This is a genomic window from Rhodobacter sp. NSM (assembly GCF_052244495.1).
Lineage (GTDB): Bacteria > Pseudomonadota > Alphaproteobacteria > Rhodobacterales > Rhodobacteraceae > Cereibacter_A.
On sequence record NZ_JBQPXH010000005.1, the window covers coordinates 55,760 to 111,261 of the forward strand.

51 protein-coding genes and 1 riboswitch (2 of these 52 running past the window's edge) are annotated in these 55,502 nt (G+C 69.0%); of the genes, 30 read left to right on the forward strand and 21 right to left on the reverse strand.

Annotation, left to right across the window (positions count from 1 at the left end):
• Positions 1–513 carry the 3' portion of a cobalt-precorrin-6A reductase gene (locus ACTVZP_RS11895; RefSeq protein ID WP_443212359.1) on the forward strand. Its footprint begins 231 nt before the window's first position, so only the last 513 of its 744 coding nucleotides appear in the window; its start codon lies beyond the left edge, outside the window; it ends in the stop codon at positions 511–513.
• Here ACTVZP_RS11895 and cobJ read toward each other — a convergent pair.
• From cobJ to ACTVZP_RS11925, 6 genes are all read right to left on the reverse strand, one after another.
• Positions 489–1,223 (reverse strand): precorrin-3B C(17)-methyltransferase, encoded by a 735-nt coding sequence (gene cobJ, locus ACTVZP_RS11900; protein ID WP_443212360.1) that lies wholly within the window; start codon positions 1,221–1,223, stop codon positions 489–491. The genes ACTVZP_RS11895 and cobJ overlap by 25 nt on opposite strands.
• A gap of 126 nt (positions 1,224–1,349) precedes the next feature.
• Entirely contained in the window at positions 1,350–2,081 is a 732-nt protein-coding gene (locus ACTVZP_RS11905; RefSeq protein ID WP_443212361.1) for a precorrin-2 C(20)-methyltransferase, read from the reverse strand.
• Positions 2,081–2,710 (reverse strand): precorrin-8X methylmutase, encoded by a 630-nt coding sequence (locus ACTVZP_RS11910; RefSeq protein ID WP_443212362.1) that lies wholly within the window; start codon positions 2,708–2,710, stop codon positions 2,081–2,083. Before ACTVZP_RS11910 ends, ACTVZP_RS11905 begins: the two co-directional genes overlap by 1 nt.
• On the reverse strand, positions 2,710–5,931 hold the full coding sequence (gene cobN / locus ACTVZP_RS11915) for a cobaltochelatase subunit CobN (RefSeq protein WP_443212363.1): 3,222 nt from the start codon (positions 5,929–5,931) through the stop codon (positions 2,710–2,712). Before cobN ends, ACTVZP_RS11910 begins: the two co-directional genes overlap by 1 nt.
• Before the next feature lie 3 nt (positions 5,932–5,934).
• Entirely contained in the window at positions 5,935–6,972 is a 1,038-nt protein-coding gene (gene cobW, locus ACTVZP_RS11920) for a cobalamin biosynthesis protein CobW (RefSeq protein ID WP_443212364.1), read from the reverse strand.
• A complete protein-coding gene (locus ACTVZP_RS11925; protein ID WP_443212365.1) occupies positions 6,969–7,325 on the reverse strand; it encodes a DUF1636 family protein in 357 nt (118 codons plus the stop codon). Before ACTVZP_RS11925 ends, cobW begins: the two co-directional genes overlap by 4 nt.
• 99 nt (positions 7,326–7,424) lie before the next feature.
• A riboswitch (cobalamin riboswitch) is annotated at positions 7,425–7,619 on the reverse strand.
• Positions 7,620–7,735: 116 nt separating this feature from the next.
• Between ACTVZP_RS11925 and ACTVZP_RS11930 the strand changes: the two genes are divergently transcribed.
• The 4 genes from ACTVZP_RS11930 to metH all read left to right on the forward strand — a co-directional run bounded on the left by ACTVZP_RS11930 (position 7,736) and on the right by metH (position 13,597).
• Positions 7,736–8,950 carry an NnrS family protein gene (locus ACTVZP_RS11930; RefSeq protein ID WP_443212366.1) on the forward strand — a complete coding sequence of 405 codons (1,215 nt, stop codon included), beginning with the start codon at positions 7,736–7,738 and terminating at the stop codon, positions 8,948–8,950.
• Positions 8,947–9,543 carry a cob(I)yrinic acid a,c-diamide adenosyltransferase gene (gene cobO / locus ACTVZP_RS11935; protein ID WP_443212367.1) on the forward strand — a complete coding sequence of 199 codons (597 nt, stop codon included), beginning with the start codon at positions 8,947–8,949 and terminating at the stop codon, positions 9,541–9,543. Before ACTVZP_RS11930 ends, cobO begins: the two co-directional genes overlap by 4 nt.
• A 305-nt stretch (positions 9,544–9,848) precedes the next feature.
• Positions 9,849–10,895 carry a homocysteine S-methyltransferase family protein gene (locus ACTVZP_RS11940; protein WP_443212368.1) on the forward strand — a complete coding sequence of 349 codons (1,047 nt, stop codon included), beginning with the start codon at positions 9,849–9,851 and terminating at the stop codon, positions 10,893–10,895.
• Positions 10,892–13,597 (forward strand): methionine synthase, encoded by a 2,706-nt coding sequence (metH, locus tag ACTVZP_RS11945; protein ID WP_443212369.1) that lies wholly within the window; start codon positions 10,892–10,894, stop codon positions 13,595–13,597. Before ACTVZP_RS11940 ends, metH begins: the two co-directional genes overlap by 4 nt.
• A 316-nt stretch (positions 13,598–13,913) precedes the next feature.
• On the opposite strand, the gene ACTVZP_RS11950 is transcribed toward metH, so the two are convergent.
• On the reverse strand, positions 13,914–14,450 hold the full coding sequence (locus ACTVZP_RS11950) for a cytochrome b (protein WP_443212370.1): 537 nt from the start codon (positions 14,448–14,450) through the stop codon (positions 13,914–13,916).
• Between the two features lie 153 nt (positions 14,451–14,603).
• Between ACTVZP_RS11950 and ACTVZP_RS11955 the strand changes: the two genes are divergently transcribed.
• The 7 genes from ACTVZP_RS11955 to ACTVZP_RS11985 all read left to right on the forward strand — a co-directional run bounded on the left by ACTVZP_RS11955 (position 14,604) and on the right by ACTVZP_RS11985 (position 23,853).
• Positions 14,604–15,347, forward strand: a complete 744-nt coding sequence (locus ACTVZP_RS11955) for a CDP-alcohol phosphatidyltransferase family protein (protein ID WP_443212371.1) — start codon at positions 14,604–14,606, stop codon at positions 15,345–15,347.
• Positions 15,329–16,861, forward strand: a complete 1,533-nt coding sequence (locus ACTVZP_RS11960) for a sulfatase (RefSeq protein WP_443212372.1) — start codon at positions 15,329–15,331, stop codon at positions 16,859–16,861. Before ACTVZP_RS11955 ends, ACTVZP_RS11960 begins: the two co-directional genes overlap by 19 nt.
• Positions 16,862–16,982: 121 nt before the next feature.
• Positions 16,983–17,993 carry an ABC transporter substrate-binding protein gene (locus ACTVZP_RS11965; RefSeq protein WP_443212373.1) on the forward strand — a complete coding sequence of 337 codons (1,011 nt, stop codon included), beginning with the start codon at positions 16,983–16,985 and terminating at the stop codon, positions 17,991–17,993.
• On the forward strand, positions 17,986–18,786 hold the full coding sequence (locus ACTVZP_RS11970) for an ABC transporter ATP-binding protein (RefSeq protein ID WP_443212374.1): 801 nt from the start codon (positions 17,986–17,988) through the stop codon (positions 18,784–18,786). Before ACTVZP_RS11965 ends, ACTVZP_RS11970 begins: the two co-directional genes overlap by 8 nt.
• Entirely contained in the window at positions 18,783–20,306 is a 1,524-nt protein-coding gene (locus ACTVZP_RS11975) for an ABC transporter permease (RefSeq protein ID WP_443212375.1), read from the forward strand. Before ACTVZP_RS11970 ends, ACTVZP_RS11975 begins: the two co-directional genes overlap by 4 nt.
• Positions 20,303–21,343, forward strand: a complete 1,041-nt coding sequence (locus tag ACTVZP_RS11980) for a glycosyltransferase family 4 protein (protein ID WP_443212376.1) — start codon at positions 20,303–20,305, stop codon at positions 21,341–21,343. The genes ACTVZP_RS11975 and ACTVZP_RS11980 overlap by 4 nt, the downstream gene beginning before the upstream one ends.
• 275 nt (positions 21,344–21,618) lie before the next feature.
• On the forward strand, positions 21,619–23,853 hold the full coding sequence (locus tag ACTVZP_RS11985) for a M10 family metallopeptidase (protein WP_443212377.1): 2,235 nt from the start codon (positions 21,619–21,621) through the stop codon (positions 23,851–23,853).
• 104 nt (positions 23,854–23,957) lie between these two features.
• On the opposite strand, the gene ACTVZP_RS11990 is transcribed toward ACTVZP_RS11985, so the two are convergent.
• The 3 genes from ACTVZP_RS11990 to ACTVZP_RS12000 all read right to left on the reverse strand — a co-directional run bounded on the left by ACTVZP_RS11990 (position 23,958) and on the right by ACTVZP_RS12000 (position 27,300).
• Positions 23,958–24,842, reverse strand: coding sequence for a serine hydrolase domain-containing protein (locus ACTVZP_RS11990; RefSeq protein WP_443212378.1), 885 nt, complete (start codon positions 24,840–24,842; stop codon positions 23,958–23,960).
• 18 nt (positions 24,843–24,860) lie between these two features.
• On the reverse strand, positions 24,861–26,057 hold the full coding sequence (locus ACTVZP_RS11995; protein ID WP_443212379.1) for a hypothetical protein: 1,197 nt from the start codon (positions 26,055–26,057) through the stop codon (positions 24,861–24,863).
• Between the two features lie 91 nt (positions 26,058–26,148).
• Positions 26,149–27,300, reverse strand: a complete 1,152-nt coding sequence (locus ACTVZP_RS12000) for a patatin-like phospholipase family protein (RefSeq protein WP_443212380.1) — start codon at positions 27,298–27,300, stop codon at positions 26,149–26,151.
• Between the two features lie 459 nt (positions 27,301–27,759).
• Here ACTVZP_RS12000 and ACTVZP_RS12005 point away from each other — a divergent pair, with 459 nt between their 5' ends.
• Complete coding sequence (locus tag ACTVZP_RS12005; protein WP_443212381.1) at positions 27,760–30,060, forward strand: Hint domain-containing protein; 2,301 nt, start codon at positions 27,760–27,762, stop codon at positions 30,058–30,060.
• A 61-nt stretch (positions 30,061–30,121) separates the two neighbouring features.
• Here ACTVZP_RS12005 and ACTVZP_RS12010 read toward each other — a convergent pair whose 3' ends face one another.
• From ACTVZP_RS12010 to bhcR, 3 genes are all read right to left on the reverse strand, one after another.
• Positions 30,122–30,433 (reverse strand): hypothetical protein, encoded by a 312-nt coding sequence (locus ACTVZP_RS12010; RefSeq protein WP_443212382.1) that lies wholly within the window; start codon positions 30,431–30,433, stop codon positions 30,122–30,124.
• A 239-nt stretch (positions 30,434–30,672) separates the two neighbouring features.
• Complete coding sequence (locus ACTVZP_RS12015; protein ID WP_443212383.1) at positions 30,673–31,431, reverse strand: potassium channel family protein; 759 nt, start codon at positions 31,429–31,431, stop codon at positions 30,673–30,675.
• 122 nt (positions 31,432–31,553) lie between these two features.
• Positions 31,554–32,366: an HTH-type transcriptional regulator BhcR gene (bhcR, locus tag ACTVZP_RS12020; protein WP_443212384.1), complete on the reverse strand. Its 813-nt coding sequence runs from the start codon at positions 32,364–32,366 to the stop codon at positions 31,554–31,556.
• Positions 32,367–32,551: 185 nt separating this feature from the next.
• Here bhcR and bhcA point away from each other — a divergent pair, with 185 nt between their 5' ends.
• The 3 genes from bhcA (at position 32,552) to ACTVZP_RS12035 (ending at position 35,298) form a co-directional block, all read left to right on the forward strand.
• Positions 32,552–33,742, forward strand: coding sequence for an L-aspartate--glyoxylate aminotransferase BhcA (gene bhcA, locus ACTVZP_RS12025; protein WP_443212385.1), 1,191 nt, complete (start codon positions 32,552–32,554; stop codon positions 33,740–33,742).
• Between the two features lie 454 nt (positions 33,743–34,196).
• Positions 34,197–34,460, forward strand: coding sequence for an acyl carrier protein (locus ACTVZP_RS12030; protein ID WP_443212386.1), 264 nt, complete (start codon positions 34,197–34,199; stop codon positions 34,458–34,460).
• Positions 34,461–35,004: 544 nt separating this feature from the next.
• Entirely contained in the window at positions 35,005–35,298 is a 294-nt protein-coding gene (locus ACTVZP_RS12035) for an SH3 domain-containing protein (RefSeq protein ID WP_443212387.1), read from the forward strand.
• A 190-nt stretch (positions 35,299–35,488) separates the two neighbouring features.
• Here ACTVZP_RS12035 and ACTVZP_RS12040 read toward each other — a convergent pair whose 3' ends face one another.
• The gene (locus ACTVZP_RS12040; RefSeq protein WP_443212388.1) at positions 35,489–36,355 is read right to left on the reverse strand and encodes a ferritin-like domain-containing protein; all 867 of its coding nucleotides are present in this window, start codon (positions 36,353–36,355) and stop codon (positions 35,489–35,491) included.
• 335 nt (positions 36,356–36,690) lie between these two features.
• On the opposite strand from ACTVZP_RS12040, the gene ACTVZP_RS12045 reads away from it, so the two are divergent.
• Together ACTVZP_RS12045 and ACTVZP_RS12050 are read left to right on the forward strand one after the other, a co-directional pair.
• Complete coding sequence (locus ACTVZP_RS12045; protein ID WP_443212389.1) at positions 36,691–37,197, forward strand: ferritin-like domain-containing protein; 507 nt, start codon at positions 36,691–36,693, stop codon at positions 37,195–37,197.
• Positions 37,198–37,353: 156 nt separating this feature from the next.
• On the forward strand, positions 37,354–37,506 hold the full coding sequence (locus ACTVZP_RS12050; RefSeq protein ID WP_443212390.1) for a manganese catalase family protein: 153 nt from the start codon (positions 37,354–37,356) through the stop codon (positions 37,504–37,506).
• A gap of 142 nt (positions 37,507–37,648) precedes the next feature.
• On the opposite strand, the gene ACTVZP_RS12055 is transcribed toward ACTVZP_RS12050, so the two are convergent.
• Positions 37,649–38,308, reverse strand: a complete 660-nt coding sequence (locus ACTVZP_RS12055) for a LysM peptidoglycan-binding domain-containing protein (protein ID WP_443212391.1) — start codon at positions 38,306–38,308, stop codon at positions 37,649–37,651.
• 337 nt (positions 38,309–38,645) lie between these two features.
• Here ACTVZP_RS12055 and ACTVZP_RS12060 point away from each other — a divergent pair, with 337 nt between their 5' ends.
• From ACTVZP_RS12060 to ACTVZP_RS12075, 4 genes are all read left to right on the forward strand, one after another.
• The gene (locus ACTVZP_RS12060; RefSeq protein ID WP_443212392.1) at positions 38,646–39,002 is read left to right on the forward strand and encodes a glucose dehydrogenase; all 357 of its coding nucleotides are present in this window, start codon (positions 38,646–38,648) and stop codon (positions 39,000–39,002) included.
• Between the two features lie 11 nt (positions 39,003–39,013).
• Positions 39,014–41,215: an outer membrane protein assembly factor BamB family protein gene (locus ACTVZP_RS12065; RefSeq protein ID WP_443212393.1), complete on the forward strand. Its 2,202-nt coding sequence runs from the start codon at positions 39,014–39,016 to the stop codon at positions 41,213–41,215.
• A 295-nt stretch (positions 41,216–41,510) separates the two neighbouring features.
• Positions 41,511–43,151: a phosphoethanolamine transferase gene (locus ACTVZP_RS12070; RefSeq protein ID WP_443212394.1), complete on the forward strand. Its 1,641-nt coding sequence runs from the start codon at positions 41,511–41,513 to the stop codon at positions 43,149–43,151.
• Positions 43,152–43,162: 11 nt separating this feature from the next.
• Positions 43,163–43,546 carry a diacylglycerol kinase gene (locus tag ACTVZP_RS12075; protein ID WP_443212395.1) on the forward strand — a complete coding sequence of 128 codons (384 nt, stop codon included), beginning with the start codon at positions 43,163–43,165 and terminating at the stop codon, positions 43,544–43,546.
• Here the strand turns inward: ACTVZP_RS12075 and ACTVZP_RS12080 are convergent.
• Entirely contained in the window at positions 43,528–44,838 is a 1,311-nt protein-coding gene (locus ACTVZP_RS12080; RefSeq protein WP_443212396.1) for a histidine kinase dimerization/phospho-acceptor domain-containing protein, read from the reverse strand. The two genes, ACTVZP_RS12075 and ACTVZP_RS12080, sit on opposite strands and share 19 nt — an antisense overlap.
• Positions 44,835–45,494 carry a response regulator gene (locus tag ACTVZP_RS12085; protein ID WP_443212397.1) on the reverse strand — a complete coding sequence of 220 codons (660 nt, stop codon included), beginning with the start codon at positions 45,492–45,494 and terminating at the stop codon, positions 44,835–44,837. Before ACTVZP_RS12085 ends, ACTVZP_RS12080 begins: the two co-directional genes overlap by 4 nt.
• A 181-nt stretch (positions 45,495–45,675) precedes the next feature.
• Between ACTVZP_RS12085 and ACTVZP_RS12090 the strand changes: the two genes are divergently transcribed.
• Positions 45,676–46,098: a DUF4405 domain-containing protein gene (locus ACTVZP_RS12090; protein ID WP_443212398.1), complete on the forward strand. Its 423-nt coding sequence runs from the start codon at positions 45,676–45,678 to the stop codon at positions 46,096–46,098.
• 74 nt (positions 46,099–46,172) lie between these two features.
• Here ACTVZP_RS12090 and ACTVZP_RS12095 read toward each other — a convergent pair whose 3' ends face one another.
• Together ACTVZP_RS12095 and ACTVZP_RS12100 are read right to left on the reverse strand one after the other, a co-directional pair.
• Positions 46,173–46,721, reverse strand: coding sequence for a cytochrome b/b6 domain-containing protein (locus ACTVZP_RS12095; RefSeq protein WP_443212399.1), 549 nt, complete (start codon positions 46,719–46,721; stop codon positions 46,173–46,175).
• Positions 46,722–46,725: 4 nt separating this feature from the next.
• Positions 46,726–46,980, reverse strand: coding sequence for a PepSY domain-containing protein (locus ACTVZP_RS12100; RefSeq protein ID WP_443212400.1), 255 nt, complete (start codon positions 46,978–46,980; stop codon positions 46,726–46,728).
• Positions 46,981–47,937: 957 nt separating this feature from the next.
• On the opposite strand from ACTVZP_RS12100, the gene ACTVZP_RS12105 reads away from it, so the two are divergent.
• Genes ACTVZP_RS12105 through ACTVZP_RS12115 form a run of 3 tightly spaced genes read left to right on the forward strand, consistent with a single transcriptional unit; the run spans position 47,938 to position 49,920 of the window.
• Complete coding sequence (locus ACTVZP_RS12105) at positions 47,938–49,029, forward strand: cytochrome b/b6 domain-containing protein (protein ID WP_443212401.1); 1,092 nt, start codon at positions 47,938–47,940, stop codon at positions 49,027–49,029.
• A gap of 4 nt (positions 49,030–49,033) precedes the next feature.
• A complete protein-coding gene (locus ACTVZP_RS12110) occupies positions 49,034–49,423 on the forward strand; it encodes a DUF1924 domain-containing protein (protein WP_443212402.1) in 390 nt (129 codons plus the stop codon).
• A gap of 14 nt (positions 49,424–49,437) precedes the next feature.
• Positions 49,438–49,920 (forward strand): diheme cytochrome c, encoded by a 483-nt coding sequence (locus ACTVZP_RS12115; protein ID WP_443212403.1) that lies wholly within the window; start codon positions 49,438–49,440, stop codon positions 49,918–49,920.
• Positions 49,921–50,038: 118 nt separating this feature from the next.
• On the opposite strand, the gene ACTVZP_RS12120 is transcribed toward ACTVZP_RS12115, so the two are convergent.
• Positions 50,039–51,361, reverse strand: coding sequence for an ATP-binding protein (locus ACTVZP_RS12120; protein WP_443212404.1), 1,323 nt, complete (start codon positions 51,359–51,361; stop codon positions 50,039–50,041).
• On the reverse strand, positions 51,358–52,017 hold the full coding sequence (locus ACTVZP_RS12125) for a response regulator transcription factor (RefSeq protein WP_443212405.1): 660 nt from the start codon (positions 52,015–52,017) through the stop codon (positions 51,358–51,360). The genes ACTVZP_RS12120 and ACTVZP_RS12125 overlap by 4 nt, the downstream gene beginning before the upstream one ends.
• Positions 52,018–52,164: 147 nt before the next feature.
• On the opposite strand from ACTVZP_RS12125, the gene ACTVZP_RS12130 reads away from it, so the two are divergent.
• The 4 genes from ACTVZP_RS12130 to ACTVZP_RS12145 all read left to right on the forward strand — a co-directional run.
• The gene (locus ACTVZP_RS12130) at positions 52,165–52,461 is read left to right on the forward strand and encodes a PepSY domain-containing protein (RefSeq protein ID WP_443212604.1); all 297 of its coding nucleotides are present in this window, start codon (positions 52,165–52,167) and stop codon (positions 52,459–52,461) included.
• A gap of 6 nt (positions 52,462–52,467) precedes the next feature.
• Positions 52,468–53,064: a cytochrome b/b6 domain-containing protein gene (locus tag ACTVZP_RS12135; protein WP_443212406.1), complete on the forward strand. Its 597-nt coding sequence runs from the start codon at positions 52,468–52,470 to the stop codon at positions 53,062–53,064.
• A gap of 90 nt (positions 53,065–53,154) precedes the next feature.
• Positions 53,155–53,898 carry a ZIP family metal transporter gene (locus ACTVZP_RS12140; RefSeq protein WP_443212407.1) on the forward strand — a complete coding sequence of 248 codons (744 nt, stop codon included), beginning with the start codon at positions 53,155–53,157 and terminating at the stop codon, positions 53,896–53,898.
• Positions 53,899–54,158: 260 nt separating this feature from the next.
• On the forward strand, positions 54,159–55,502 hold the 5' portion of the coding sequence (locus ACTVZP_RS12145) for a TRAP transporter large permease (RefSeq protein WP_443212408.1). 534 nt of this gene lie beyond the right edge of the window; only the first 1,344 of its 1,878 coding nucleotides appear in the window; the start codon lies at positions 54,159–54,161; its stop codon lies beyond the right edge, outside the window.

The following is a 55,502-nucleotide window of genomic DNA, read 5'->3' on the forward strand; positions in this document are numbered from 1 at the left end:
ATGAGCCGCAATGCGGTCGAGGCCTGCGCCCTGACCGGCATCCCGCTGGTGGCGCTGGAGCGTGCGCCGTGGGTGCCGGGCAAGGGCGACCGCTGGACCCGCGTCGGCACCATCGCCGCTGCCGCCGAGGCCCTGCCGGAGGCCGAAGCCCGTGTGTTCCTCGCCATCGGCCGGATGCATCTCGAGGCCTTCGCCGGCCGCCCGCAGCACCACTACCTGCTGCGGCTCGTCGATCCGCCCGAGGCTCTGCCGCTGCCGCGTGCCGAGGTGGTGATCGCGCGCGGCCCCTTCGATCTCGACGGCGATCTTTCCCTGATGCGCGAGCAAGAGACCGAGATCGTCGTCGCCAAGAATGCAGGCGGCGAGGGCGCGCGCGCCAAGCTCGATGCGGCCCGCATGCTCGGGCTGCCGGTCATCCTGATCGACCGCCCGGCCATCCCGGACCGGCCGCGGGCGGAGACGCCCGAGGCGGTGATGGGCTGGCTCGGTCATGGTGCCGACCTTGGCGTGTAGACCCAGCGGCCGACGCGCCGCGTGGCCGAGTTTCCGACAAGGACCACCGTCCGCATGTCGGCCATGTCGGCCGTCGCGTCGCCCAGTGTCACGGTTTCAATGCGCTCTTCGGGTGTCGACACCGCGCGGGCGAAGGTGATCAGCCGGTCAGGCCCGCACGTCTCCCTGAGAAGGTCCAGCACCTTCGCGAAGCCCTCGGGCCGCGACCGCGAGCGCGGGTTGTAGAAGGCCATCGCCAGGTCGGCCTCGGTCGCCAGCCGCAGCCGCTTCTCGATCAGCGGCCAGGGCTTGAGATTGTCCGACAGGTTGATGGCACAGAAATCATGTCCCAAGGGCGCGCCCGCTGCCGCTGCCGCCGCCAGCATCGCGGTGATGCCGGGCAGCACGCGGATGTCCGTCGCGGCAAGATCGGGCCGCACCTCCAGCGCCTCGAAGAGCGCCGAGGCCATGGCGAAGACACCCGGATCGCCGGAGGAGACCACGGCCACCCGTCGCCCTTCGGCCGCCATCTCGAGCGCATGGGTCGCGCGCTCCACTTCGACCCGGTTGTCTGACGGATGCAGCGTCAGCCCCGGCCGTGGCGCCACCCGCGCGACATAGGGGATGTAACCCACGATGTCGGTCGCCTCTGCCAGCGCGGCTGCAACCTCGGGCGTCACCAGAGCCTCCGCACCCGGGCCGAGACCCGCGACGACAAGCCATCCGTTCATGCCCGGAACTCCACCTGATACGTGCAGGGCGTGGCCTGCCGCGATGCGACCGATGGCCAGCCCGTCATGCCCGAAGCTCCGCGCTCTGTCCGCCCGGCACTTTGGCTTTGGCTGCCCCCCGTCGCGTCATTCCTGAAGCTCCGGGCGCCGGCCATTGCCTGCGACGAGAACGATGGCGAAATAGGGGCAGTCGGACCCTTCCACCTCGGTGAGCCGCGTGACGCGCTGGCCCGGCATGGTGCCCCTCTCGACCAGCCACGCCTCCTCGAGCCGGCCTGCCGCCGCGAGGGCCCGGCGCACCTTCGGCAGGTTCCGCCCCGTCTTCATGACGACAACGGCATCCGCCGCCGCCGCGTGCCGCGCAAGATCCGCCTCCGGCAGAGTGCCCGCAAGCACCGTCAGCACGTCGTCACCCCAGGTGATCGGCAGGCCCGCTGCGTTCCAGCACCCCGCCATGCCGGGGATGCCCGGCACGATCTCGACCTCGGCCCGCCCCTGCAGCCGGCTGTGGAGGTGCATGAACGAGCCATAGAACAGCGGGTCGCCCTCGCAGAGCACCACGACGTCGCCAGTCGCGGCCAGTTCCGCCAGGCGATCGGCCCAGAATTCGTAGAATTCGGCCAGCATCCGGTTGTAGTCGGGATGGTCGAAGGGGATCTCGGTCGTCACCGGATAATCCATCGGGTGCTCGACGGCATCGGGCCGGAGCATGCCCTCCACGATCCGCCGCGCCTGACCGGACCGCCCCGCCTTGCGGAAATAGGCGACGTGATGGGCGTTGCGGATCAGCCGGTCGGACTTCACGCTCAGCAGTTCCGGGTCGCCGGGGCCGAGGCCTGCGCAGATCACCTTGCCCATCATTCGATCCTGCTCGCCAGCGCATTGACGGCGGCGACCGTGATGGCCGAACCGCCAAGCCGCCCCTCGACGATGAGCGAGGGGCAGGGCGGTGCCGCCATCAGCGCCTCTTTCGACTCCGCCGCGCCGACGAAGCCGACCGGGCAGCCGATGATCGCCGCCGGCCTCGGGCAGGACGGATCCTCCAGCATGTTCAGCAGGTGGAAGAGCGCCGTCGGCGCATTGCCGATGGCCACGACCGCGCCAGCGAGATGGGGGCGCCAGAGTTCCAGCGCCGCGGCGGAGCGGGTGGTGCCCATGCTCCGCGCGAGATCCGGCACCGCGAAATCCTGCAAGGTGCAGATCACCGCATTATTGGCCGGAAGGCGTGGGCGGGTGATGCCCTCGCTGACCATCCGCGCGTCGCAGAGGATCGGCGCCCCAGCCTCGAGCGCTGCGCGCGCCGCCACCGCCATGTCCGGCGTGAAGCGGACGTGGTCTTCAAGACCCACCATCCCGGCGGCATGGATCATGCGCACGACGACGATCTCCTCCTCGGGCGTGAAGCGGGCCAATGCCGCCTCCGAGCGGATCGTCGCGAAGGACTGGCGGTAGATCGCCGCGCCGTCGGTTTCATAGTGGTGCGGCATCAGGGGCTCTCGCAGGTCAGGGTTGCGGCGATGGAGTTGCGGCGGGTGATCCACAGGCCTGCCTCGGCCAGCGCGCGGAACCTCTCGCGCAGCGCCTGAAGGGCGGCCGGGTTCTCGCGCGCCATGAAGGCCACGAGGTCGTCGCGCCCGAGGGTCGCGTCGAAGCAGAGATCGAACAGGTGGCCTGGAACGGTCCGCGTCAGCTGTGCGAAGCGGGCCAGGTGATCGACGCTGGCCGTGATCTCGGCCGCTCCGCGGAATCCGTGCCGCATCAGGCCGTCGGCCCATCCGGGATCGGCGATCCGTGCGCGCACGATACGGGCGAGCTCCTCGGTCAGGGGGCGGGCGCGGGGCGATCCGGGCCGCGTGGCATCGAGGTGGTAGAGCGCGGCGTCGCGGTCGAGCCGCGCCATGGCTGCGGCGAATCCGCCGAGATGGGCCGGGTAGTCCTCGGCCATCAGCAGATCGGTCTCCGGCAGGTCCTGCACATGGGCGAAGGCGTCCGCCGCCTCCAGCCGGGCCTCGAGGGCCTCGCGCGCCAGCCGTGCATTGCCATCCGCCCCGATCGCCCAGGAGGAACCGTCGAGCCAGGCCTCGCCCGCCGCCGCGCGGGCCTCGTCGCCGAGGCCGCCCGGGGTGAGGCCGGCGCCGTAGAGGCCGGGCTTCGGCGCGAAGACGCGGGGGCCGCGGCGGAGGTAAGGGTTGTCCTCGGGGGCTTCCTCCCGGGCGGCCAGCGCCTCCGCCCCCGTCTCGAAGATCTGCGGCAGCGAGGGAAAGATGTCGCGGAAGAGGCCGGAGACACGCAGCGTCACGTCGATCCGTGGCCGGCCCAGCAGCGCGAGCGGCAGGACCTCGACGCCCGAGACGCGCTCGCTGCCTTCATCCCAGAGCGGTGCGAGGCCGGCAAGATGCAGCGCCATCGCGAATTCCTCGCCTGCCGTGCGCATCGAGGCCGAGCCCCACAGGTCGACGACCAGCCCCTTCGGCCAGTCACCGTGGTCCTGAAGGTGGCGGCGCAGCAGTTCCTCGGCAAGCTTCACGCCCTGCGCCTGGGCCGCGCGCGAGGGCACAGCGCGGGGATCGACCGAATAGAGGTTGCGCCCCGTGGGCAGCACGTCCGTCCGCCCTCGGTGCGGCGAGCCTGACGGCCCTGCCGCGACCCGTCGGCCCGAGAGCGCCGTGAGCAGGCCTTCCCCTTCACCCTCGCCCTGACCGTAGACGTGAAGCCCGTCGCCGTAGCGGCTTTCCTTCAGGTCGCAGACGAAGCGGTCGATGCGGGTGATCGCCTCGGCGGGGGCGGCGTTCGGGGGCAAGCCCAGGTCGTCCTCCACACCTGCCGCCCGCGCCTCGTCCCGGATCGACTCGATCAGGCGGCCGCGGCGGGCCGGGTCGAGCCCGTCGGCAGTGGAATATTCGTCGAGCAGCCGCTCCAGCCGGGTCAGCCGGTCCGGAAGCGCGCTGTCGCGCAGGGGAGGCGGCAGGTGGCCCAGCGTCACGGCACCCGTGCGGCGGCGCGCCTGCGCGGCCTCGCCGGGGTCGTTGACGATGAAGGGATAGATCACCGGAAGCGCGCCGATCAGCGCCTCGGGCCAGCAGAGATCCGACAGGGCCACCGCCTTGCCCGGCAGCCATTCCAGCGTGCCATGCGCGCCCATGTGCACCAGGGCGTGCAGGCCCTGCGTCCGGAGCCAGAGGTAGAAGGCGACATAGCCGTGACGCGGCACGCGCGAGAGGTCGTGGTAGTCGCCATCGCGGCTGGCCGTGGCACCCCGCTCGGGTTGCAGGGCGACGAGGACGCCGCCGCGGCGGGTTGCTGCAAAGCGGAACGCGCCGCCGATGCAGGCGGGATCGTCCTCGGGTGCGCCCCAGTGTTCACGAAGCGCGAGTTGCAGCGGTGCGGGCAGGGTGGCGAGGGCGGCCTGGTAGGCGGCCAGCGGCCAGTCGAGGCGCTCGTTCCACAGGCTGTCGGTGACGGGGGCGCCGGGGCCGGTGGCGTAGCCCTCGGCCGCAAGCGTGGACAGCAGCGCCTCCGCCGAGGCGGGTGCGTCGAGACCTACGGCATGGGCGATCTGGTCGGGCCGGCCGGGATAGGTCGAAAGCACGAGCGCCAGGCTGCGGTCCGCCGCAGGTGCTGCCGCGAGGCGCTGCCAGGCCGCCACGCGGTCGGCCACGGCGGCGATCCTGTCCGGATCCGGGCGGTGGGCGAAGCGGGAGTACTGAAGGTCCGGATCGCGCCGGCCCGGCGACTTGAAGCTGATCACGCCCGCGAAGATCCGCCCGTCCACCTCCGGCAGCACCACATGCATCGCGAGATCGGCAGGCGACAGGCCGCGTTCCGCTTCGGCCCAGTCGCGCCGGCGCGCAGTCGAGAGTGCGACCTGAAAGACCGGGCAGTCCGGCGTGTCCAGGGGCGAGCCCCCGGCCCGACGCGCGGAGAAAGCCGTGGCATTGACGACGGCCACGGGCGCGAAGCGGCCAAGTTCCGCGGCAACGTATTCGGCCGCGCCGGCAGCCTTCAGCGAGGGCGCGAAAAGCCCGTAGGCGCGAAACCCGCGGTCGCGGAGGGCCGCGATCAACGCGTCGACGGGCGCCGTGTCGGCGGCGGTCAGGTAGCTGCGGTAGAAGGTCACCGCGACGCCGCTTCCGGCCTCGGGCGGCGGGATCACCCCGCGATCGGGGTCGTACCAGCCGCAATCCGGTACCCGCTTTTCGCCCGTCACCGGCCCGGCGTAGAGGCCTGCGGCCAGCGCAAGCTGCGCCAGCGCGGCCTGTGCCGCCACCGCACCACCGGCGTCGCAGAGGGTCGCGAGCCTGCGGAGCGTCGAGACCGGCAAGGTCGATGCGGCATCCAGCGCCGCGTCCTCGCGGCCATCCGCGGGCAGCACCGCCAGTGCGATGCCGCGGCGACGGCAGAGGTCCTGCACCTCCGCCAGCCCGTAGCTCCAGTAGCTCTCTCCGCCGATCAGCCGGATCAGGATCGCCCTGGCATGCGCCAGGACGCGCTCGGCATAGGTGTCGATCGACAGCGGATGCCGCAGAGCCACGATGTTGAGCAGGCGCAGCGGGGGCAGCCCGCCGCTCGCGCGATGCCAGCCTGCCGCGAAGGCCCCGAGGTCACTGTCCGAGAACGACAGCACCACCATATCCGCGGGCGTCTGACCCGGATCGAAGGGGGTGGCGGTCTCTTCCAGACCGTGGCTTTCGCGGAAGACGACATGCATGGCTCAGGCCAGCGCCTCCAGCAGGTCGGCGCGGATCCCCGCTTCGTCCACATTGGCGACCTCGGCGATCACCACCAGCCTCGAGGCGCGCTCGCCCGTCCAGGGACGGTCGTACTGATGGCGGACGCGCTCGCCCACCGCCTGCACAAGAAGCCGCATCGGCTTGCCTGCCACGGCGGCGTGCCCCTTCACCCGCAGCACGTTGCGCGTGCGCGCCAGCGCCCTGATCGCCTCGGCCAGGCGATCGGGGTCCGAGATTTCGGGCAGGTCCACCACGGTCGAGGCGAAGTCGTCGTGCTCGTGGTCGTCCGCGCCATCGTGGTGCGATGGTCGAGCGGCGAGATCGTCCTCCGCCGCCGCTTCGATGCCGAGGATGATCTGAGCATCGACCGCACCTTCGGTCACGGCGAGGATCGGGATGGGCCGGGGCGACTCCGCCTCCACCACGGCGCGTGCGGCCGCAAGCCCGGCTTCGCCCGCGAGATCGGCCTTGGTCAGCAGCACGAGGTCGGCGCAGGCGAGCTGGTCCTCGAACACCTCCGACAGCGGCGTCTCGTGGTCGGCCCCTTCGGCCACCGCCTGCGCGGCCACCGCCTCGGCATCCGGTGCGAACCGGCCCGCGGCCACAGCCTCGGCATCGGCCAGCGCGATCACGCCGTCGACCGTGATGCGCGAGCGGATGGCCGGCCAGTCGAAGGCCTTCAGCAGCGGCTTCGGCAGCGCGAGACCCGAGGTCTCGATCAGGATGTGGTCGGGGCGGCGGGGCAGGGCCATCAGCGCCTCGATGGTCGGGATGAACTCGTCGGCGACCGTGCAGCAGAGGCAGCCGTTCGCCAGCTCGACGATGGCCTCATCGGGGCAGTTCTCGTCGGAGCAGGCCCGGATCAGGTCGCCGTCCACGCCAACCGTGCCGAATTCGTTCACCAGCACGGCCAGCCGTCGCCCGCCCGGGTTCTGCATCAGGTGCCGGATCAGCGTGGTCTTGCCGGCGCCGAGAAAGCCGGTGATCACCGTGACGGGGATCTTCGCGAGGTCGGTCATGGGGTCTCTCCGGTCGGGGGGATGCGGGCAAGCGACTGCTTGCGGAAGATCTCGGGCCGCTCGCGCCAGGGAACGATCCCGTCCTTCGTGGCCGCGTAGGCGAGGACGCCGCTCACGATCTCGGCGGCATCCTCGTGACCGAGGCGTCCGTAGACGTAGGTCCAGCGGCCCGGCGCGGTAAGCGCGATGGCGCAACCCTGGGTGCAGGCGGAAAGGCATTCGACGGGCACGACGGTGAAGCCGTCGCAGCAGGCTGCAGCCAAGGCCGCGTGGAGCCGCGCGCCGGGCACGGGGCCGTCGCCGACGGGCTCCCCTGCGCGGCAGGTCGTGCAGACATGAAGTGTCACCGTCATCGGCCCGATCCGTTGGCTCGACGGATGGGGAGCCGATCGGGGGAATGAGGACGCAAGCCGCGGCGCCTCCGTCCACCGGCCGCGGAACACCCCGTCCGCCCGTAAAGTTCAGCGCGGGCAGGTCTCCCGGCTTGCGGATCCAGGGCCTGTCGGCCCAGCGGGCGCCCACCTTCCCAGCCCTGCGGGCCAGTGGTCTCGGGCGACCTTTCCGGTCACGGTCGCGGGGGCGGCTGCCGTCACGGCATTCCCTCTTCGCCTGTCGCAGTGACAGGAACCAGCGCGGGCTCTAGGTGCGGCAAAGCCACCTTCTTGTCAAGCGAGCAGGGTGTCAGGCGCGGCCGCTTGCCGCGTGCGCCCTTCACAAGCCGCGAGGGACAGGGCAGAAGAGGGGCTTTCCGAGGGCGAACCCGATGGCTGCCTTTTCCTATCTCTGGCTTGCACCCCACCGCCCGCTGTTCCTCCTGGCCGCGCTCTGGGCGCTGATCGCCGTCCTGTGGTGGCAGTTCGGCGGCAGTGTCGCCTTGCCTGTCCCGGAACTGGCAACGGCCGGCCTCTGGCATGGCCACGAAATGCTGTTCGGCCTCGGCTCCGCGGCGGTCGGCGGCTATTTCCTGACGGCCGCTCAGGGCTGGCGCGGCGGCGCGCCGCTCCAGGGCAGACGGCTGGCGAGCCTCGTGGGTCTCTGGCTCGTGGCACGGCTGGCGCTGGTTGTGCAGGGGCTGTGGCCGCATGTGCCGCTGTGGCTGCTGCATCCGGCCGCCGTGGCCTACTTCCTCATGCTCGCGGCGCTGCTCGCCCACGAGGCCGTGGTCTCCCGCCGCACCGCGAAGCTGGGCTTCGCGGGGGGCGTGCTGCTCTTCGCGCTGGCCGAGATGCTCTACCTGAGGGCGGCGCTCGGCGCCGAAGTGCCCGACACCGCCGCAATGGTCAGGGCCGGCTGGATGTTCTTCGCGATCAAGATCTCGATCATCGCGGGGCGCATGATCCCGGCCTTCACCACGAACTGGATCCGCCAGACCAGGGTGCAGGTGCCCGAACCCCTGCCGACGCCGGTGCTGGGCTGGAGCGCGCTGGCGCTGCTTTGGCTGGCCCTAGGCCTCGGCTTTGCGGGGGAGGAGAGGGTCTCGGCGCTGGCGCTGGTCGGAGCCGGTCTGGCGCAGGCGGCGAGGCTGACCTTCTGGCGCGGCTGGCGCTGCCGGGGCAACCTTCTGCTCCTGCTGCTGCATGCGACCTTCGGGTGGCTCGCCTTCGGGCTGGTCCTCGTGGGGCTGGCGCGGTCGGGGCTGGTGCCGATTTCCGAGATGGATGCGCTTCATGCAGTCACGATGGGTGCGATGTCGGGCATGATCCTGTCGCTGGCGTCGCGGGCCGCCGCCCCGCGGGACGGCGGCCCGCTCAGGGCGCGCCCGACGATGCTGGCAGCCTTCGCCCTGGTATGGCTCGCGGCGGTGGCGAGGATTCTTGCGCCGGTCGTGGCCTTCGACGCCGTCGCCGCTGCAGCGCTTCTCTGGAGCGCGGCATGGGCCGTCTTCCTCGTGGGCTATGTCCCCACGATCCGCGGGCCGCTGCAACGGCCCGTATTCTCGGGGCCACGCGCGCCCATACAGATCAGGATGCCGGAATGACCGATACGCACGCGCAGAAGAAGGCCCGCATCAAGGCCGCCCGTGACCGCATGATGGCGGAGAAGACCGCGGAGAAGGGCCTCGTGATCGTGCATACCGGCACCGGCAAGGGCAAGTCCTCCGCAGCCTTCGGCATGATCCTGCGCTGCATCGCCCACGGCATGCCCTGCGCGGTCGTACAGTTCATCAAGGGCGCCTGGGACACCGGCGAGCGGCGCCTGCTCACGGGCCAGTTCGGCGACCTCTGCCAGTTCCACGCGATGGGCGAGGGCTTTACCTGGGAAACGCAGGATCGCGACCGCGACATTGCGGCGGCCCGAGCCGGCTGGGAGAAGGCGAAGACGCTGATCGCCGACCCGCAGATCCGCATGGTGCTGCTCGACGAGGTCAACATCGCGCTGCGCTACGACTACCTCGACCTGGCCGAGGTGCTGGAGGTGCTGGCAGCGAAGCCGCCGATGACGCATGTCGTGCTGACCGGGCGGAACGCGAAGCCGGAATTGATCGAAGCCGCCGATCTCGTGACGGAGATGACGATGATCCGGCACCCGTTCCGGGCCGGCATCAAGGGGCAGGCCGGCGTCGAATTCTGACGCCGGCCCTCACGATCCGGCGCCAGCCGGTCGAGGGGCATCTTGGTCGTCGACATGGCAGGTAATGCCAGCGCAAGGCTGGCGTGGACGCTTCCCGGGTCGTCCTGCATGAGCTTAAGACAGGCGCTTCCGCTTGCCCTCTCCTCTGGTGCCGCCGCGAAAAGCGCGTCCCAAGGGAAGTGTGACGGGAAGGCGCCCGGGCGCTGGCACCGTGAATATGAGTGAGGTTCATGAAGTAGTCGCGGATTATGAATTGGCCTCGGTCGGCGCGCGCAACTAGTCTGTCTGGCCTGAAGACGCACAGGATGCAGACCGTGACCCGCAGCTTTCTCCTCCCCGCTTCGCCGACAATTGCCGAACTCGATGCGCTCGCGCGCACGCGGATCCTGATCCTCGACGGGGCAATGGGGACGCAGATCCAGCAACTTGCCCTGAGCGAGGAGGACTACGCCGGCCAGGGCGGCTGCGCCTGCCGGCACCATTCGGACCATCCGCAGAAAGGCAACAACGACCTTCTGATCCTGACCCAGCCTGCAGCCATCGAGGAGATCCACTTCCGCTACGCGATGGCGGGCGCTGACATCGTCGAGACCAATACCTTTTCCGCCACCTCCATCGCGCAGGCCGACTACGGCATGGAGGCGGTGGTGCGCGATCTCAACGTCGAGGGAGCTCGGATCGTGCGGCGGGCGCTCGACCGGGCGACGGCGATCGACGGGCGCCCGCGCTACGTCGCCGGGGCGGTGGGGCCGACCAACCGAACCGCCTCGATCAGCCCGGACGTGAACGACCCCGGCTTCCGCGCAGTGACCTTCGACGAGCTGCGGACGGCCTACGGCCTGCAGATCCGCGGCCTGATCGAAGGCGGAGCGGATCTCATCCTGATCGAGACCATCTTCGACACGCTGAACGCCAAGGCCGCCGTCTTCGCCTGTTTCGAGGCCTTCGCCGAAGCCGGGCGGAGGCTGCCGCTGATGGTCTCGGGCACCATCACCGACGCTTCCGGGCGGACGCTTTCGGGGCAGACCCCCACCGCCTTCTGGCACTCCCTGCGCCACGCGCGTCCCTTCACCATCGGGCTGAACTGCGCCCTTGGCGCCTCGGCGATGCGGCCGCATCTGGCCGAGCTTGCCGGCGTGGCCGAGACCTTTACCTGCGCCTATCCGAACGCGGGCCTGCCCAACGCCTTCGGCCAGTACGACGAGGGGCCGGAGGAGACCGCCGCGCAAGTTGCTGATTTTGCGCGTGAAGGGCTCGTCAACGTCGTCGGCGGCTGCTGCGGCACCACGCCGGACCACATCCGCGCCATTGCGGAGGCGGTTGCGGGCGTTGCTCCGAGGGCGGTGGCATGAGCCGGTATCTGCGCCTCTCTGGGCTCGAGCCCTTCGTCCTCACACCCGACATACCCTTCGTCAACATCGGCGAGCGGACGAACGTCACCGGCTCGGCCCGCTTTCGCAAGCTGATCACCGGTCGCGATTATGCGGCCGCCCTCGAGGTCGCGCGCGATCAGGTGGAGAACGGCGCGCAGATCATCGACGTCAACATGGACGAGGGCCTGATCGACTCGAAGGCCGCCATGGTCGAGTTTCTCAACCTGATCGCGGCTGAACCCGACATCGCCCGCGTCCCGGTGATGATCGACAGCTCGAAATGGGAGGTGATCGAGGCGGGGCTGAAATGTGTTCAGGGCAAGCCCGTGGTGAACTCCATCAGCCTGAAGGAGGGCGAGGAGGTCTTCCGCCACCATGCAGGACTCTGCCTCGCCTACGGCGCGGCGGTCGTGGTCATGGCCTTCGACGAAGAGGGTCAGGCCGACAGCTTCGCCCGCAAGACCCGGATCTGCGCGCGGGCCTACCGCATCCTCGTCGACGAGATCGGCTTCCCGCCCGAGGACATCATCTTCGACCCGAACGTCTTTGCCGTGGCGACGGGCATCGAGGAGCACGACAATTACGGCGTGGACTTCATCGAGGCCACGCGCTGGATCCGCACCAATCTGCCGCATGCGCATGTCTCGGGCGGCGTTTCCAACCTGTCGTTCAGTTTCCGCGGCAACGAGCGCGTGCGCGAGGCGATGCACGCGGTCTTTCTCTACCACGCCATCCGCGCGGGGATGGACATGGGGATCGTCAACGCGGGTCAGCTGGCGGTCTATGACCAGATCGAGCCGGATCTGCGCGAAGCCTGCGAGGATGTGGTGCTGAACCGCCGCGCCGACGCGACCGAGCGGATGCTGGCACTTGCGGAACGGTTCCGCGGCGGGATGCGCGAGGAGAAGGTGCGCGACCTCGCATGGCGGGACTGGCCGGTGGAGAAGCGGTTGGAGCATGCGCTGGTCAACGGCATCACCGAATTCATCGAGGCCGACACCGAGGCCGCGCGTCTCGCAGCGGCGCGCCCGCTCGACGTGATCGAAGGCCCGCTGATGGCCGGGATGAACGTGGTGGGCGACCTCTTCGGCGCGGGCAAGATGTTCCTGCCACAGGTCGTCAAGTCCGCGCGCGTGATGAAGCAGGCGGTGGCGGTCCTCTTGCCGCACATGGAGGCCGAGAAGGGCGGCGGCCGTGAGGCGGCGGGGCGGGTGCTGATGGCGACCGTCAAGGGCGACGTTCATGACATCGGCAAGAACATCGTGGGCGTGGTTCTGGCGTGCAACAACTACGAGATCATCGACCTCGGCGTGATGGTGTCGGCGGCAAGGATCCTCGAGGTGGCGCGGACCGAGAAGGTGGACGTGATCGGACTGTCCGGACTCATCACGCCTTCGCTGGATGAAATGGTGAACGTCGCTTCGGAAATGGAGCGCGAGGGCTTCGACATTCCGCTTCTGATCGGCGGGGCCACAACGTCGAAAGTCCATACCGCCGTGAAGATCGCGCCGGCCTACGGCCGCAATCAGGCGGTTCATGTCACCGATGCCAGCCGTGCGGTGGGCGTCGTCGGCGCTCTTCTCAGTCAGAAGCAGAAGCAGGGCTACGTGGACGGCATTCGTGCGGACTATGCCGAGGTGGCCGAACGCCATGCCCGCGCGGAGCGCGCCAGGCAGCGCGTGACGCTGGCCGAGGCACGGGCCAATGCTCTGAAGCTCGATTGGCCAGGCTACGTTGCGACAAAGCCATCCTTCATCGGGGCACGGACGGTCGATGACTGGGATCTGGCAGAGATCGCGCGTTTCATCGACTGGACGATGTTCTTCCATGCCTGGGAGATGAAGGGCGTCTATCCGCGCATTCTGCATGATGCGGCGCAGGGCGAGGCGGCGCGGGCGCTCTTCGCCGACGCGCAGGAAATGCTCGCGAGGCTGATTTCCGAACGGTGGTTCACACCGCGCGCGGTGATCGGCTTCTGGCCCGCCAACGCTGTAGGCGACGACATCCGTCTTTACACCGACGAGGCGCGGCGCGAGACCCTGTCCACCTTCCACACGCTGCGGCAGCAGGTGCCGAAGCGGGAGGGGCGCCCGAACGTGGCACTGTCCGATTTCGTGGCGCCCGAGGGCACGGTGGCGGACTGGATCGGGGGCTTCGTGGTGACAGCCGGCCCGGAAGAGGCCGAGATCGCCGAGCGCTTTGACCAGGCCAACGACAACTATTCCTCGATCATGGTGAAGGCGCTGGCGGACCGCTTTGCCGAGGCCATGGCCGAGATGCTGCACCAGCGCGTTCGGCGCGACTACTGGGGCTATGCGCCCGAGGAGGCTTTCGCGCCTCAGGAGCTTCACGCCGAGCCCTACCGCGGCATCCGGCCCGCTCCGGGCTATCCCGCGCAACCCGACCACACCGAGAAGATCACGCTTTTCCGCCTTCTCGATGCACCTGCGGCAACGGGGGTGGAACTGACCGAGAGCATGGCGATGTGGCCGGGCTCCTCTGTCTCGGGCCTCTACATCGCCCACCCTGAAGCCTATTACTTCGGCCTTGCGCGGGTGGATCGCGATCAGGCGGAAGATTACGCCCGTCGCAAGGCCATGCCGCTGGCCGAGGTCGAACGCTGGCTCGCGCCCGTGCTCGGCAGCCCCTCGGGACGTCAGCGGGCCGTCGCCGCCGGCTGATCGTTCGCCGGTCGGCCAGGCACGGGCGGTCGATCATCCTCATCGGCTGGAGCGCGGGCAGAACTCGGGCCGACGCACTTTCCAGAGCGTTGTCGGTGAACCGTCCGGCCCACCCCGGGTCATTGTTTCTCAATGTCCTCGTAATCGGCTCGATGCACGACGAGACGCTCCGCACATCTTCGCCGTGCTCGTCTCGAGCCTGTCGAGGCAACACGGGGATCCCCGCGACCGGACGTGAGGGTCTTCGGCCCCGCGCGCTGGCCAGACGCCGCGCCTGCACGTCGTGTCGCCGGCCCTGTCCGCAGCCTCGGCCGGGTCAGCGTCCGGCTGCGGGCCACATGCGCGCGAACACGCCATCCCGACGCGCGAATGCGTGGTGCAGCGCCGCGCCGGCATGAAGGAGGACGAGGGCGATCAGCACGAACGCCGTTGCCTCGTGAAGTGCGCTGGCGGTATTTCCCACCGTCTCGATCTTCGGAAGCCGGGGCAGGCCGAGCGCGTCCCAGACCTCCAGCGGATAGCCGCCGGTGGTGACCCGGACGAAGCCCGAGGCCACCATGAAGAGCACGAGGACATAGAGCATGACATGGGTGAGCCGCGCGATGCGCGCCTGCCAGGCCTGCACCGAGACCGGCAACGGCGGTGGCGGATGCGCGCTGCGGTAGGCGAGGCGGACCAGCATGAGCAACCCCACGACGACGCCCGCATTCTTGTGAAAGAGGAACAGCGTGTCCTGCACCGGGCGCGGCAGCCCCTCGGTCGTCATGATCAGCCCCGCAGGGATCATGCACAGGATGATCAGGGCGACCGTCCAGTGCAGGAAGCGGGCGGCGGGCCGGTAGGCTTGGGTCATTGCGGCTCTCCTGTTTGGGTGAGAAGTCTGCGCCATCCGCGGCAATCGCACCAGTCCTGCGGTGATCCTGCAGCCCTTGCAGGTTGCAGGCGCCTCTCCGGCGGCGGGGCCGCGCCGCTTGACGCTGCGCTGGCGACGCCTAAACCGCAGGAGATGGAACCTGCGCGCGAGCCTGCCCCGCCCCCGCTCACTCCCGGTAATGTCCCCGGCGTTCTGGCGGTCTTTCTTGCGCTGGGTCTCGTGCATCTGGCCTTCGTGGGTCTTGTGGGGCACCGGCTGGGTGGAGGCGCCGTGGCGCTTGCTGTGGCGATGTTCGCCGCCGTCCTGATCGTCGCCGGGGCCTCGCTCAGGGCGCATTATCCCCATCCGCGGCTCGGGCTCTGCAATGCGGTGACGCAACTGCGTGCGGCGCTGGTGGCCGTCATCGCGGTCCCACTGGCGGCGCCGGGGGTGCTGGAGGTGGAACCAGGGCTCGCGTGGTCGGTGGTGTCGCTGGCGGCGCTGGCGCTGGCCCTCGACGGGCTTGACGGCTGGCTGGCACGCCGGGCCGGTCTCGTGTCGGACTTCGGGGCGCGCTTCGATATCGAGGTGGACGCACTGTTCGCGCTGACGCTTGCGCTCCTCGTCGCGCAGGGCGGAAAGGTCGGCCTCTGGGTGCTGGCGCTGGGAGTGCTCCGCTACGCCTTCGTGGCCGGGGCCCGGATCTGGCCCTGGCTCGCGGCGCCTCTGCCCGAGAGCCGGGCGCGCAAGCTGGTCTGCGTGATCCAGATCGCGAGCCTGATCGCGATGCTTGCGCCGCCGGTGGGAGGCGGCGTGGCGGTCTCTCTGGCGGCGGCGTCCCTTGCGCTGCTCATCTGGTCCTTCGGGCGCGACGTGGCATGGCTCGCGCGGCGCTGAGCCTCCTCCTGCTCGGCCTCGTGCTGGCGCTGCCCAGCCATCCGTCCGGCGCCCTGCGCTTTCCACTCGAGCTGCCAGTGATGGTGGCATTGCTTGCCCTCCGGCCGGGGCGGGCGCGGGGGCTGCGCGGGCTGATGGTCGCGGCTCTGGTGGCGACGGTCATGCTGAAGGGGCTCGATCTGGCGCTCCAGCTCGCCTTCGGGCGCCCCTTCGATCCGGTGGGCGATCTGCCGCTGCTCGCGTCGGCGCTGGATCTGGGCGAGGGGGCGCTGGGAGCGGGCCGGGCCCTGCTCGCCGTGGCCGTGCTGGGTGCGGTGCCGGCGGGGCTCGCCGCCGGTCTCTGGTGGGCGACGGGCGTCTGGGCCGGGCGTGGCCGAGCGCATCCGCGGTCAACGGGGGCCGCGGCCGTGCTCGCGCTGGGGCTGGTGGCGGCCGATCTCGCGCTGCCCGACCGCGTCCCAGGCGCAGCCTTCACCACCCGGCTGGCGTGGGACCATGCCGCGACGGCGCGGCAGACGCACGCCGATCTCGCGGCCTTCCGTGCGGGCGCCCTGAGCGATCCCTGGGCCGGGCGCTCGGATGCCCTCTCGCGCCTGGGCCAAGCCGAGCTTCGCATCGTCTTCGTGGAGAGCTACGGGCGGGCGAGCTTCGACAATCCGCTCGATGCCTCCCATGTGGCCCTCCTGCGTGCGGCCGAGACCGACATCGCCGCCCGGGGCCTCGCCATGCGGTCGGGCTGGCTCGGCTCTCCGGTCGCGGGCGGGCAGAGCTGGCTTGCCCATGCCACACTGGCCTCGGGCCTGCGGATCGACGGCGCCATTCGCTACCGCGCCCTGATCGCGAGCCCGCGAAAAACGCTCTTCGAGCTGGCGCAGGCGGCGGGGCGGGATACTCTGGCCGTGATGCCGGGCATCACCCGCGACTGGCCCGAGGGCCGGCGGCTCGGCTTCTCGCGCATCATGGATGCCGAGGGGCTTGGCTACCGGGGACGGCCCTTCAACTGGGTCACCATGCCCGACCAGTTCACCCTGACGGCCTTCGACCGGCTGGGATCCGAGGCGTCGCGGGTTGCGCAGATCGTGCTCCTCTCCAGCCACGCGCCCTGGGTGCCCGAGCCGCGGCTGGTGCCGTGGGAGGAGGTGGGCGACGGGAGGATCTTCGACGATCAGGCCACGGCCGGCGACCCGCCCGAAGTGGTCTGGCGTGATCCCGACCGGGTGCGGGCGGCCTATCGCCAGTCTCTCGCCTATTCGCTGCGGACGGTGACGGCCCATGCGGCGCGGTCGGGCGCAGGCGCGCTGACGCTGGTCCTCGGGGATCATCCCCCCGCGCCCTTCGTCTCGGGCATCGAGGGGCGGGACGTGCCGGCCCATCTGATCGGTCCACCCGAGCTTCTGGCCGCCTTCGACGGCTGGGGCTGGACCGAGGGGCTGATCCCGGCACCGAACCTGCCCACGGTGCCGATGGAGGCGTTCCGCGACCGTTTCCTGTCCGCCCTCACGGGCCCGCCGTGAGTTCCGGGCGCGCCCTATACACCATGTCCGCGTCCGCCGATCCGGCGCCTGCGGACTTGCCCGCAGGACGCATTGCCCTAGGCTTGGATCCACGGGACAGACGGGGGATGGCGCTTTGCGGGTGACACGGCGGGGACTGCTCGGCCTCGGAATCGGCGGATTGGGGCTACGGAGCCTTGGGGCGGGCCTTTCTGCTCAGGGGCTGGCCTTGATGGCGGCAGGCCCGGCGCGCGCGCAGACGGCGGTGGCGATGCAGCTCTCCTGGCTCCATTCGGTCCAGTTCGCCGGCAGCTACATCGCCCAGGCCCGCGGCTACTGGCGCGAGGAAGGGCTGGAGGTAGCGTTGCAACCGGGCGGGCCGAATGCGCCGGTCGAGCCGCCGGTCGTCTCCGGTCAGGCACTGGTGGGAATCTCGGCCGCCGACTACACCGCCGCGGCCGTGGCGCAGGGCGCCCCCTTCCGCATCCTCGCCGTGGCCATGCAGAAGAACCCCTTCGCCATCGCCTCGCTGCCGGCCAATCCGGTGCACACGCCCGCGGATCTGCCGGGCAAGCGGATCGGCATGGCGCTGGCCAACATGCCCGTATTGAAGGCGCTCTGCGCGCTGAACGGGATAGATGCGGCGAGGATCGAGGTGGTGCCCACGCAATATGACGCGGCGCCCCTGCTCGCGGGTCAGGTCGATTGCCTGCTCTGCTGGGCCACCGACCTGCCGGTGGCCATGGCGGTGCGCGGAATCGAGGCCGTCACGATGCTGATGGCAGATCACGGCTATGCGCTGCATTCCCAGACCTACATCGCGACCGACGAGAGCATCGCCTCGCGGCGGGCCGAGCTGGTGGGTCTCCTGCGCGGCGAGGCGCGGGGCTGGCAGGCCTGCCGCGCCGATCCCGAGGCCGCTCTGGCTCTGACGCTGGAGAGCCATCCCGATGCGGGCCTCGATGCGGCCGTGCAGGCGCTGCAGCTCGAGCGGCAGTTGCCGCTGATGGAGTCGGACCTGACCGAGGCTCATGGCTTCGGCTGGTTCAGCGACGAGACGGTGGCCGCCAACATCCGCACATTGGCCCTTCTGGGCCGCGAGGTGAGCCCCGACCTCTGGGACCGCTCGCTTCTCGAGGAAGCGAATGGCTGAGGCGCCGCCGGAGGTCGCCTGCCGGGGCCTCGCCCGCACCTACGGAACGGGGCCAGACGCGGTCGAGGCGGTGGGGCCCATGTGCCTCACCTTCGCCGCGGGCCAGACCACCGCGCTCGTCGGCCCGTCGGGATGCGGGAAATCGACGCTCCTGCGGATGATCGCGGGGCTCGAGGAGCCCTCGGCGGGCGGCGTCAGCATCGGCGGGCAGTCGCCTCTCGCGGTGCGCCGCCGGGGCGGGCTTTCGGTGGCGTTCCAGGAGGCGGCGCTTCTGCCCTGGCGCACGGTCGAGGGCAATGTGGCGCTGGCCCTGCGGCTTGCGCGGCGGCCCGCCGATCCTGCGGCCGTGGCGGGGCTGATCCGGCTCGTCGGGCTCGAAGGGTTCGAGCACCGCCGCCCGGCCGAGCTGTCCGGGGGCATGCGCCAGCGCGCGGCCATCGCCCGCTGCCTCGTGACCGCGCCGGGTCTCCTCCTTCTCGACGAGCCCTTCGGTTCGGTCGATGAGCTCACCCGCCTGCGGCTGAACCTGGACCTGCCGCGGCTCTGGCAGGAGCGGGGGACGACGACAATCCTCGTCACCCACTCGGTTTCCGAGGCGGTGCTGCTGTCCGACCGTGTCCTCGTGCTGTCGCCGCGGCCCGCGGCGGTGGTGGCCGACATTCCCGTGCGCCTGCCGCGCCCGCGGCGGGCGGCGATGGTGCGTGAGGCGCAGTTCCTCGACCTCGTGGACGAGATCACCGCCGGCCTCTCCGAGGGAGGGGCGGCGCCCGACCGGCCGCTCGCCGCGCAATGAGCGGCCGTCTCCTTGTCGGTCTGATGGTGCTGCTCCTGTGGGAGATGGCGGCCCGGACGCTGGCGGGCACGCATCTTCTGGCTGGGCCGGTCGACACGGCAGGCTGGCTCTTCCAGCACCGCGGGCTCGTCGGTCGCGCGCTGGCCGTGACCGCGGGCGAGGCGGCGCTGGGGCTTCTGGCGGGCACGCTCGCGGCCGTGCTGCTGGCGGCGCTGGCCGTGCTCGCGCCGCGCCGGGTGGCGGCGGTGATCTCGCTTCTGATGCTCTTCCTCTTCTGCCTGCCGCTGGTGGCCACCGGCCCCATCCTGCGCGTGCTCTGGGGGCCGGGCCTCGGGCCGCAGGTCACGCTCGCGGCGCTTGCGGTGACCTTCACCAGCTATCTGGCGCTTCTCGTGGGTCTCCGCGCCGCGCCACCGGTCTGGCTCGACCTCGTGCGCAGCTACGGGCGCGGGCGGCTGTCGGAGCTCTGGCATGTGCGGGCCCGAGGGGCGCTGCCCTACGTCATGGCAGGCCTCCAGATCGCGGCACCCGCGGCCTTCCTCGGCGCGCTGGTGGGAGAGTTCACCGGCGCCGAGCGCGGCCTCGGTCTGCTGGTGATCCGGGCGCTGCGCGAGCTGGACGCGCCGGCCACCTGGGGCCTCGCCACGGTCGCCGCCGCGGTGACAGTGGCCTCCCACGCGATCCTTGCGGCGGTCGGGCGCAGGCTGCAGGCCGAGCCGCCGCTGATCCTCGCGACCGCGACGGGCCGACGCGAGGGGCCGCTGCCGGTCCTGGCCGCACTGGCGCTGGGGCTCATCCTCTGGGCGGGCGCTATGGAGGCGGCTGACCTCAGCCCCTTCTTCGCCAAGCGGCCCTGGGATGTCTGGGCCTTCCTCTTCACGGATCCCGAGGCCGTGGCCCACCGCGCGGAGCTGGCTCTCGCACTGGCACAGACGCTGCGCGTGGCGGTGCCGGGCTATCTGGCGGGGCTTCTGGCGGGGGCGGGCCTTGCGGCGCTGGTGATCCTCGCCCCCCGCGCCGAGGGGGCGGTGCTGCCCGTGGCCGTGGCGCTGAGGGCGGTCCCCATCGTGACCACGGCGCCGCTTCTGGTGCTGGCGCTGGGGCGCGGGCCGGCGGGCACGGTGACCATCGTGGCGGTCATGATCTTCTTCCCGACCCTCGTCGCCTGCCTTCAGGGGATGCGCCAGACGCCGCGGGCGGTCCTCGACCTCTTCGAGAGTTATTCGGCAAGCCGCGGCGCGCGCCTCCTCCATGCGCAGCTGCCCGCAATGCTGCCGGCCTTCTTCGCCTCTGCGCGGATGGCGGTTCCCGCGGCGATCCTCGCCGCCACGACGGCGGAATGGCTGGCCACCGGCACCGGGCTCGGCGCGCTGATGGCCGTCACCGCCTCGACCTCGGCCTACGGCATGCTCTGGAGCGCCACGCTCGTCATCGCGCTGGCCGCCTGCCTCGCCTGGGGCGCGCTCGGCCTGCTCGAGCGGGCGGTCCTTTCGCGCACGGCGGCGGAGCAGCTGGCATGAGGGCGGTCTTCGCCATTCCCGGCGATCCGGACCGCCGCTCGGGCGGCTTCCTCTACGAACGCTCGCTGCTTGCGGCGCTGAACGAGAGCGGCCACGAGGTCGCTTATCTGCGCCTTCCCGCGGGCTTTCCCGACCCCGATCAGGCCGAGACCGCCGAGGCGGCCGCACTGCTCGCGGCCGTCCCCGAGGGCGTGCCGGTGATCCTCGACGGGCTCGTGCACGGCGCGATCGAGACGGAGGCGCTGGCGCGGATGCGCGCGCCGCTCGTGGCGATGACCCACCATCCGCTGGCGCTCGAGACGGGTCTGCCGTCTGCCCGCGCCGCCCTCCTGCGCGAGCGGGAGCGGGCAAATCTCGCGCTGGCAGCCCATGTGCTGGTGCCGAGCCCCCACACGGCGCGGCTCCTCGTGCAGGAATACGACGTGCCCGCCGAGCGGATCACGGTGGCGCCGCCGGGCTTTCCGCCACCCGATCCGGTGCGCGCGCCCGTGCGGCCGCCGCTGATCTTGTCGGTGGGGATCCTGGTGCCGCGGAAAGGGCACGACGTGCTGCTGGAAGCGCTGGCGCGGATCCGGGATCTGGACTGGCAGGCGCGCATCGTCGGGGCGCCGTGGTTTCCCGAGACGGCCGCGGCGCTGCACGCGCAACGGACGGCTCTCGGCCTCGAGGCGCGGGTCGCCTTCACCGGCGAACTCGGCGAGGCCGACCTGTGCGCCCTCTTTCGCCGGGCCACGCTCTTCGCGCTGGCGACCCGGCACGAGGGCTACGGCATGGTCTTTCCCGAGGCGCTGCTGCACGGCCTTCCCATCGTCGCCTGCGCCACGGGGGCGGTTCCCGACACGGTGCCTGCCGACGCGGGGCTTCTGGTGCCGCCGGACGATCCCACGGCCTTCGCCGACGCGCTGCGTCGCCTGCTCGAGGACGGGCCGACCCGTCAGCGCCTGGCGGATGCGGCTTGCCGGGCAGGGGGAACGCTGCCGCGATGGTCCGACACGGCCGCGATTGCCGGAGCGGTGCTGGATCGTCTCTCCTGCTGAGAGCCTGTCGGCCTCGCATCCCTTCCGTTGGCGGGCAGCCGCGGTGAGAAGAGCCGGTGGCACGGCCTGCGCAGGAAGCGCGTCCCGGCCACAACCTGCCAGCATTGCGCGTTCCTGCCACCGAAACTCCATCGTTGCGCCGCCTTTCGGCCAATGGTTGAAGCGAACGAGAGCCCCGATCCGTGCCCGATCCTCTGGCGCACGTCTCCGGCACCTCCGACATCGGATGGAAGGTGGTGCGGAATAATGTCCTGCGCCGCACGACGAGGTGATGAATGGTTCTTCCGGTATATTCCGAGGCAGAGGCTGGCTGGCAGCTTACGAACGGCTACTGGGGCGGTTCATCCCATTCCTGGTCGCTCGATGCGTCGCGCAGCCTGACCTACTCGTTCTCGTCCGGGATGACCGAGCCGGAACGGGCGATGGCGCGGATGGCACTCGCGACCTGGAGCGACATCGCGGACATCCGCTTCGTTGAAACCTCCAGCGGGAAGCTCACCTTCCAGAACTCGGACTCGGGCGCCTACACCTCGTCCTCCTGGGTGGGATCCTCGCTGACCACGGCCCGGGTGAACGTGTCGTCATCCTGGTTCGCCAGCTACGGGCAGGAGGCGGGCGGCTATTCGCTCCAGACCTATATTCACGAGATCGGGCACGCGCTGGGGCTGGGCCATACGGGCAATTACAACGGCTCGGCAAGCTATGCCGGCGACGCGCTCTATGCCAACGACAGCTGGCAGACGAGCGTCATGTCCTACTTCTCGCAGACCGAGAACACGTTCATGGATGCGAGCTACGCGTTCACGCTGACGCCGATGACCTTCGACATCGCCGCGATCCGGGCGCTCTACGGTGCGCCGGAGGCGGCGCATGCCGGAGACACGGTCTACGGTCTCGGTTCGACGGCGGGCGGATCGCTCGACTATCTCGGCCGGACCGGGTTCTCGGCCTCCGTCTGCTTCACCCTCGTCGACGGATCCGGCCTCGATACGCTGGATTTCTCTACACGGAGCGAGGGGAACCGCATCGACCTCGGCGAAGGGGCGGTGTCGGACGTGTTCGGCAGACGCGGCAACATGGTCATCGCCGCCGGAACGGTGATCGAGAACGTAAGCACCGGCTCGGGGGCTGATCGGATCACCGGCAACGGTGCCGCGAACGTCCTCTCGTCAGGCGCAGGGAACGACGAGGTCAGCGCGGGAGAAGGCGACGACACGATCTGGGGAGAGACGGGCGACGATGTCCTGACCGGCGGGGCCGGCAGCGACCTGTTCCGCTTCGCTGATGGCTTCGGAACCGACAGCATCCTGGACTTCGAGACGGGCACCGACGTCATCGACCTGCCGACGCTCGCCGGCATCTACAGCTGGCAGGGCTTCCTCGGCCATGTGATCGAGACCTCCGTCGGGCTCTGTATCGATCTGGCAGAGGGCATGCTGACGCTGGTCGACATGACCCTTGCCGCCCTGACCGCCAGCATGGTCCGGGTGGACGGCATGATCCTGCCGGACGAGGACGGCCCGCGCAGCATCATGGGCACTACTGCCGATGATGCCCTGCAGGGTGGCACGGGCGACGACACGATTGCGGCGGACTCCGGCAATGACACGGTCGATGCGGGCACGGGACGCGACTACGTTACGCTTGCGGATGGCGACGACGTCTTCACCGACGCAGTCGAGACGGGCGCGGCAGGCTCTGACACGGTGTCCGGTGGCGCCGGGAATGACCGCCTGGAAGGTTCGGGCGGTCATGACGTCCTGATGGGGGATGACGGGCAGGACACGATCCTCGGCGGTGGTGAGGCGGAGACGCTCGACGGCGGGACTGGCGACGACCTCATCCATGCCGGTGATGGAGCCGACTGCGTGACGGGTGGAGGCGGGTCCGACACGATCCGGGGAGACGCGGGCGCCGACCGGCTCTTCGGAGGAGCCGGCGACGACCGGATCTTCGGCACAACCTCGGCGAACCGGATCGACGGCGGAGAGGGACGCGACACCGTGGCGGCCGGTGGCGGTGACGACATCGTGGCCGACACTGGAGGCACCGACCTTGTGAGCCTCGGGGCGGGCAACGACACCTACCGGGGCGCGGGCGACGTGACGGGCCGGGGCGACACCATCGAGGGAGGAGCGGGCAGGGATCGCGTCCTCGCCTCTTCGGGGAATGACCGGGTTGACGGTGGTGCAGGGAACGACACGCTGTCGGGCGGGGCCGGGTCCGACCGGATCATCGGAGGAAGCGGGTCGGACCTGCTTCGCGGTGGGTCGGGGGCGGACGTCTTCGTGTTCGCGGCCGGCTGCGGCGCGGATCGGCTGTCGGACTTCCGCCCCGGCATCGACCGGGTGCTGCTCATGTCCGACGGTGGCCTCGACGATTGGACCGAGGTCTCCGCGCATCTGCGCCAGACCGCGGCAGGTGCGGTCCTCAGGCTGGATGGTGGCAGCCTCTGCTTCGCGGACCTGACCCTGGCCGGCCTGCACCAGTCGGACTTCATCTTCGCGTAAGGTGCACGCCGCGCGCGGTCCTTCGTGGCCCCGCTCGGACCACGAGAGTGGCCATGCCTCGGCCATGCTGCCGTTCCTGCCGCGGCCCGCATCCCGAGGATGCCTCAGAAACCCGCGACGGCTGCGAATTCTGCCCGGCCCTGATCCGGTCCCGCGGTGAAGCAGGCGACGGTTGTCGGGACCGGTAGGTCGGGAAAGTGATAGATCGCATTGGCGCTGAAGGGTCCGCCGCCGGAATGGCCGATCGCATGTCCGGCCGCGCCCATGCTGCCGCTCATGAGGCCGAGGCCATAGCCGCACTCGGTCCAGGGGCGGCCGGCAATCGCACCTGCCACGCGCCGGCGAGCCATCATCTGCTGCATGGATGCCGCGTTCAGCACCTGACCGGCGATCAGGGCGTGCAGCAGCCGCGCCGCATCCCTTGCCGAGCCGATCAGGCAGCCGTGGTAGACCCAGCCCGGGTGATACCGGCGCGCCGCTTCCCAATGCACGCGCGCGATGTGCTCGCGTGTTGTCGCCAACGTGACACTTTCCAGACCCAGGCGCTCGACGATGGTCCCCCGCACGAGATCGGCAAAAGAGCATCCGGCTGCTTTCTCGATCCACTCGCGCGCCAGCATGTATCCGACATTGGAGTAGGACCAGCCGCGGCCAGGCGCGAAGAGCCGCCCCTGAGCCAGCGCCGCCCGCAGCAGTTCGTCCCGTGGCCAAGGCTCTTCGTCGGATTCGACGGCCCGATGATAGTCGGGCAGCGTTCCGTAATCCGGCAGGCCTGCGGTGTGGTTCAGAAGCTGGCGCAGCGTGAAATCCTCTCGCTGCAGGGGTTCGTCGAGATTGATCCTGCCGCCTTCTGCCAGCTTCAGGGCACATATGGCGAGGACCGTCTTGGTGAAGCTCCAGTAGGGGAAGAGGAGTGTCGGGTCGCAGCACAAGCCGTCCTCACCCCGGTAGGGAATGCTGCAGGAATGCGGATGGTCCGGCTGCGTCATTGGATGGCCGCCTCGGCCTCAGCTTCCCGGAAGCTGGCGCGATATGTCCAGAAACTGCTCGTACATCTCGGCATCGTTCAGCGGCAGAAGATCCGGTGCGGAAAGCTCGGACAGCGCCGCGAACTCGCGCATCGATCCCGAGACGATCGCATCGAAATTCATCGCCACCGAGAACGTGTTCAACGTGTTCATCGCCACCTGAGCGTCCTCGGTCGCCGTCCCGAGCGCGGCAGCAGTCTTGTCCCGGCGGGCGACGAGGACGTCCCGGTAAAGCGCGATCGCCCTGTCGACCCGGTCGAGGACCCGCATGTTCGCCTCGATGGTCGAGCGGATGGCCGCTGTGCTTGCGCGTGCGACGACCCGGTCGCCCTCCTTGCGGATACGGCTGTTCTCCGCCTTCAGCTCGTCCAGCGCGGGAAGGTAGACCTCGTCGTAGTGCTGCAGGTGCCGGGCCTGGAGCCGCGCGATCATCATGCGGTTGAGGACGGCGACGCCCAGATACTGCTCCTGTATCTCCGGTGCGGAGCCGGCCGCGTCGGCGAAGAGCGTGCGCAGCTGCTCTTCCATCTGCGTCAGGATGCCGGAAATGGAAGCCGCATCCACGAGGTCGCCGCCATTGACCTGGTAAAGCAGCAGTTCGGCGTTGCGGTCGTCCAGTTGAAGCCGGTGCCGCTCGGCCATGGTCTTGCGGAAGTCCTCGATCACCTCCGTCCGCGCGGACCGGAGGCTCGCCACCTCGGCGTCGATGGCCGCGATCTCGCGCTCCAGCTCCTGACGGGTAGGGGTCTTCTTCGGGCTGATCGCGTTTCCGATGCGATCGAAGAGGCCGTCCGCCGGTTCCTCGACAGGCTCGGATCCTGCGTCGGGCGCGGTGCGGGCTTCGATCTTCAGGTCCGACTGCGCCATCTGCCGCTCCACGATCTTGCGGTCGAGCTCCGTCAGACGGGTGCGCGCGGTGCGGTAGGTCTCGGGCAGGACGAGGTCGAGGGCCTCGTCGAGATAGGTGTCGATCTCGGCCTGATAGCCGGACTTGTCCTTCAGCCACGACCGCTCGGGCGCTTCATCGAGCTCTCGCAGCGTGTCCCTGATCGCGGGAAGTTCGTCGCGCAGATGACGAAGCAGCTTGCCCGCCGCCGGGTCGGCCGGCGTTTCCTGCGCCCAGAGGGCGGCAGGCAGGGCGAGGACGAAGACAGATGCGCGGAGAATGCGGTGCATCGCGGGATCTCCCGATGACGTGGTTCGTATTGCGGCAGCTTAACTTGCGGGGCGGCCGAAGTCATCCCGGCCGGGTCCGCGCAGCTTCGGTTCAGGCGGGCGCGGTCTGATAGCGTTTGGCTCCCGAGGGATTGTCGGGATCAATGACGGTCAGGCCGGGTCGTGCCGGAATGCGCCCGCGCCACTCGGGCGAGGCCAGCAACCGCCGCATGTCGGCAGCGCCTGCGGCCCAGTGGTCGAGCATGGTCCGGCGCGAGAACTCGTAATCCTTGGTATGACCTTCGAAGGCTGCGCCCCGGTTGATGAGATGGGCGAGGGTAACGGGGCTCGTCGCTCCCATTCCGGTCAGGAACCGCAGGTCCGGGTCGTCCTTCAGCTCGTCGCCCACCTTCTGCCGGAGGCGCAGTCCGGCGGCCCTTATCTCGGCGAGCTGCCGGTAGCGGTCGGTGGTGAGCCGGGTCCGGCTGGAGTAGCGGATGTCCTGCGCACGCAGGTGCACGTCGTAGATCGTGCGTGGCTCGGGACCGCGCGCCGGGAAAAGGTCAAGCTGGAAGATGCAGAGCGGCGCGCCGTCGGTATTCTCGAGCACATGCTGAAGCGGGGTGTTCGAGACGAGTCCCCCGTCCCAGTAGAGCTGGCCATCGATCTCGACCGGGGCGAACCCGGGTGGAAGCGCCCCCGAGGCCATTGCATGCGCGATCCCCACGTCGCGCGCATCTGCGCCTGCGCTGTCGAAATAGGTGAAGTTGCCTGTGGCCACGGCGACCGCGCCCACGCTCAGCCGCGGCCCGCGCTTCTCCGAAAGGTAGCTTTCGTCGATCAGCCGTGCGAGCGTGGCGGCGAGAGGGGTCGTGTCGTACCAGCTGAGCGCCTCCGGAGTTCCATCCGGCATCAGCGCCGGAGGGAAGGGCCGCGGCCTGAAGAAGCCCGTCGCGCCGAACATCTGGACCCAGAGGCCGGAGAAGCTGTTCACGAGTTGCCGCCGCAAGAGCGTCGTCGGCTCGATCCTCGGCGAGCCGGAACTGACCGTCTCCCAGAATTCGCGCAGGTGCGGCACCCGATCTTCGGGTCGGTTGCCGGCGATGAGGGCCGCGTTGATCGCGCCGATCGAGATGCCGGCGATCCAGTCCGGCTCAAGGCCCTGCTCCGCCAGCACCTCATAAGCCCCGGCCTGGTATGCACCCATCGCTCCGCCGCCCTGCAGCACGAGCACCTTGCGTTCCGTCGGTGAAGCACTGTCCATCGTTCTCGGTCACCTAGTTGAAATGTGTCTTCCAGAAATTCCGCCGTCCAATATCGGTTCGGATCGGGCGTCCGTAGGCGGCCTGCCTTCCGCAGTCGGCGGAACCGTCCCGGCGTGGGCCCGGATCCCTCCGCGGCGGGTGTCCCGGCGGATGCGAGGACGCCAGCGCCCCCCGTAGTCGCCTGTTTCGCCATCGACGCCGAGGAGACAGGATCAGCGGACCCTCGGTGGCCCGTCAAGCCCGGCCCGGCCTCGGAACAAGGCCATCGGGGTGCGCCGCCTGTCTGCTGCCCGTCGGATCAGGTGGAAGGATATCACGACGCCCGGAGGGGCGCGCAAAGCAAATCATTAAGACGTTCCCGCTAAAAGCAAAGCGGGCTGCTTCGCGAGCGCATTTGATGAAGGCTTGAACCGGCCGCTCCCTGACCGAGGGGCACTGTCGGCGATGAGGGGATCGGAATGGCTACCTACACGTTCTATGGCTATCATCCGAACGACTGGATCACCGAGACCGACGCCACCGGCAAGACCGGCATCGCGCTGACCCCGGACTGGACGCAGGCCGACAGGCTCACCTTCACGATCACGGATGATGACGGCACGCTGAGTGGTGGCGGACTGCTCGGCGGCGCCTCGGACTGGTTCCAGCAGACAGGCTCGGTCACATCTTCCTCGGGCACGTCGACCAGCACGTTCTTCGTCAAGGCGGTGACGACGCTGGTCGGCCCGGATGGCGCGGCCACCTACGTCTACGAGATCGCGAACTCCAGCGGCTTGACCGTCGGCTATGCCGCGAGCATGCCGATCGTGCCCGGCGTCGGCTACACGATGGGCTCCACGACCACGACGTCCGGTGTCAGTTACTCGACCCTGCAGGGCGGGACCAACACCTGGGATGCGGCGGCCGCCAATTCCGTTACGGGCGGCGCCTACGGCGACCAGATCTACACCGGTGCGGGCGCCGATAGCATCAACTCGGGTGCAGGGCATGATTACATAAGTTCGGGCAGCGAGGCCGACGTCATCGATGCGGGATCGGGCAACGACACGATCTATTTCGGCACGGGCGACGACACGATCTACGGTGGCGACGGCAACGACACGATCGACGACGTGGCAGGGCAGCAGTGGTCGGGGGTGAACTACATCGACGCCGGTGCGGGCGACGACCTCGTCTATGCGGGGAACGACGACGATACCGTTCAGGCCGGCGAGGGCAACGACCGCGTCTATGCCGAAGAGGGCAACGACCTCGTCTACGGGGGCGTCGGGAACGACCGGCTCGACGGTGGCAACGGCAATGACACGCTCGCCGGAGATGGGGGCAGCGATTCCATCTACGGTGGCGGCGGCGCGGACGTCATCCATGGCGGCAGCGGCAGCGGCATCAGCGATGCAGGCGGCGACGGCAACGACTACATCGATGGCGGCGACGGGAATGACACGATCCAGGGCGGCACCGACAACGACACGATGCTCGGCGGCAGCGGGTCTGACCAGTTCTCGATCCGCGCCGGTGACGGTGTCGACACGATCTTCGCTGGCGAGGACGCTGACGGTGGCGACCGCGATACGCTCGACTTCTCGCAGACCACCGGCGGCGTGAATGTCGGCTTCGGCGGCTGGGAAACCGGCAGCTACACCGTGGCCGGCGGAGGATCCGGCTCGTTCCGGGAGATCGAGCAGGTCGTGGGCGGCTCGGGGGCCGACACGATCTCGGGCGGCATGGCGGCCGAGACGCTCGCGGGCGGCGGTGGTGAAGACCGGCTGTCGGGCGGCGTGGACGACCTCGAAAGCCGGGATGCCTCCGGGCACGACGTGCTTACCGGCGGAACCGGCCGCGACACCTTCGTGATCGGGGCGGGCTACGGCCGCGACATCGTCACCGACTTCAACATGACGACCCTGGACGGGGGAACGACTACCGACCGGATCGATGTCAGCAACCTGCTGAACGACAAGGACGAGCCCATTACTGCCTGGGACGTCACGATTTCGGACGACGGGAATGGAAACGCCGTGCTCACCTTTCCGTCCGGCGACCAGCTCGTGCTCGAAGGTGTCTCGCCGTCGCAGATCGACAATGCAAGCGCCCTCCATAGCATGGGCATCCCCTGCCTCCTCGCGGGAACCCGCATTGCCACCCCCGCCGGGCTGCGCCCGATCGAGGACCTGAAGATCGGCGATCTGGTCGAGACCTCCCGCGGCGTCCAGCCCCTGCTCTGGGTCGGCAGCCGCACCGTCACCCTCGCCGAACAGCAGGCCGATCCGCGGATGCTGCCGGTCGCCATCCCGGCCGGGTGTTTCGGAGAGCACGGGGCGCTGCGGATGTCGCGCCAGCACTGCATCGCGCTTACGACCTCGGAAGGGCCGGCCCTGGTGCGCGCAGCGCATCTGGCGGCGCGGAAAGGTCCCGCCTCGAGTCCCGAGGCCGAGGGCGACGTTTCCTATCACCACCTGCTCCTGCCCGCGCACGATCTGGTGCTGGCGGAGGGTCTGCCGGTGGAAACTCTCTGGCCGGGACCGGTGGCCCTGTCGACATTCGGCCGGAAGGTCCAGTTCGATCTGGTGCGGGGCCTGCCGCGCCTCGCTGCAGCGGTCTGGGGTCAACGTCCCGTGGAGGAGGTTTACGGCCCCGCCATCCTTCCGGTTCTCACCGGTGCGGAGTTGCGCGAGCGTCAGGCCGGCTGGTCCCGGCCGCTGCACGCCTGCATGCTGGGCCGCCTCGGGGACAAGGGCGACCTGATGACCGCCGTCTGACCGCAGGATCGGTCGGCGCCGGCCACCCCTCGCGGCAATCCGTGGCGAGGGTGCCGCGCGATCAGGCGGCGCGGCCAGCCTTCCCGGCGCAGAGAAGCAGCGCGAGGTTGCAGAGCGGCCCATAGATCGCGCTGACGCTGGCCCAGTCCGGCGCGCCGGACGCGACACGATGGAGCGTCTCGATGGCCTCGGTGAGCTTGCTCCGGATCTCGGTCGACTCCATGCCCGCCGCGGCATCGCGCAGGGTCCGGGAAGCGGCCTCGAGCGCCGAAGGAACAGAGGCGGGATCGTCGTGGATCATCTCTCGCGCATGCCGGAGAAGGTCGAGCGCATCGGCGAGGACGAGCCCGTCGCGGGCAGGGGATCTTGTCACGGCATGAACCTCGGCGCGTGGAGAAGCGGGATCGCTTGCTGCAAGTGCAAGGATCGGGCCGGATGGTTGCAAAAGCGTTGTCGTCGGATGCCGCGCCCGCCACATGGCCGCAGACCGACGCCGCGGTCGCGCGGAACCCGCCTGCAGGAAAGCGGCGCGAGAAAGGCAGGGATCGGTCGTCCGTCGAGCGGACGAGGGCACCAACCAACGTCGCTGCCTAAACATGCTGCGCAAAGGGATCAGTCGCCCATCGAGCGGATGTTCAGCACGCGACCGCAGTGCTTGCAATGCACCGCATCGCTGTCATGCAGCTGGAGGCCACAGTCGGGGCAGGCGCAGCGCACCTTGTTTGGCCGGAACAATGTCTGAGCGAGCCGCAGGAACAGCGTGACTCCGCAGATCATGATGACGATGGAGATGAGCCGCCCGCGCGTTCCCTCCAGCGTGATGTCGCCGAAGCCGGTGGTGGTGAGCGCGGTCACGGTGAAGTAGAGCGCATCCGCATAGTTCTGGATCTCGGGATTGCGCGTGTGCTCGGCGGTGTGGACGACACCCGTCATCACGAAGAGAAAGACCACGAGGTTCGTCAGCGCAAGCAGCATTTCCTCGTTGCGCCGGAAGAAGGGCCAGTCCATCCGCAGCCGGCCGAGGACCTGATAGGCGTGAAGCAAGCGGAGGGTGCGCAGGGCCCGCAGGAAGCCCGCGAACTCGCCGCTTGCCGGGGCGAGGAAGGACAGGACTGCCACCACGTCGGAAAGCGTGGTCGGGTAGAGCAGGAACCGGCTCCGGCGTGGTGCGGCGATGAAGCGGGCGGCGAGGTCGCAGAGGATGAGCACGCCGAAGAGCAGATCCGCCGCTTCGAGCCAGGGCGTGCGCGGCATGAAGGAGGTCGCGATGACGAAGGCCACGACCGCGAGGTCGAAGGCGATCAGGGCATAGCGGAAGCGGTGGGCCCGCCGGCTGCGCCCCTCGTAGAGATCCTTGAGCGCCTTCTGCAATTTCTCCCCTCCGGTTCTGCACCCAGCCAAGGCGTGGACTTCACGGGCGGTTCCCTCAGGCCGCTTCCTGCCGTCGGCGCGTTGCGGGCTGTCCCGAAGCCGCAACCGCGAGCTCCGGCGCGTTACCTGCCTGCGCCGATGCGCCGCGAGACCTCCGCCGCCGCCTCGCTGACCCAGAGGCCGATCTCGCGGATCCTCGCATCCGGCATGCGGATCGTCGGACCCGAGACCGAGATGCCCGCCACCGCTTCGCCATGGGCGTTCAGGATGCAGGCCGCGACGCAGCGCATCCCGATCCTGCGCTCCTCGTCGTCGAAGGCATAGCCCCTCTCGCGGATCTGCCGGACGGCTGCGCGCAAGGCCGCGGCATCGGCCACCGTCTTGTCGGTGAAGCGGGTGAGCGTCTCGCGAGACAGGAAGGCCTCGAGCCGCTCGTCGTCGAAGGCGCCGAGGAGGGCCTTGCCGATCCCCGAGGCGTGGAGCGGCGAGCGCGTTCCGGGTGGAAAGAACGCCCGGATCGACTCGTGCGTCTCGACCTGGCTGACGAAGAGGACGTCGCCGTCGCATTCGATCCCGAGGTTCGAGGTCTCGCCCGTCCGCATCATCAGGTCGCGCATCACGGGCCGGCTGCGCTCGACGATGTTGGTGCGGCGCAGGAAGGCCGATCCGAGCCGGAACGCCTGCGAGCCGACGAACCATTCCTGCCGTTCGGGATCGTTCTCGACGTAGTGGCGGCGTTCCAGGGTGGCGAGCACCCGATGCATGGTGGCGGGTGACTGATCGAGGTGATCCGCAAGCCGGGAGAGCGTCATGCCCTGGTGGAGGGCCAGCGCCTCCATCACATCGAGCGCGCGGTCGAGCGACTGGATCCCGGCCAACGGCTCCGCCGACGAGCCTCCCTTTGGCCGCCCCCTGCGCCTGACGGGCTGCTGCATGATCTCCTCCCTTCCGGACATCACCCGTCTTTCAAGCATTTTCCGGTCTCATACAGCGGAAAAATGCAACCCACTGACATAGTGTAACTAAACGGACACTTATCCAATATTGAAACAAATTTCCAGAAAAATTTATTGCGTCGTCGTCCTGTGCTAGGCTTCCGGCCATCATGGAGGAACCGACGATGACCAGCCAGAATCCCGTCTTCATTCCCGGCCCGACCAACATTCCGGAGGTGCTGCGCAAGGCCGTGGACCTGCCGACGGTGGACCATCGCAGTCCGGTCTTCGGCGGCATCCTGCGTCCCGCGCTCGAGGGCGTGAGGAAGGTGCTGAAATCCGCCACGGCCGAGATCTTCGTCTTTCCCGCGACGGGCACCGGAGGCTGGGAGGTCGCCCTCGCCAATACCCTGTCGCCCGGCGACAAGGTGCTCGCCTCGCGCAATGGCCTGTTCAGCCAGCGCTGGATCGAGATGTGCCGGCGCCACGGGCTCGATGTCACCGTGGTGGAGCAGGACTGGGGCGAGGGTGTTCCCGCCGACCGCTTCGAGGAGATCCTGACCGCCGATACCTCGCACCGGATCCGCGTGGTTCTTGCCACCCACAACGAGACGGCGACCGGTGTCCGCTCGGACATCGCGGCGGTTCGGCGGGCGCTTGACCGGGCCGGCCACCCGGCACTGCTCTATGTCGACGGGGTGAGTTCGATCGGCTGCTTCGACTTCCGCATGGACGACTGGGGCGTGGACATTGCGGTGACCGGCTCGCAGAAGGGCTTCATGCTGCCGCCGGGCCTCGCCATCCTGGGCTTCTCGGCCAAGGCGCTCGCCGCGGTCGAGGCCGCCAAGTTGCCGCGGACCTATTTCGACATCCGCGACATGCGCGACGGATATGCCGCCGGCAGTTTTCCCTATACGCCGCCCGTGGGCCTGCTCAACGGGCTGAAGGTCGCGACGGACATGCTGCTGGACGAGGGTCTGGAGAACGTCTTCGCCCGCCACCACCGCATCGCCGAAGGCGTCCGGCTCGCGGTCTCCGCCTGGGGCCTGAGGCTCTGCGCGGCGCGGCCGGAGCTCTGGTCCGACAGCGTCAGCGCGATCCGGTTGCCCGAGGGGTTCGACGGCAACCGGATCGTCGCCCGCGCGCTCGGCACCTATGGCGTCGCCTTCGGCACAGGTCTGGGAGAGGTTGCGGGCAAGGTGTTCCGCATCGGCCACCTCGGAAGCCTCAGCGACGCGATGGCACTGTCGGGGATCGCCACCGCAGAGATGGTGATGGCCGATCTGGGGCTTCCGGTGAGGCTGGGATCTGGCGTTGCCGCAGCGCAGGAGCATTATCGTAGCTCCACGGTGCCGGCCCAGCGCCAGGCGGCCTGACCGGGGCGGGCGTCGCAAGAGCGAGCCAGAGGCGGGCGGCGCATCCCGAGGATCGCCGCCGCTGTCCGGTGCCCAAACTGTGGTGTGGCGGCCGCATTTCCCTGGAGAGGAGCCGATGGGACGCTTCGGCGTGAAGATCTTGTCTCGCCTGCGATCACTGACTTCTCAGGTGTCGTCCGGCGCAGAAAATCCCAAGGTTCGACATGAAGGTGGGATTGGACAGTGCACGCACCGGACCCAACCTTCAGTCGCTCCGCCGGTGCCTATGTGGACGCGGCCGCCTGACGGCATCAATCCTTTAATCAGGGGACTTTGACCGCGGTGCAGGCGCCGCGCCCTTGGACGGAGGGCGCCGACGACGGGGCCTGACGCGCACAAAAATGCTCTGGCCGATCGGAACCGGACGCGCCTTCCCGCGTTCTTGCGTGCTGCCGATCGGGGAGGGAAGCGCCGGATGCCGGAAATCGAATCCAAGCTGCGCGCCGTCGTGGCGCAAGTCCTGCATGTGGAGCCGGACACGATCTCGCGCCATGCGGCGCTTGTGGAAACCTTCGGAATGGACAGCCTCGACAGCGTGGAACTCCAGATGGCGATCGAGGATGAATTCGGGATCGAAATTCCGGATGCGGACCTGTCCCATCTGGCGACGTTCGGTCTGGCACTTGATCACGTCCGTCGTGTGCTTTGCCACCGGGGTTCTGTCGCGCAGTTGGCTTGACGGGTCATTTTACGGCAGTCCGAAGACGCGTGGATGCCTTGATGGGCACGCGCCTGATCCGGCGCACCGCAACGGGCAAGAGCCGCCGAGACGGTGGTGAGCCACTTCCGCTTGGTGATGCTGACGACCTGTCTCCGGGAGCACGCCGCTGACCCTCGAGCCTGCAGGCGCAGCTCCCGATCCTGACGGCTGTCTCACTTGGCTTCGGGCGGCCGCTTCCCGTGCAGGCTGTGCTGCTGGTGCTGCCCGCGCTCTGCGCCCGCTGGCTGGGACCGGCAACGACACCGCAGCCGGCATGACGCCGCTCTTGCCCGGAAATGCCGACAGAGGAGGGCGTCGACACGGTGCCTGAAGGCGGCTGCGCTGTGTGCATCGCGGACGGAATGAGGCCAGGATGTCCGATCGGAGTCGCGCGGCCGATGCCTGACGTCACCGCAGCCGGCGCTTGCGTCCGATCGTTGCACTCCCTTGCAAGCGACCGAATTCTCGTCCACATGTCTGCTCCTGTCCGTCATCTGGCACTGTCAGAGGCTCGAACCACATCATGCGTCTCCTGCTTGTCCCCGCCCTGACCTGGATGCTGCTCCTGACCGGTTGCGCCGGTGAGGCGGCCGGACCAGGCGGCCGAGTGGTGGTCGAGCACGCAGGAAGCGAGCTCCTGAAACTCCGCGCCGGACCCGGTCTTGGCTATCGCGTGGTCCTCGGCCTGCCGGACGGAACCGCACTTCTGCGCCACGGCTGCGTGACCGAGGTGGGGCAACTCTGGTGCCGGGTATCGCTGGTCGACGCACCGCGCATCAGCGGCTACGTCTCCGCCGACTATATTTCAGGGCGCTGACTCGTCAGCCCGGTGTTTCCGACGAAAGTCGTGGCGCCTCCGGACCGATCGTCCCGGGATCCCGCCGCAAACATCCTTGCGCATTCGAGAGCTGCCGCTCACGCGGCCGAGATGTCATGCGCTCATTGGCCCGTCCCCCGCCTGCTGGCGGGGGCGCGCGATATATCGCCAAGCATCTGCCACGTTCGGCTCAGGTCGGCGTGGCCGGCGCTTCGGCGAGAAGGTCGGTCAGTTCCTGACGCATCCGTGCCAGTTCATCGTGCACTTCGCCCCGACTTTGCTGCAGGGCATCGTCAAAGGCATCGAGCACATGCTGCTCGCCGTCTTGGATCTGCTTCATGACGTCCTCGTCGATGCTGTCGAACATCGACCGGAGCGTGACCACCGTCCGGTTCACGGTGGACATGAACGTTCCCTCGTCATCGGGCCGTCGACCGGCCTTCGCAAGCATGTCCGAGAGCCGTGACGCCTGGCGCTGGTGGAGCTGACGGAAGCTCTCGGCGGTGGGACGAAACTCCGGCTGGGCCTTCTCGACCATCTTGTCGAAGCCTGCGAGCACGTCGCGGCTGCGGTCGTGGAGGGTCGCCAGGGCGTCGACGGCCGCGTCGTCCGCGGTCGAGGGTGCGCCCGCCGGCGCGGCATGAGTGCCGGCGGCAACTGCCTGAGGACCGCCGGCCTCATTTGAGGACGCCCCGACGGCTTCGGTCCGGTCGGTTGTCGCAGAGGTCCGTTCCGCTGGCGACCGGGTGGTGGATGAGGACCGTGCCGCGTCGCCGTGATCCGGGCTGCCGAGCTGACCCGCGAAGGACTGCAGCCTGCGGTCCGAATGTCCGGCCTCCTCGACGGCGCTCTTCAGGCAGGATGCGGTTTCGGCGTCCTGGACGCTCGAGGTCACCGTGAGATCCTCGTCCCGCCCCAGCTCACGCTGAAGTGTGGCCAGTACCTTCTGTGTTCCGGTGGGCCCGGTGTTGAAGCGCTCGAGGATCTGCCTGCCATTCGTTCCGTCACGATAGAGAACGTATCCCGTCGCTGTGATTTCCACCTCAAGTTGTGCCATGAAATCTCCTCCTGGTTCGGTCAGGTGCTCTGGGGCATCGCGCCCGCACCAACCCGTTCGTCGCGACAAGTCCCGGGCCGGGGAGGAAGTTCCTCGGTTCAGCGGCTGCCGTAACGACCACCAGTGCACGCAAAGGAAGGAACGCGTCGCCGCAGGACAGCGGGTACCTCGCGCCGCCACGCGGGCTGAGGTTGTGCATGGTGCCATATCGCTGCGACAGAGAGGCGGTCACCCGTCTGCAGCGAGGCCCTCGCGGCTCCTTTGCAGAAGGCTGGATCGGAACAAGTCCGGCTGCCGGCTGTTCCGCGGCTGTCAAGCCATGGAGGAGGATGACGATGGACGTGATGCGCGAGTACTTCGTGACGGGGCTGAAGAATGCCCATGCGATGGAGAAGCAGGCTCTCTCGATCATGGAACCACAGCTGAACCGGCTGGAGCACTACCCGCAGGTTCTGGAGCGGCTCGGGGAACACGTCCGCGAGACGGAGGGCCAGATCGAGCGACTGCGCCAGATCCTTGAATCGGCCGGAGAGAGCCCATCGGCCATGAAGGACGGGTTCCTGTCGGCGATGGGAAGCATGGCGGCCCTCGGCCATGTGCCGGCGCAGGACGAGATAATGAAGAACTCGCTGGCGAACCTTGCCTTCGAGAATTACGAGATCGCCGCCTACACGGCGCTGCGCACCATCGCCGAGGCTACGGGGGACACGCAGGCGGCAGGACTGCTCGAGCAGAGCCTGGACGAGGAGAAGCGCATGGCCGCGTGGATCCAAGAAAACCTGCCCGAGATCACGCGCAGCTTCCTTGCGCGAAAAGCCGAAGGGCTTGGCGCCAAGGTCTGAGCGGCAGGAGCCCTCGAGCGCCGTGGTCCTTCCTCTTTACGGAGGAGGCACCATGATGCTCTCCGGCACGGTGCCGGGCGGGATCAACCTGAAGAACCTGCTGTCGTCAGGGCTGTCCGCGATGCCGCTGGGCAGCGACTGGGCTCCGGTCAACATGTGACGTCAGCGGCAGCATTGCCGCCGACATTGAGTGCGAATGTCACGGCGGAATCCGCCGGTCGCCTCCTGGCCACGCGTCTCCACACCATGACCGCGGATCCGGAAATGAAGGAGTTGCTCGCCTGTGTCATCGCGCGCGACTGCGGTTAATGGTCGCCCCTTCCCGGCGGGAATTGCGTTCACAACCTGCGAGAGGCGATGCACGAAGCGTCCGCGATGCGCCGTGTCGGGAACGGGGTGCCATCGTCGATCTTGATCGTGGTGAAGCGGTGAGGCTGCGCCCTCCCGTCTATCATGGCCTCGCGACTGGCTCCGAAGAGAGGCGGATGCGCTCGTCTGCGGTCTCAACGACAAGCGTCAGAGGACCCGATGCGGCGGCACCCTGCGGCCAGTCCATGACCTTGTCGAGCCGCCCGGACGCATCCGTGGTCGCGACATCGAGCACGTCGAGCCCGCCCTCGCGGCGCAGGCCGACATTGACCGGGGCCTCGGGCGGCAGCCCGCTCGCCAGAAGCCTGAGCTGGCCGGCGGCGGTCGTCTCGACCACGAGATCTGCAGGCCCCGAGTCGACGATACCGAGCCTTTGGGCGAAGCCGCGCAGGTCGCGTCCGAGATCGGGATCGTCCGAGAGATAGTCGGCTGCGGAGCGCCCGGCAGCATTCGCTGCGTCCTCGACCTCGCGAGCCGTGTCGGCCAGCGCCCGGCGGGCGTTCTCGAACCGGGAGCCGATGCCCGCCTCCGGAATCTCCATCAGCGCCTGCGGCGTGGGCACCTCGGCCGGCGCGAGACCGTTGGCTTCGCGCAGGGTCTCTTCACTGACGCCACAGCGCGTGGCGATCTCCGAAAGCGTCTCGTCGGGTCGGAGCGCCTCCTCTGCGCCGCAGCCATCCTGTGCGGCCGCCGGCGCCGCAACAAGGGCGGCCAAGCCGATAGCAGCGATAGTTCTGGGCATGCCTCCCCCCGTTCATTGCATGTTCCGGCCGGCAGGATGCTTCTGGCCATCGTCTGCGGATGTAGAGGGTCGCAACCGGCGACCGCGGCGGATGTTCCGGATTGCGGGGGCTACTTCCGGGATCAGGAGGTGAGGGCCACGTCCATCGTGTCGGAACATGTCCCGCGTGGCCGCACCCGGCCATACGCGGCCATTCCAACCGGGCGCCGCCGCCTGCCGCCGATGCGGCCGATCCGTTGGCGGCGCCAGAGTTCCGGGCTGCAGGAACATCATGGAATATCAGGGGTTGTCAGGAGACGGCCGGTTCGTTGCCGCGCGGCCGTGTCATGGAGGTGGAATGACGACACACGATATCCTCGGTCCCCATCGCAGGGGCAATCGGGCGGTGATGGCGCTGGGAGTTGTCTGCGTCCTGCTGGGCCTCGTGCTTCTTGCAGGGGGCGTCTGGCTGATCGTGCTGGGAGGCAGCTGGTATTACGGCATTGCCGGACTGGGTCTCGTTCTTGTCGGCATCCTCTTGTTCCAACATTCCCTCGCTGCCGTCTGGCTCTATCTCGCGGTCTGGCTGGGCACTGTCATCTGGGCGTTCTGGGAGGTCGGCACCGACTGGTGGGCGCAGATGCCGCGCCTGGTCGGGCCCACGCTCATTCTCATTCTCGTCCTTCTCTGCATCCCCGCGCTCCGGCGCCGCTGACGGGAGCCGCCATGCTGATCCATTTCACCCGATCCCTCTCGATTCTGGCGTTGATCGCCGCAACTCCGCTCGCAGCGCAGGTCGAGCCGCAGCAGGCCCCGGACCCCGAGGCGCCGCCGCCGCAAGGCGAGCCGGCGCCGGGCACCCGGCCTGAGGATACAGACGATATCCCGGAGGGCGAGACCGAGCAGGCGGCGCCCGAGGGTGCGGCCTCTCCGGAAGCCACGACAGAAGCCGCACCGGAGGGAGCCAGCGTCGCTCAGGCGGAGGCAGAGGCGCAATCCGGCGTGCAGCGACCGGCGCAGCCGCAGCCCGAGGTCGGAGCGGACTGGCCCTTCTGGGGCGGGGACGCGGAGGCTACGCGCTACTCGCCCTTGGATCAGATCACACCCGATAACGTCGCGGGGCTCGAGCGGGCCTTCGTCTACCGGACCGGCGACATGCCGAGCGCCGAGGCCGATGGCAAGTATTCTCCCGAAACCACGCCTCTCAAGATTGGCGACGACCTGCTGATGTGCTCGGCAATGAACGTCCTGATCTCGATCGATGCCGCGACGGGCGAGGAAAACTGGCGCTTCGATCCGGGGGTTCCTGCCGAGGCCATTCCCTACGGCGCATCGTGCCGGGGTGTCTCGATCTACACGGATCCGGCCGCCGAGGAAGGCACGCTCTGCGCGACCCGGGTGATCGAGGGCACGCTGGATGCAAAGCTCATCGCAGTCGATGCGTTCACGGGAGACCCGTGCGAGGCATTCGGCGAGAATGGTATGGTGGACCTCTGGCAGGATATCGGCGAGCGGGTGCCCGGCTGGTATGCGGTCACTGCGCCCCCGGCTGTCGTGCGCGGTGTTCTGGTGACCGGAGCGCAGGTCAAGGATGGGCAGGCAGAGGATGCACCCTCAGGGGTCATTCGCGGCTATGACGCGATCACTGGCGACCTCGTCTGGGCCTGGGATCTCGCGGCGCCCGAAGCAAACCGCGCCGGCCCTCCGGGCGGAGAGGTCTATACCCGCGGCACTCCCAACATGTGGACGACGGCCGTCGCCGACGAGGAACTCGGATACGTCTACCTGCCGCTCGGAAATTCCTCGGTCGACTACTACGGCTCCAACCGCTCGGAGGCGGAGAACGCCTTCGCGACCTCTCTGGTGGCACTCGATGCCACGACGGGCGAGGAGGTCTGGCACTTCCAGACCGTTCGTCATGACGTATGGGACTACGACCTTGGCAGCCAGCCGACGCTCCTCGACTGGCAGGGCACGCCGGCGATCCTCCTGCCGTCGAAGCAGGGCGATCTCTATATCCTCGACCGGGCGACCGGCGAGCCGCTGACGCCGGTGGAAGAGCTGACCGGCCTGCCGCAGGGAGAGGTGGAGCCCGACTACATCTCGCCGACCCAGCCGGCCTCGGCCTGGGCCACGCTGCGGATGCCGCCGCTCGAGCCGAAGGACGCCTGGGGTTTCACGCCGATCGACCAACTCTGGTGCCGCATCCAGTTCCACCGCGCCAGCTACGAAGGCTACTTCACGCCTCCCTCCACCGACCGCCCATGGATCCAGTATCCGGGCTACAATGGCGGCTCGGACTGGGGCTCTGTCGCCGTGGACACCCAGAGAGGTCTGATTGTCGCGAACTACAACGACGTGCCCAACTACAACCGGCTCGTTCCGCGCGACGAGGTGGAGAGCGTGCCGATCAATGAGCAGGAAGCCGGCGCGGACGGCGGCGGGAATGCCGAGGGCGCGGCCGACCCGCAGGCAGGGGCGCCCTATGGCATCAGTGTGAATGCCGGTTGGCGCAACGAAGCAACGGGCATTCCCTGCGTCAGCCCGCCTTACGGCCATATCCGCGCGATCGACCTCGAGACGGGTGAGACAGTCTGGGACCGTCCTTTCGGCACCGCGCGCCGCAATGGCCCGTTCGGCATCCCGTCCTATCTGCCGTTCGACATCGGCACGCCCAACAACGGGGGATCCGTCGTGACCGCCGGCGGCGTGATCTTCATCGGGGCCGCGACCGACAATCTGTTCCGCGCGATAGATCTGGAGACCGGCGAAACGCTTTGGCAGGATGTGCTGCCTGCGGGGGCGCAGGCCAACCCGATCACCTATGAGGTCGACGGCCGGCAGTATGTGATGATCGCTGCCGTCGGGCATCATTTCATGGAGACCGGTGTCGGCGACTGGATGATCGCCTACGCTCTGCCTGAGTAGAGACTGAGGAGGGCGACGCACATCACCTGCGTTGCCCTCCTCATCCCCGGGCCTGAAACCGCGAGAGCATTTGCCAGCGAGATGGGTGGGGCAGGGTGTGCCCGCCCGGTCGGCACGCGTCGCCGCATGAGCGGTATCCCTAGTTACGACGGAGCCCGACGGAGCGAGCGGGATGGCTGCACCCGACGGATGCACGGGCTAGATGTCGGGCAATTCCGATCGTCCGGAAGACGGATTCAGGCTGGTGTCAGCTTGCCCGAGCAGCAGGAGCGCATCGGGCAAGAGGTTTATCGAGATGCTACAATTCCAGCTGCGCGCGAGCAGGGCGGGGGCGCCTGTCGGAAGCCCGCTCTTCTCGGTCTTTCAGGTGAATCTTGGCGTAGCCGGCTTCATACTCATCGCGGACAACGCCACCTTCTGGCAGCGCAGCCTCGACGTCTTCGGGTCAGGTCTGCACTTCCTCATGTTCGGCGCGGCGATCTCGGCTCTCACCTTCTTCATCGTGGCATTGTTCGGGATGAACCCGCTGCGCCGGCCGATGCTGGCGGCGCTGCTGATCCTCGCTGCAGCGACCGGATGGTTTCAGGACCGGATGGGGATCACGATCGACCGGGACATGATCGGCAACGTCGTCACCACCACCTTCGACGAGGGGCGCCATCTGATCACGCTCAGGTTCCTGATCCATGTCCTGGCCTTCGGCCTGCTGCCCGCCCTTGTCGTGCTGCGCCTTCCGGTGCGCGACCGTGGGTGGAGTGGGTTCATGCGCTCCGCGCTGACGGCCTGTCTGGCGCTGGCGCTTGGGGCCGGGCTGATCCTGAGCGATTTCAAGACATTCTCTGCGATCCTGCGCGAGCACAAGGAACTGGTTGCCGCCTGGCAGCCCGCGATGCCGATCGGCTCGGCCATCCGCTACGCAAAGCTCGAGATGCGCACGCGGCAGGTCGTCGCGGCCCCGCTCGGGCTCGATGCCCGGAAGGGACCGCTGCTGGCCGCGGCCGGGAAACCGGTGCTGACCGTTCTCGTGGTCGGCGAGACCGCACGGGCGCAGAACTGGGGGCTGAACGGCTATACGCGCGACACGACCCCGGAGCTTCGCAGCCGCGGGGTGGTCAATTTCCCGTCGGTCGAAAGCTGCGGAACAGCCACCGCGGTCTCGATGCCGTGCATGTTCTCGGTCCTGCCGCGCAGCCGCTACAGCCAGGAGAAGGGCCTCGCGACCGAGAACCTGCTGGACGTGCTGGCCCATGCGGGTGTCGCGGTCGAGTGGTGGGACAACAACACCGGCGACAAGGACATAGCGGCCCGGGTCGCCTCGGCCCGAGTTCCCGAGGTTGCCGATGCCTGCGGCGAGGGTGAATGCACCGACGCGGCCTTCCTGCCGCTGCTCGACCGGACTCTGGCCGAGATGGATCACGACACGGTTCTCGTTCTGCACCAGATCGGCAGCCACGGACCGGCCTATCACCTGCGCTATCCGGGAGCGTCCGAGCGCTTCTCGCCCGCATGTCAAAGCGCCGAGTTCTCCCGCTGCTCCGACGAGGAGATCCGCAACGCCTATGACAATTCGATTGCCTTCACTGACCACATCCTTGCCGAGATGATCGACCGTCTGGCCCGACAGGACCGCGTGATCCCGGCGCTGGTCTATGTCTCGGACCATGGCGAGTCCCTGGGAGAGAACGGGCTATACCTGCACGGCGCGCCACGCTTCATGGCGCCGGAGACGCAGACACATGTGCCGATGGTGCTTTGGCTGTCCGAGCCCTTCCGCGCCACCATGGCGTTGGATGAGGGCTGCCTTAGGGACCATGCAGCGGAACCTGCCAGCCATGACAACCTCTTTCATTCTCTCCTGGGACTGATGGATATACGCACGTCGGTGAGGGATGCGGCCCTCGACCGTGTCTCGACCTGCCGCGCTGCCGCTTCCTGAGGACCGGAACCATGACCGACCAGACCGACGACCTGCCCCGACCCCCGCGTGCAGAGGGCGCGCAGCATCTCATGGCCTCGGCCCGGCATTCGTGGGGGGGCCTGCGGCGTCTGTCGCACGAGACCGCGTTCCGCCATGAGGTGATTGCCGGCGGCGCGGGCCTTGCCCTGCTGCTGGCGACGCAGGCCAGTCCGGCCGAGATCCTCGGCGCGACGATCCTCTTCCTGCTGCTGCTGGCCACGGAGGCGATCAACACCGCGATCGAGATCGTGGTCGACCATCTCGCTCCCGGCTGGGCAGAATTCGCCCGCGACGCCAAGGATCTGGGCTCGCTTGCCGTCCTCTGCCTGATCGGCGCGAACCTTGCCTTCCTCGCTTACGTGCTCGTTACCTGAGGCGGGATCGCCCGCGCCTCGAACCCGTCGGCGTAGCCCGGAGCGGGCGAGAGAAGATCGAGCCGCCAGCCCGCCCCCCGCGCAATGCCCGCCGCGATGGCAAGCCCGAGTCCCGAGCCCTCGCGCGGACTGCTGCCACGCTGAAAGCGCAGCGTGATCCGGTCGAGCAACTCCGGTGCGACCGGCGGCCCGCCGTTCCGGACGCAGAGGCCGTCTTCCCCCAGACCGACCTCGACCGGCCCCTCGCCATGCAGCAGCGCATTCTCGATCAGGTTGCGCGCGAGGATCGCGAAGGCGTCCGGATCCATCCGCGCCGCGAGGGGGCGGACGTCGCAGTCAAGACGATACCCCTCGCGCCCATTGCGCGCATCCTCGATCACGAAATTCAGGATCGGCGCGAGGTCCTGCGGCGCATCGCTCAGCACGCCGGCACCTTCGGCCCGCGACAGTTCAAGCAGCTTCTCGGACAGCCGGGCGAGACGCTTCAGCTCGTGCTCGAGCCGCGCCGCCCGCGGCTGCAACGCCTCGGGAGCTTCTGCCATCAGCCGCTGCGCCTGCGCCAGCGCCGCGGCGATGGGCGTGCGCAATTCGTGCGCCGCGTTGGCGGTGAAACTCCTCTCGGTCGCAAGCGCCCGTCCGAGCCGCGCCATCAGGCGATCCACGGCGTCACGCAGCGGCAGAAGTTCGACCTGAAGCGCCTCTGTCCCCAGCGGCCGAAGGTCGGTCTCGTCCCGGCCCTGCACCTCGCGCGAGAGATCGCCGAGCCGCGCCAGCCCCGCATGCGTCCGCCAGGCGACCAGCGCAAGCGTGAGCGGCAGAAGCAGCAGCAGGGGCGTAACGAAGGTCACCAGCGTCTCGCGCACGGCCTCGCGCCGGTTCGCAAGCGGTTCGGCGATCGCGAACGTCCAGCGACCGCTCCGGTCGGAGACGGCATAGAGCCGGTGGCTCTCGCTGGTCGAGAAGCCGGAGGGCGTGGCCCCCGCGAAGGTCGATGGCTCGGCATCCTGCGACCAGAGGAGCACCGTGCCATCATGGTCGCGCACCACCCATGTCAGGTTTTCCGCATGCTCGCCTGCGCGCGCGATCCGGCGCGACTCGGCGCCCCCCGGGTCGCGGGCCAGCGCCAGCGGCAGCAGGCGCTCGGCCGTCTCCTGCAGCGCGCTGTCAAAGGTCTCGTCCATCTCCTCGCGCACGACCCAGGCAGCGCCCAGCGTGGCCAGCAGCCAGGTCAGCACGATCCCTGCGGCAAGGCTCAGCGACAGGTCCCGGCGCAGGCTGCGCGGGCGGCTCATTCGCGCACCAGGCGGTAGCCCATTCCGCGCTGCGTCTCGATCCGGTCGCGCCCGAGCTTCTTGCGAAGCCGACTGACGTAGACCTCGATCGTGTTGCTCTCGACCTCGGCATCGAAGGCGTAGAGCGTTTCCTCGAGCTGGCTTTTCGGCACCACCACGCCGGGCCGCCGTAGCAGCGTCTCGAAGATAGCCCATTCGCGCTGGCTCAGCGTGATCTCGCCCTCGGGTCCCTCGATCCGCCGGTCCGCCACGTCGACTTGCAGCGTCCCGATCTCGAGGCGCGGATTGGGCTTGCCCGCATACCGGCGCGATACCGCGCCGATGCGGGCCGAGAGTTCCGTGAGGTCGAAGGGCTTGACCATGTAGTCGTCGGCGCCCGCGTTCAGCCCTGCGATACGCTCGGTCACGCGGTCGCGGGCTGTCAGGATGATCACCGGCATGGCATGTCCGCGCGCCCGCAGGCTCCGCAGGAAGTCGAGCCCGTTTCCGTCCGGCAGGTTCAGGTCCAGCAGGACGAGCTCATAGGCCGCGGTCGACATCGCCACCGCCGCGTCGCCGACGCCGGTCATCCAGTCGGCGGCATGGCCCTCGGCCGCGATCTGATCGCGGATCGCGCCGCCCAGTCCGGGATCGTCTTCAACGAGCAGGATGCGCATGGGATCTCCTCTGGCGCTTCCTTCGTGTAACGGCGCCGGCAGCCGGTCAAGGGGACGGCCTCGCGTCGCGGCGCCCGGCATGACGGGTGCGCTGCCGATTTCGGGCGCGTCATTGACCCCGCGCATCGCGAACCCTGCCGGACTGTTCCAGACTGGATGGCACGAGAAAGGAGGAATCGCCATGTCCATCCAAACCTCGGCGCCCGTGCGTCGCTTTTCCTATCGTGCGGCCGCGGTTTTCACGATCGCCCTCTCGTCCGCGCTCATGCTCTTTTCGGGGCTCATCCTCGTCGCAGCCCCGAGCGGGCGGATCGCGCGGGACATCGCCTGGCAGCTCTGGGGCCTCGACAGAAGCGGCTGGGAGGTGCTGCACCTCACGGGATCGGTGCTCTTCGTGCTCGTCGTGCTGTGGCATCTGCTGCTGCATGCGAGCGTGGTAAGGAACCTCGTCTGGAATGCCGCGGCACATTCGGTGAGCCATCGACGCGAACTGGTCGTGGCCGCCGTGGCGGTCGCGCTCGTTGCGAGTCTCGTGGTGCTCGACCTGCCGCCCGCCAGCTGGCTCCGCGCGTTGATGGGTTTCATGCGTCGCGACTTCTGGTAGGTCGCGGCCCTTGCGGGCCGCGCCTTGCGGGGAGCGCGGCCAAGCCGGCCGCGAGTGCCCGACCGGGGCGGGCATCAGCCGCGGGGCTTGCGGCCGGTGATCATGGCACGCACGAGGTTTTCCCGGTGCTGGATGCCGGCGAGGATCACACCTGCCACATGAAAGGCCACCAGCGCGATGGTGCCATTGGCCAGCGTCTCGTGCAGGTCCTCGATCCATGCCGCGCCCCAGAGTGCATCCGTGGTCATGGCCCAGCCCGAGACGGCGGTCGCGACTGCAGATGCCAGCAGCGCAAGGACCATCGCCCCGCCTGCGGGATTGTGCCCGAGGTAACGCCGGGGTCGGCCACGGGCTATTTCGGCAAGGTAGCCGATCACGCGCGCAGGCCGGGCGACGAAGTCCGAGAAGCGCGCATGCCGGGTCCCCAGGAACCCCCAGGCGATGCGGAAGAGCACCAGCACGAGGACGAGGTAGCCGACAGCCTCGTGGCTGTCGGTCCCGGCTTCGGCCAGCATTTCCCAGCCGATGCTCGCTGCGAGAAGCCAGTGGAAGACCCGGACGGCCGGATCCCACACCGTTACCTCGCGTGCCTTGCCGGGGCGGGTATTGCCTGCCGCCTTCACGGCGTCACTTCGTCTTGACGAGGTCGCCGCTCACCGGATCGAAATAGGCCTCGACGCGGGCGCCGTCCTTGTTGCCCTTCACCTCCCAGCAGCCGTCTTCCTCCTTGACGCCCTTGATCTCGTAGCCCTCACCCGCCGCAAGGGTCGTGATCTGCTCTTTCGTCATCCATTGGTCCTTCGGGTGGTCGGTGCAGATCTCGGCGGCAAGGGCGGGAGCGGCGATCAGCAGGGTCGAGCCGAGAAACAGGATCTTGCGCATGGGATGTCCTTTGCGAAACGTGTCGGATGATGCGGAGGGCAGGGTCCCTCCGCGGGTTGCGGTCGGCGGGGACGTTGCTGTTCCCCAGAAGCTGCAGCGCGCAGCCCCTGCGGACCGTGGCCCCCGTCGCCCATGCCGACGCAGGTAGGGATCGAACCTGACATGAACCTGTCGGTGCCGGTGGAAATCGGCCCTCGAACCGGGTTGCCCATCAGGCGTGACGGCGCCGCTTGCGCCTGGAAGCCGCCCGGCCGACAAGCTCCTGACGTCCTGACGTCCTGACGTCCTGACGTCCTGACGTCCTGACGTCCTGCGGCGCGAGCCCACCGCGATCTGTCACTGGCGCATGATCGGGTGCAGCCGGACGCCGCGGGACCGGCAGACGGTGCCGTGAGGGGCCGGCTGATCCCGGAACCCAACCAACTGACCCATCCTGCGAAAGGCTCTCGATACAGCCAGCGCCGCGCCGGGACCTGGCATTTGCCTGCCGTCGGCCCTTATAGCTCACGCCCGCTCAGGCCCCGCGCCCGGGACAGGCAGGGCAGGCCGTTCTTCCGGAGGACCAGGGAGCATCACACCAGACCAGATTGCAGGTGCCGCAGGGTCCATCCGTGCGGGAAGCGCGGCGCGCAGGAACGGAAATCGGGGCCGGTGCCGCCATGGGCGGCGAGAGGGCGGCGGCGCTGCGGCTCGTGACTTGTGCGAAAGGCTGCATGGCGATCTCCCGTCAGGGGGTGAAAGGGCGATTCGGCGTCGGTTCATCCGGTGTCGCCCCCGGCGATGAGTGCCACCTGACGGCGCCGGTCAGCAGATTGTCAGGCTGGCAGACCCCCGGTCGATCCGGATCCGCGCTGGAAGCCCTCGGTCGATCCGGATCCTTACAGGAAGCTGACCGACCGCGTCAGGCGAGCGTCACCTGTGCCCCGCAGAAGGACGGAAGCCTTACCGGAGCCCGCAATGACCAGCCCTGTCCTCGTCCGCGTCTGGGATCGTCCGATCCGCCTGTTCCACTGGTCGCTCGCCGCGTGCGTCGCGGTTGCGGCCGCCACCGGATTCCTCGGAGGGCCCGAGGCGATCCGCTGGCACGTCGGGGCCGGCCTCGCGTCCGTGGCGCTTGTCCTCGCCCGCATCGTCTGGGGGTTCACCGGATCGACACATGCTCGGTTTCGTGACTTCACCCCCAGCCGCGCCTCACTGGTCGAGCACCTCCGCACGGACAGCCCGCGCCATCTCGGGCACAATCCGCTGGGGGCGCTGATGGTGTTCGCGCTGATCGGGCTGATGCTGCTGATCGGCGTCTCTGGCCTCGCGCTTCTGGGGGGCATGTTCAAGACCGGGCCGCTCGCCTTCTGGTCCTTCGAGGCCGGGCGCGTGGGCCGCGAGTTCCACGAGCTTGCCGCATGGGCGGTTCTGGGGCTGGTGGTTCTGCATCTGGGCGGGGTTATGCTGGAAAGCCGCCGCAGCCGCGAGAACCTCGCCCGCGCCATGCTGACCGGCGTGAAGGAGGCTCGTCCCGGCGACCATCCGGCACGCGAGGTTCCGGCGCGGGTGCCATTGGCCGTGTTCTTCCTGCTGCTCGCGGGCGCAGGCCTCTGGGCCGCGAACGCCTCGCTCGCCGCACGGCCACCGCAAGGGTTGCCCGTGGCCTTCGATCCGGTCGCGAGGGCCGAATGCTCGGCCTGCCACATGGCCTATCACCCGAGCCTCTTGCCGGCCGCGTCGTGGCGCGGGCTGATGGCGGGGCTTTCCGATCATTTCGGCGAGGACGCAAGCCTCGATCCCGTTACCGTCGCCGAAGTCGAAGGCTGGCTCGTCGCCCACGCTGCCGAAGAGGCGGATACGCTGCCGGCCCATGCCTTCGCGCTGACGGCGCCGGACGCACCCTTCGCGATCACCGAAAGCCCGTCGTGGAAGCGCCTGCATGGCGACTTGCCGGACGCGCTGTTCGAGCGAACCTCGGTCAGGAGCCGCTCGAACTGCGTCGCCTGCCATGCCGATGCCGAAAGCGGCCTCTTTTCTCCCTTCTCCATCCATGTTCCCAAGGAGTGACCCTGTGAAACGTCTTCTTATCCTCTCCATCCTCGTCGCGGCTCCGGCCTTCGCCGGCGACACGACGCCCACGCAGCTGATCGCGGGCTATGAGTCCACCGCCGGCGCCAAGGCCGACGCCGCGCGCGGGCGCGCGCTGTTTCAGGCGACCCAGACCGGCGGCAAGCCCGACACGCCCTCCTGCACCACCTGCCACGGGTCGGACGTCACGAAGGCCGGCCAGACCCGCACCGGCAAGGAAATCGCGCCGCTGGCCCTCTCCGTCACGCCCGATCGCTTCACCGACACGTCCAAGGTCGAAAAGTGGTTCGGGCGCAACTGCAACAGCGTGCTCGGCCGCGACTGCACCCCCGGCGAGAAGGCCGACGTGCTGGCCTGGCTCGCGACCCAATGACCGGAGGACCTTCCATGACCATCCGCACCTTCGCGCTGGCTTTCTGCGTCCTGCCCTTCACCCTGACCGCCACGGTTGCCGACGACGACGAGGGGCGCGGGCACGAGGGCCGTCGCGCCGCCATGGTGGTGACCGACCCCGCAACGAAGACCGAGTGCTCGGCCTGCCACCTGGCCTATCCGGCAGCCCTCCTGCCCGCGCGCTCGTGGCGGGCGCTGATGGCGGACCTCCCGAACCATTTCGGCGAGGATGCCTCGCTCGACGACACCACCCGCGCCGAGATCGAGGCTTACCTCGTCGCGAACGCCGCGGACGGCGGCCGCTCGCTGCGCGGAGTGGCCGCAACCGACACGCCGCTCAGGATCTCGGAATTGCCGTGGTTCAAGCGGGAGCACTCGGAGGAGGTGACGCCGCGCATGCTTGAAAAGGCCAAGAGCATGGCGAACTGCGCCGCCTGCCATACCGGCGCCGAGAGCGGCAACTTCGACGACGACTGAAGCACCCCCCGCGCGGATCGCGACAGATCCCGGCTGCGTCCCGCGCGGCCGGGTTTTGTCTCGCCGCAGTCGGCGGCAGCGGATGGCGGGCTGGGCCCGGAATGGCGCGGCCCGCCTTTCAGTCCGGCAGCATGACCGTCGCCTCGAAGCCGTCAGGGCGGCCGGGGATCGGCGAGTGCAACTCGAACCTGCCTCCGGCCCGCTCGACAATCGTCCGCACGATGGAAAGGCCGAGGCCCGAGCCCTCGCCCGCACCCGGCGCGCGCTCGAAGCGGCGGGTGAGGCGGGCGAGCGCATCGGAGGGAACGGGAGTGCAGCCATTGCGGACGGCGAAGCTCCGGTCGGGCGACAGCGAGACCTCGACGGGTGCGCCCGACGTGCCGTGGCGCAGCGCGTTCTCGATCAGGTTGCGGCAGAGGATCGTGAAGGCATCGGGGTCGATCCTGCTCGCCACCGCTGTCTCGGGCAGCGTCAGCGCCAGCCGGTCCCCCGCGCCCGCACGCAGGAAGTCCTGAACCACCAGCGACAGGATGGGCCGCAGGTCGGCCGGGCCTTCCGCCAAGCTGCGCCCTCCTTCGGCACGCGCGAGCTGCATCAGCTTGTCGGACAGCCGCGTCAGCCGCTTCAGCGTCGTCTCGATCTCGGCGGCGCGCGCGGCCGCCCGTGCGTCCGAGGTCTCGATGCGGATGCGCTGCGCCTGCGCGGTGGCGCCTGCGACAGGGGTGCGCAGCTCGTGCGCGGCATTGGCGGCGAAGGAGCGTTCCGCCTCGAAGGCCGAGCGCAGCCGGCCGAGCAGCTGGTTCACGGCCGCGGCGACCGGCGCGATCTCGGCCGGAAGCTCGGTCTCGCTCACGGGGGCCAGATCGCCCGCCCCTCGGCGAGCCAGGGCGTCGCGCAGGGCGCGCACGGGCCGGAAGCTCCAGCGGACGACCAGCACGATCCCGGCCAGCGCCAGCGGGATGATGAGGACCAGGGGCAACCCCATCGCCATGCCCAGATCGCGCGCGACCCGGGCACGATGGGCAAGCGGCTCGGCCACGGCGATCGTCACCGTCCCGCGCAGGGCGAGGTCGCAGTAGAGCCGGTGCGTCGCCGTCTGCGTGAAGCCCGGAGCGGCGCAGGGTGGAAAATCGGAGGGATCCGCGCGGTGAGAGGCGATCAGCACCGCACCCGCGGCATCGCGCACCAGATAGGTGTAGAATTCCTCATGGGCGCGCAAAGCGGCGATGCGCTGGCTGGCTGCTGGCTCCTCGCGTCCCATGATCTCCATCACCGCAAGAGGCAGGATGCGTTGCGCGGTCTCCTCCAGCGTCGAATCGAAGACCTCGTCGAGTTCGGCGTGCAGGACGCGCGCGGTTACCGTGGCGCTGCCGACCCAGAGTGCCGTCACCCCCGCGCCGAGCACCAGCGCGAGACGCGCCTGCAGCGAGCGCACCTTCATGGACGGCCGAGCTTGTAGCCGAGGCCGCGCACCGTCTCGATCACCCCGTGGTCGAGCTTGCGCCGCAGACGGCTGACGTAGACCTCGATGGCGTTGCTCTCGACCTCCGCGTCGAAGGACCACAGCCGCTCCTCGAGCTGCGCCTTCGAGAGCACCTGGTTCGGGCGGGAGAGGAAGGCTTCCAGCAGCACCCATTCGCGCGCGGTCAGCGGGACCGGCCGGCCGTCCCGGCGGATGCTGCGGGCTGCGAGGTCGATCTCGAAGGAACCCACCCGCACAAGCGGGTTGGGGTTCCCCGAGTAGCGCCGCGCGACCGAGCCGATGCGCGCGGACAGTTCGGCCAGATCGAAGGGCTTCACCAGATAATCGTCGGCGCCGGCGTTCAGCCCGTCGATCCGCTCGTTGATCTGGTCGAGGGCGGTCATGATGATCACCGGTGTCGCATCGCCCCGCGCGCGCTGGCGGCGCAGGAACGGGATGCCCAGCCCGTCTGGCAGCATGAGATCGAGCAGGATCAGGTCGTAGGCGGCCACGGCAAGCGCGTCGGAGGCCTCGGACAGCCGCCGCGCGCGGTCGATCGTGTGCCCGTCATCGGCCACGTGATCCGCCACGGCGCTCCCCAGAACCTCGTCGTCCTCCACCAACAGGATACGCATGTCACTCTCTCGCCGTTGACGCTCAACCTCGGCCTCTTGCCTGACAGCAGGCTGACAGCTTTTCCTGCGGCTTGTCAGGTGGCCGTAAGGCGCGCCGGGAAAAAAAAGGGGGACGATCCCATGGAGGCGATCAGGATGCGGCCGGGACTGCGGACGACGGCAATTCTCGCGATGCTGATGGCGGGCGCGGCATGGGCCGACGACGACTGCAGCGTGCCGATGGCCGACTGGCAGCCCCGCGCCGCGGTCGAGGCGTTGGCGGCGACCGAGGGCTGGACGATCCGGCGGCTGAAGGTGGACGACGGCTGCTACGAGATAAAGGGCTGGGACCGGAACGGGATCGAGGTCGAAGTGACGCTCGATCCGGCCACGCTGGCGGTGATCGAGATCGACCATGAGGACGAGCGGCACCGCCGCAAGGGCCATGAAGACAGAAGGGAGTAAAAGAACATGATCCGCGTCTGGGATCCCGTCGTGCGTTTCTTCCACTGGGCACTTGCCGCCTGTTTCGCACTGGCATGGCTCACGGCCGAGGAGGCGCAGGGTGTGCACGAATGGCTGGGCTATGCCGCCGCAGCATTGGTGGCCCTGCGATTGGTCTGGGGCCTGACGGGCTCGCACTATGCCCGGTTCGCTCAGTTCGTCCGGGGGCCGGGGGCTGTGCTGGCCTACCTGCGCGACATGGCGACGGGGCGCGAGCGGCGCTTCATCGGCCACAACCCGGCGGGGGCCGCGATGATCGTGGCGCTCTTGCTGTCGATGGGCGGCACCGCCTGGACCGGCTGGCTGATGACCGAGCCGGAGCGTGCGGCTCAGTTGCCCGCGATCGTCGCGCCCGCCTTTGCGGATGACGATGACGAGCACGGCAGGGGCCGCGGCGAAAGTGCCGTCGAGGAAGTCCACGAGGCGCTGGCCAACCTGATGCTGATCCTTGTCGTGCTGCACCTCGGGGGCGTGGCGCTCGCCTCGATGCGCCACCGCGAGAACCTTGCACGGGCCATGATCACGGGCCTCAAGCGCCCTGCCGAGCCTGGCGACGTCGCCTGATCAGGCGACAGGTTTCGGAACCCTTGCGTTTGCCTTACGGTGCTCCCGGTTTTCGCGTGACAATGATCTCGCCGTTCCTGGGAGGCCGCCATGCCGATCTGGTTGAGTGCAGGCCTCTGGGCCGGTCTCGGAGCATCCTCGCTGCTCCTCGGTGCCGCGGCCGCCTATCTGTTGCCGATACGACAGCGGGCCCGTGCTGCGATCATGGCCTTCGGCTGTGGCGTGCTGATCTCGGCTGTGGCCTATGACCTTCTGGAGGACGGTTTTCAGGAGGGCGGCATCTGGCCCATCGTCATCGGGGCCCTGATCGGATCCATGCTGTATGCAGCGGCCGACGAGGCGGTGTCGCGGGCCGGAGGGCACGCCCGCAAGCGTTCACATGCCGATCAGCCGCAGGAGGCGGGGCTGGCCGTAGCCATCGGTTCACTGCTCGATGGCATCCCGGAGTCGATCGTTCTGGGCGTCGGCATCGCCGGCGGCGAGGGTGTGAGCGCCGCCATGCTGGCCGCCATCCTCCTGTCGAACTTTCCCGAAGGCCTGTCGAGCGCCTCCGGCATGCGCAAGGCAGGGCGCAGCGCCCTCCACATCTTCGGGCTGTGGACGGGCATCGTCGCGATCTCGACACTCGCGGCATCGGCGGGAGCGTTGGCGCTGGCGGGAGCGGCACCTTCCACACTGGCCACCGTGAACGCGATCGCGGCCGGCGGCCTGCTGACCATGGTGGTGAACACCATGATCCCCGAAGCTGTCGCGGGTGAGCACAAGGCGACGGGAGTGCTCGCGGTCATGGGCCTGCTCGTCGCTTTCGCACTCACCAACCTTGGCGGGTTGTGACGTGTGCGGCTCGCCGGAGCCGAGATGCGCCACAGCAGAACAGCGATGCGTCCGCATCGTGGAACACGCGACGTGATGGCCCACGGCGAGTATGGACCCAGCCTCCTCCATCCATTCGATTTCGGGATTTTAAGACGCAAATCCGGGGTTGCAATGGCAGAGATAGCCTGCCTATCGTGAGCAGAACGGCAGGCTAGGCGTCCACATGGTGGACGCCTGTCAGGGGTTGGGAGGCCCCGCCGCAGGGAGGAGACTGACCGATGCAGCTGACGGATGCAGATCCGCAGTCCGACGTCGCGCTTGGCGGGATCGAGACGCTTGCCGAGCCGAAGCGCGCCGAGCGCTGGATGAAGCCGGTCGAACTGATGGCTGCGAGCCTCCTCGTGGTGATGATCGCCACCGTCCTCGCCAACGTCTTCTTCCGCTATGTGCTCGCCAAGCCCCTGATCTGGGGCGACGAGGTGGCCTCGCTCAGCTTCATCTGGATGGCGATGCTGGGGGCCGCTCTGGCGGTGGACCGGCACGAGCACATGCGGCTGACGGTCCTTCTGCCGCTGCTGCCGCCCGGCGTTGCACGGGTGGTGGACGTGGCCGGGCAGGTGCTGGTCTGCGTGTTCCTCGCGCGGATGCTGCCCGTTGCCGTCGACTACGCCATCGAGGAATCCTGGGTCCGCTCACCTGCGCTGGGGCTGCAGATGTCGTGGCGCGCGGCGGCGCTGCCCACGGGCATCGGGCTGATGACGCTGCTGATGGTGATTTCCGTCCTGCGCACGCGGGCGTGGGCGATCATCCTCGCGTCGCTGCTGGTGATCGGGGCGGTCACGGGGCTGCTGTGGATGCTGAAGCCCGCGCTCCTGACCATCGGCAACTGGAACCTGCCGCTGTTTCTCGGCCTGCTGGTCGCGGTGCTGCTGGTGGCGGGCGTGCCCATCGCCTTCTGCTTCGGGCTGGGAACGCTGGCCTACCTGACCTTCGCCAGCCACTCGCCGGTCTTTGTCATGGTTGGCCGGATCGACGAGGGCATGTCCTCCATCGTGCTCCTCTCGGTGCCGGTCTTCGTGCTGCTGGGCTGCATCCTCGACGTGACGGGGATGGGGCGGGCCATCGTGGGCTTCCTCGCCTCTCTCCTCGGCCATGTGAAGGCGGGGATGAGCTATGTCCTTCTGGGGTCGCTGTTCCTCGTCTCCGGCATCTCGGGATCGAAGGTCTCCGACATGGCGACCGTTGCCCCCGCGCTATTCCCCGAGATGAAGCGCCGCGGACATTCCGGCCCCGAGATGACCGCGCTGATGGCCGCGGGTGCCGCGATGGCCGATACGGTGCCGCCCTCCATCGTGCTGATCGTGCTGGGTTCGGTCGCGGGGGTCTCCATCGCCGGGCTCTTCACCTCGGGCTTCGCCATCGCGGTGGTGCTGCTGATCGTGCTGTCGATCCTCGCGCGCTGGAAGGCCCGGGGCGAGATCATGGACGCCGTCCGCCGCGCCACCGCGCGCGATGTCCTTCGCGCCGCCATCGTCGCCGTTCCCGCGCTGATCCTGCCCTTCATGATCCGCAGCCTCGTCGGGGGCGGCGTGGCCACCGCGACCGAGGTTTCCACCATCGCC

What these genes read in the sequence shown, in the direction of transcription:
- ACTVZP_RS12005 (WP_443212381.1), top strand. Translation starts at nt 27,760, where the DNA reads ATGGCTACCTACACGTTCTATGGCTATCATCCGAACGACTGGATCACC.
- cobJ (WP_443212360.1), bottom strand. Translation starts at nt 1,223, where the DNA reads ATGAACGGATGGCTTGTCGTCGCGGGTCTCGGCCCGGGTGCGGAGGCT.
- ACTVZP_RS12030 (WP_443212386.1), top strand. Translation starts at nt 34,197, where the DNA reads ATGCCGGAAATCGAATCCAAGCTGCGCGCCGTCGTGGCGCAAGTCCTG.
- ACTVZP_RS11960 (WP_443212372.1), top strand. Translation starts at nt 15,329, where the DNA reads ATGGCTCGCGCGGCGCTGAGCCTCCTCCTGCTCGGCCTCGTGCTGGCG.
- bhcA (WP_443212385.1), top strand. Translation starts at nt 32,552, where the DNA reads ATGACCAGCCAGAATCCCGTCTTCATTCCCGGCCCGACCAACATTCCG.
- ACTVZP_RS12045 (WP_443212389.1), top strand. Translation starts at nt 36,691, where the DNA reads ATGGACGTGATGCGCGAGTACTTCGTGACGGGGCTGAAGAATGCCCAT.
- ACTVZP_RS11950 (WP_443212370.1), bottom strand. Translation starts at nt 14,450, where the DNA reads ATGACCCAAGCCTACCGGCCCGCCGCCCGCTTCCTGCACTGGACGGTC.
- ACTVZP_RS11955 (WP_443212371.1), top strand. Translation starts at nt 14,604, where the DNA reads ATGGAACCTGCGCGCGAGCCTGCCCCGCCCCCGCTCACTCCCGGTAAT.
- ACTVZP_RS12055 (WP_443212391.1), bottom strand. Translation starts at nt 38,308, where the DNA reads ATGCCCAGAACTATCGCTGCTATCGGCTTGGCCGCCCTTGTTGCGGCG.
- ACTVZP_RS11975 (WP_443212375.1), top strand. Translation starts at nt 18,783, where the DNA reads ATGAGCGGCCGTCTCCTTGTCGGTCTGATGGTGCTGCTCCTGTGGGAG.
- ACTVZP_RS12065 (WP_443212393.1), top strand. Translation starts at nt 39,014, where the DNA reads ATGCTGATCCATTTCACCCGATCCCTCTCGATTCTGGCGTTGATCGCC.
- ACTVZP_RS12075 (WP_443212395.1), top strand. Translation starts at nt 43,163, where the DNA reads ATGACCGACCAGACCGACGACCTGCCCCGACCCCCGCGTGCAGAGGGC.
- ACTVZP_RS12085 (WP_443212397.1), bottom strand. Translation starts at nt 45,494, where the DNA reads ATGCGCATCCTGCTCGTTGAAGACGATCCCGGACTGGGCGGCGCGATC.
- ACTVZP_RS12105 (WP_443212401.1), top strand. Translation starts at nt 47,938, where the DNA reads ATGACCAGCCCTGTCCTCGTCCGCGTCTGGGATCGTCCGATCCGCCTG.
- ACTVZP_RS12080 (WP_443212396.1), bottom strand. Translation starts at nt 44,838, where the DNA reads ATGAGCCGCCCGCGCAGCCTGCGCCGGGACCTGTCGCTGAGCCTTGCC.
- ACTVZP_RS11930 (WP_443212366.1), top strand. Translation starts at nt 7,736, where the DNA reads ATGGCTGCCTTTTCCTATCTCTGGCTTGCACCCCACCGCCCGCTGTTC.
- ACTVZP_RS11970 (WP_443212374.1), top strand. Translation starts at nt 17,986, where the DNA reads ATGGCTGAGGCGCCGCCGGAGGTCGCCTGCCGGGGCCTCGCCCGCACC.
- ACTVZP_RS12090 (WP_443212398.1), top strand. Translation starts at nt 45,676, where the DNA reads ATGTCCATCCAAACCTCGGCGCCCGTGCGTCGCTTTTCCTATCGTGCG.
- ACTVZP_RS11985 (WP_443212377.1), top strand. Translation starts at nt 21,619, where the DNA reads ATGGTTCTTCCGGTATATTCCGAGGCAGAGGCTGGCTGGCAGCTTACG.
- ACTVZP_RS11995 (WP_443212379.1), bottom strand. Translation starts at nt 26,057, where the DNA reads ATGCACCGCATTCTCCGCGCATCTGTCTTCGTCCTCGCCCTGCCTGCC.
- ACTVZP_RS11980 (WP_443212376.1), top strand. Translation starts at nt 20,303, where the DNA reads ATGAGGGCGGTCTTCGCCATTCCCGGCGATCCGGACCGCCGCTCGGGC.
- ACTVZP_RS11910 (WP_443212362.1), bottom strand. Translation starts at nt 2,710, where the DNA reads ATGCCGCACCACTATGAAACCGACGGCGCGGCGATCTACCGCCAGTCC.
- ACTVZP_RS12100 (WP_443212400.1), bottom strand. Translation starts at nt 46,980, where the DNA reads ATGCGCAAGATCCTGTTTCTCGGCTCGACCCTGCTGATCGCCGCTCCC.
- ACTVZP_RS12070 (WP_443212394.1), top strand. Translation starts at nt 41,511, where the DNA reads ATGCTACAATTCCAGCTGCGCGCGAGCAGGGCGGGGGCGCCTGTCGGA.
- ACTVZP_RS12060 (WP_443212392.1), top strand. Translation starts at nt 38,646, where the DNA reads ATGACGACACACGATATCCTCGGTCCCCATCGCAGGGGCAATCGGGCG.
- bhcR (WP_443212384.1), bottom strand. Translation starts at nt 32,366, where the DNA reads ATGCAGCAGCCCGTCAGGCGCAGGGGGCGGCCAAAGGGAGGCTCGTCG.
- ACTVZP_RS11940 (WP_443212368.1), top strand. Translation starts at nt 9,849, where the DNA reads ATGCAGACCGTGACCCGCAGCTTTCTCCTCCCCGCTTCGCCGACAATT.
- metH (WP_443212369.1), top strand. Translation starts at nt 10,892, where the DNA reads ATGAGCCGGTATCTGCGCCTCTCTGGGCTCGAGCCCTTCGTCCTCACA.
- cobN (WP_443212363.1), bottom strand. Translation starts at nt 5,931, where the DNA reads ATGCATGTCGTCTTCCGCGAAAGCCACGGTCTGGAAGAGACCGCCACC.
- ACTVZP_RS12140 (WP_443212407.1), top strand. Translation starts at nt 53,155, where the DNA reads ATGCCGATCTGGTTGAGTGCAGGCCTCTGGGCCGGTCTCGGAGCATCC.
- ACTVZP_RS12115 (WP_443212403.1), top strand. Translation starts at nt 49,438, where the DNA reads ATGACCATCCGCACCTTCGCGCTGGCTTTCTGCGTCCTGCCCTTCACC.
- ACTVZP_RS12135 (WP_443212406.1), top strand. Translation starts at nt 52,468, where the DNA reads ATGATCCGCGTCTGGGATCCCGTCGTGCGTTTCTTCCACTGGGCACTT.
- ACTVZP_RS12120 (WP_443212404.1), bottom strand. Translation starts at nt 51,361, where the DNA reads ATGAAGGTGCGCTCGCTGCAGGCGCGTCTCGCGCTGGTGCTCGGCGCG.
- ACTVZP_RS12035 (WP_443212387.1), top strand. Translation starts at nt 35,005, where the DNA reads ATGCGTCTCCTGCTTGTCCCCGCCCTGACCTGGATGCTGCTCCTGACC.
- ACTVZP_RS11925 (WP_443212365.1), bottom strand. Translation starts at nt 7,325, where the DNA reads ATGACGGTGACACTTCATGTCTGCACGACCTGCCGCGCAGGGGAGCCC.
- cobO (WP_443212367.1), top strand. Translation starts at nt 8,947, where the DNA reads ATGACCGATACGCACGCGCAGAAGAAGGCCCGCATCAAGGCCGCCCGT.
- ACTVZP_RS12000 (WP_443212380.1), bottom strand. Translation starts at nt 27,300, where the DNA reads ATGGACAGTGCTTCACCGACGGAACGCAAGGTGCTCGTGCTGCAGGGC.
- ACTVZP_RS11990 (WP_443212378.1), bottom strand. Translation starts at nt 24,842, where the DNA reads ATGACGCAGCCGGACCATCCGCATTCCTGCAGCATTCCCTACCGGGGT.
- ACTVZP_RS12125 (WP_443212405.1), bottom strand. Translation starts at nt 52,017, where the DNA reads ATGCGTATCCTGTTGGTGGAGGACGACGAGGTTCTGGGGAGCGCCGTG.
- ACTVZP_RS11905 (WP_443212361.1), bottom strand. Translation starts at nt 2,081, where the DNA reads ATGGGCAAGGTGATCTGCGCAGGCCTCGGCCCCGGCGACCCGGAACTG.
- ACTVZP_RS12040 (WP_443212388.1), bottom strand. Translation starts at nt 36,355, where the DNA reads ATGGCACAACTTGAGGTGGAAATCACAGCGACGGGATACGTTCTCTAT.
- cobW (WP_443212364.1), bottom strand. Translation starts at nt 6,972, where the DNA reads ATGACCGACCTCGCGAAGATCCCCGTCACGGTGATCACCGGCTTTCTC.